This is a genomic window from Paraclostridium sp. AKS73 (genome assembly GCF_025671395.1).
GTDB classification, from domain to species: domain Bacteria; phylum Bacillota; class Clostridia; order Peptostreptococcales; family Peptostreptococcaceae; genus Paraclostridium; species Paraclostridium benzoelyticum.
Window position 1 is genome coordinate 1 of sequence record NZ_JAIXHU010000019.1, and the last position, 57,671, is coordinate 57,671.

The window sequence follows — 57,671 nt, forward strand, 5'->3', positions numbered from 1 at the left end:
ATAATTAATTAAAGAATTAAAAAAAGATAAAAGAATAGAAAAAAATATTCAAAAAAAATGGAGAGATTATGTTATAAGTCACTACAAAACTAAAATTCCAAATGTATATGATATAGATTATGTACTTTATGGAACAACTCTTATAGGAGTTTTACTAACAGATAACGTTAAACTCTACTTGCAAATAGGAGATGGAGATATAATTGAATATGATAACGAGTTTAATTTAGTGGAATATACAAAAGCAAGTAAGGTAAAAGGGGTTTTAAATTCAATGTATTTAGATGATGCTTACAGGTATATAGATTTAAAGATAGAAAAAGTTAATAAAGCATATATTGACTCTATAATATTATTTTCAGATGGGTTTACAAATAGTTTTAAAACTTATAAAGATTTAGATGAAACTTTGAAGTATACTATAAGTCAGTATAGAAAAATGTATTTACTAAATATAATTTAAAAAAAAACATATAAAAAAATATTTAGAAAACTTATCAACTAACAATAGCAAGGATGATATAAGCATAATTTTTATATTACAAACAACATTGAAATAATATGTTGTTTTTTTGATATAAATTAGAAAATATAGTTAATACTAGATATATATGGTATAATTAATAGTAAAACATTTATATTGCTGTTAAAGGAAGGTAAGAGATTGATTATGAAAGGTTTTTTTGGAAAATAGTAGAATTTATAGATAGAAACAATAAAATAATAATAAAATCTGCATTGACTGTTTTAGGCATAATTTTGATAGGAATATTTATAATGTTTACTGCTGATAATTTTAGCGTAGGTAGTGAAAGTAATAAGCTTGTAGGATACATAGAAAAAAGAAATTACTCAGAGGCAATATCGTACTATGATAAAATTAAAGAAGAGTTTTCAGACACTAAAATGAATAGACTTAGTAAAAACTTATCTAAGAAAGTAAATAAAATACTTGTAACATATGGAGATAAATATATAAAAGGAGAGATAGGTAAGGATTACTTTATTTCACTAATAAATATAATTAATGAATTAGATACAGTTTACATAGATACCGATAGTATAATTAATCAAGCCAAAAGAGTAAATGATTTATATTTACAAGAAAAAATAAGCTACAATATAGCAATTGGATATATACAAGCAGTATCAACATTGAAAATATCTAAAAATGAAATATATGTATATGCAAAAAAAATAGATGTGATAGAAGATTCAAGAAAAATTTATAATGAAGGTTTAGAAAATCAAAATAAGAAAATGTACAAAGAAGCCATTGAAGATTTTGATAAAGTTATAACTGATGATAAGAGATACTATGAATTAGCTCAGGACAAAAAAGAAGAATGTATAAAAGAAATGTATGACTATTATGTAGAAATTGCAAAAACAGAAAATAAAAATGGAAATTATCAAAAGCTTTAGAGTATATAGATTATCTAAAGCAATATTACTTAGATGATGAGGAATTAGATAAGATGTCTTCAGAATTTGAGAAAAACTTAGAAATGTATAATATGACGAATGAGGAAGTAGTGCAGTTAATATCTAAAAAAAGCGGAATAGATATAGCGGATTTAAAAGCTAATATATTCCAACAAATGTTAAACGGAAGTAAATACTACTATGCTGAAACATTTGTAGGTAAAGATAAAATAGATGAATTTTTAATTGATCCTAGAAATAAGAATGTATATTCATATCTAGATGAACAAAAATCTTATAATAATAAATATGGAGATGGACACTGGAGAGCTACACCAAATGGAACTGTAGAATTTACTATAAGTAAAAATACAGCTCAAAGTATTTTAGAAAAAAAATTAAATGAAAAAAATGAAAAGTTTAAACACGTAACGATTGAAGATAAAGAAAAATCATTAAAATATGTAGATAATCTAGAAGTGATTAATAAATTTATTGGAAAGAAAAATGATATATATTACTATGCTGTAGTAAATAGAGGATTCTTTAAGTCTAAAGAAATTTACCTAATAAATCCATATTCAAAAGATATTTACAAAGTGGATGAAAATAGTGTAAAGAAATTTTAATAAAAGCGTGAAATCACGCTTTTATTTTTTTTGTTTGAATTTTGTAAAAAAATGTATACTTTTGACTAATTTGATTTAATATGGTATTTTAATAGTATGATATTTTTGAGAGAGGGTGATTATTATTTTAAAGTTAAATATAGAAAACGATATAAAAAATTTACATAAAAAAATAATTGATATATCGTTAATAAGTGAAGATAGTAATGATACTACTTTTTTTAACATAGATGATGAAGAAATACATGAAACTTTGAAAACGCTTAAAAAAACGTATGTAACAAGTAATAGTAAAGATGAAACTATACTAAACTTAAAACATAAGACTAAAAAACAAAAAAGAAGATACTAGAGAATTAAAGCTAGAATCTTATAAAAAGTATAATGAAGCATTAAATATGATCCAAAGAAAATTTATGACTAGTGCTATTGATATAATAGAAGAAGCATTAGAACTAAATCCTAAAGATGTAGATATTTTAAACTTAAAAGGGTTACTGAAACTTTTAAAATGCAATTTTGATGAAGCATTTGAAAGTTTTTACAAAAGTTCGTGTTATGATAATAATGAATTAGCCAAGAAGTATGTAAGTATATTAAGTTCAGAAGAATTTAATATATTTTTAAGTAGATATAATCATGCTGTAAGATTTGTAAATAATGAATTCTACCAAGAAAGTATACAAATACTTGAAAATATAAGAACGGAAGAACCTGAACTTATAGAACCTTATTTAATTTTACATTTAATATATGAAAAACTAGGGGATAATGTAAAAGCTAATGAGTATATGGATAAGTTAAGAGAAGTTGATAAGGATAACTTATTATTGAAAAGAAATTGTAAAAACTCCTAAAAAAGAAGAAGAAAAGAAAGAATCGCCTAAAAACAGAAAAGTCATATGCCATTATACACATTAATAGCTGTATTAGTATTAGCAATTGGAGCTTTATACTTAAATAATAAGAAAAAGTTAAATAACCTTAATGACCAGGTAGCTGCAAAAGAAGAAAAGTTAACTGAAACAAGTGAAAAGTTAGATAAAACAAAAGATGAATTAAAAGAAGTTAAAACTGAAACTGACAAAACAAAAGAAGATCAATCTAAATCTGAAGTTATAGTTGGAGATGAGGAAGAACTTTTCAATAAAGCTATGGATCTTAAAAAAGAAGGAAAGAATGAAGATGCTATAAAGTATTTAGAGTTAGTAGTTAAAAATGGTAAAACAAAGAAATATATATCAGAATCTATATACCAATTAGCTCAATTAAATGAAAAAACTAAAAATAATGAAGAAGCTATAAAATATTATAAAAAATATGTAAATACTTATAAGCCATCAGATAATTATTATGATGATAGTTATTATAATATGGGTATGATTTACTATAAGCAAGGAGACTTAGAAAAAGCTCAACAAACTTTCTATAGTTTAAGAGCTGAAGACCCGGACAGTATGTATAATAACTCACAAGTAGAATCAATATTAAAAGAAAGATAAGAGTGCTGTGCACTCTTTTTTTGTTTTAATAATCTATATTTACTAAAACTATGTATGATTAATGATATTTTTCTATATAGAAAAATATCTTTAGTATAAAAATCTAAATAAAATATTAAGTTGTTCGTGAAATAAGGGTATTAAATTTTATAAATTAGTTATTTATATTTGAAAATTAGTATAGGAAATTAAAAAATATAATATTAATTATTAGAGAAGTGATTAATAATAAAAAAAGGAGGTAATATATGTCACCTAAAAAATTGTTTCTTCCTATACTAAGAGATGGAAAATATGGTTTTATAGATAAAAACAACAATATAGTTATAAAGCCAAAATTTAAATATGTATCAGAACGATTTAGAGATGGTTATTGTATTGTAACTTATATCAAACGTATTGGGAAATCTGTTAGATGGGTCTTCGGTTATATGGATGAAAATGGATATAATAATATATTTTTGCATCTAGATAGTGCATCAGATTTTAGCGAAGGATTATCACGAGTTAAGATTGATGGGAAATATGGTTTTTTTGATAAAAACTTAAATCAAGTTATAGATGTAAAATTTGAAGCTGCATCAAATTTTAGTGAGGAAATGGCCTCAATAAAAATAAATAAACGATGGGGCTACATAAATAAAAAAGGAGAAGTTGTAATAGAACCTACATTTAGCTATGTTAATCAATTTAAAGAAGGTATATCTTTAGTTGAAACTAAGAATAAATATGGTTATATAGATAAGACTGGAGAGTTTATTATAAAACCTAAGTTTGATATAGCTAATGATTTCTCGCAAGGGTTGGCAGGAGTAAGGTTAAATGATAAATGGGGTTATTTAAATAAATATGGAGAACAAATAATAGACTTTAAATTTGATAGGGCTAAATCATTTAGTGAGGGGTTAGCTCCTATATGTATAAATGATAAGTGGGGATATATAAATACATCAGGTGAAATAGTTATTGAACCTATATTTGACTATGCATGTGAATTTTATGATGGTTTAGCAAGATTTAATATAGGCTCAAATGCACTTACTAGGGGTATGAGTATACCCAAAGGAGGTCTATGGGGATTTTTAAATAAAGAAGGAAAAATAAAAATACTTCCTACCTTAAAATCAGTTTCAGATTTTGAAAATGGATATGCACAGATAATTGATGGAGATAACAATAACTATATAGATAAAAATGGAGAAATTTTGATAAAATTAGGGTAAAACATACTAAAATTAAGTTTGAAAAATAAACATATAGTAGTAATATATATATGGAAGTTAAAGGGGGTAGGAAATATCCCTTTAATTTTACAAAAAAAAGAGGAGAAGATAAATGAAATTACTAAGACAACTGGCTCTAATACTAGCGATATGGGCTGTAGGAGAATACATTAGTTCATTTTTATCAAATATAATTATTATACCTGGAAGTATAATAGGAATGGTTATATTATTTGTACTCTTAAAATCTAAAATTATAAAAGTCGAATCTATAGAAGAACTTGGAAACTTCTTTTTAGATAATATGGCTATCTTTTTCGTGCCTGCAGGGGTGTCTCTTATCAATTCACTAGATTTAATTGGTTCAAATATTATAGTTTTAGCTGCTACAATAATAATTAGTACTACTTTAGTTATGGTTATAACTGCTATCGTCGTTGAAAAAATGATAGAAATAAAGAGCAAGAAAGGACAAGAAAATGTATAACGTATTACAGACACCTATATTTGGAATTGTAGTATCTATAGTATTTTACAGTATAGGAGTGTATATTCAAAAGAAAACAAAATTAGCTGTATTCAACCCTTTGCTACTAGCTATTTTAGGAATAATATTATTTTTAAAGTTAAGTCATATTTCATATGAAAGTTATAAAATAGGAGGAGATACTATAAACTTTTTCTTATCACCTGTAACTATAGTGTTAGCAATACCTCTATATAAACAATATGATTTATTAAAGAAACATTTACATGAAATTATAATAGGAATAACAACAGGTGTTTTAATTTCATTTGCAAGTATAGTAGTTATAAGCAGATTAACAAATTCTAATAAATTAATAATGGACTCATTATTAGGAAAATCTATAACTACGCCTATGGGAATTTCTTTGACTTCTACATTAGGAGGAATTGAGTCTGTAACTATTGTTGCTATAATTTTAACGGGTATAGTAGGAGCTATGATAGCAACGCCTATATTTAAATTTATAAACACTAAGCATCCAGTATCAAAAGGGATTGCATTGGGAACAGCATCACATGCTCTAGGGACTACGAAGGCTTTAGAATTAGGTGAAATTGAAGGGGCAATGAGCGGATTAGCTATAGGGATATCAGGAACAATAACGGTAATACTAATACCTATACTAATAAACTTTTTAAAATAATATTATACATTAACTGATTTTGAAGGGAGAATTATAATGAGTCAGGTCAACAACACATTAGAAGAAAATATAGCACTTAGATACCTAGTTATAATAATTGGAATAACTATTTCCTCGATAGGTATAAATGGATTTTTAAAACCAGCACACTTATTAGGTGGAGGGGTTGCTGGATTATCAGTTGCATTAAACTTTGTAACTCACATGAATATAGGGGTATTATCATTTTTAATTAACATACCTATATTCATATTAGGTTTTATTTTCTTGGAAAAAGAATTCTGCATAACAAGTTTAGTCAACATGATTTTATTTTCTTTTATATTAGGTATAACTCAAAATATAGGTCACTATATACCTGTAAATGATGTATTACTCCAAACTGTATACGGAGGTATATTAGGTGGTGTAGGATTAGGAATCGTATTTAAGGCTAAATCATCATTAGGTGGAACAGATATAATAGCAGCTATTTTAAAAGTAAAGAAAAACATTGCTATGAAAGATACTGGACTTTTTATGAACTTTTTAATAGTTTGTATTGGAGCTAGCTTATTTGGACTAGAACTAGCTATGTACACTTTAATTGCGATGTTTTTAAATGTATACTCTATGAATATAGTAAAAGATATGATGAATAATCAAAAATCAGTTATGCTAATTTCTAGTAAAAGTGAAGAAATTGCAAAATGTATAATGAAAGATCTTATAAGAGGGGTTACGTTAATAGAAGCTGAAGGCGCTTATACTCATGAGAAAAAACAAATAATATATTGTATAGTTGATTCTAATGAAATACCTAAGATTAAAGATATAGCATTAGAGCATGATAAAAAAGCATTTATATCAGTAAATGATGTAAATGAAGTTAAAGGTAGAGGATTTAAAGAAAAATATTTATAAAATATGTATAAAAAATAAAAATAAAGATAAATAGATTATGTGATGTATGGAATCATCACTTAACAATATCTAGATTTGTTTAATTCGGATTGACTATAAAATATATACATAATAGTTTCTAGAGTGTAAATTTTTATTTGTGCGTAAAAAATTTAGATCGGATTACTAGAAAAATTTAAATCAAGATTAAAAAATAAAACAAAGAGCATACAGTTTTGTGAGCTCTTTGTTTTATTTTGTTTATTTAAAAGGCTAAAATTTAGTGAAACTATAGAAAAAAAGTAGAATTTTAATATATAATAATATTAAACATGAAAAAATGTAATTTGGAAGTGGTGGGGTAGTTATATGAATGCAGAAGTAAATAATAAAGACTTAATAGAAATATATAAAAAAACTGTACATAACATAGAAAAAGAAGTTAAGCGTATAAGTTTTTTAAATAAGTTTAGATTGAAAAAATCATCGCACTGCAAACAAGAGATACTAGCATTAGAAAATGGTCAAGGTATACAAGTGCCCAATACAGATAATTCTAGTGAAAAAGCTTCCGGTAGAATACATACATTCTATAATGGAGATAGATATATAGGCAAATTAATAGATGGACAAATGACAGGAAAAGGAACATATATTTTTTTACAAAATGATGGAAGTGAACTTGAATATGTAGGTGATTTTAAAGAAGATATGAAAAATGGAAATGGAATATGTGAATTACCTAATAAGTGTTTGTATATAGGTCAATGGAAAGATGATGTAATGGAAGGCATAGGAAAAATGATTTATGCAAGTGATGATGAATATTTAGGTAATTGGAAACATGGTAAAAAAGAAGGTCATGGGATATATACATGGAAAGATAGTGGTATGTATATAGGTGAATTTAAACATGGAAAAATGGAAGGAATAGGAACTTGTTATGATTATAATGGATTTATAATATATGAAGGCGAGTTTAAGAATAATTTACCTCATGGTCAAGGTGTTTACACATGGCCAGATAATAAAAGATATGTAGGTGAATTTAAACACGGTAAAAGACATGGATTTGGAACTTTTTATATAAATGATGAAATATCTTATCAAGGAAATTGGAAGTTCGACAAGCCAAGTATTTTTAACAAAAGTTTAGATGAACTTATATCAAGTATAAAATAGACTAGCAGATTTAGAGACTAGTCTATTTTTTCGTTTAAGGAGATTATAATTAAGTGTTAGTGCATATAGCCACTAAAGTGAACTGAGTTTTGCACTTATTTTATTTGCTAAACTAAGAATATAAATATAAATAAATGTATATAATTAAAAAACGTTACAAATAGTTATTATAACGAGGAAGTGATTGTTTGAAAAAAATTTTATACTTAATGATATTTATATTGACTACATGTGTATTTATAAATAAGGCAAATATTAATTTTGATTTGAATTTTAAACAAAATGAAGAAATTAGAGATGCAAGTAAAAATGAAGATGTAAAAGCTGTTGTATCTTTAAATGACACAAATATAAAGAGATATATTGAAATTAAACTTGGAGATAATGAGGAAAGTGTAATAAGCAAAATTGGGAATCCTAGTAGAAAAGACATAAGTGAGTATGACTTTACTTGGTATGTTTACAATAATATTAAAAGCAATTTTGTTATGGTAGGAATAAAAAACCAAAAAGTAGTAGCTCTTTATAGCAATTCTATAGACTCATCAGATATGAATGGTATAAAACTCGGAGATAGTATTGACGTTACTAGAGAAAATCATAAATCAATAGAATATAAGAAAAAAGGAAACACTAAATTTATGATTGATTCTAGAGATCAATTTGATATTTTTATAGAAGATAATAAATATATTACTGTATTTTACGATTTATACAATGAAAGTAAAGTTACATCATATCAGATTATAGACAAGTACATAGAAGAAAGTTCAAAAGACATTTATCCTAAATACAGTAAAGAGTTAAAAGATAGTTTTGAAAAACAAACTATAGATCTTATAAATAGTGTTAGAGATAGAGAAAATTTAAATAGATTAAGCTTTAATTCTAAAGCTAGTGTTAGTGCTTTAAAACACAGCGAAGATATGAGGGATGAAAACTATTTTGACCATGAAAATAAAAAAGGAGAAAGTCCTTTCAATAGAATGAAAAAAGAACACATAAGATACAGTTTAGCTGGTGAAAATATAGCTGCAGGGCAAATAAATGCTATTTATGCCCATGAAGCATTAATGAACTCTATAGGGCATAGAAAAAATATTTTAGGTGACTATAAAAATATAGGAGTAGGAGTTAGTTTTGGAGGACATTATAAATTATATTATACTCAAAACTTTTTTAGTGAATAATTGACATAATGAAAGGAAGTACAAACATGAAAAATAAAAAAATTAGACTGTACTCAATAATTTTAATAGCTGCATTTTTTATGATATCCATTACTAAAGTATCATTTTGTGAAAAAATGAAGAAGTGTTCATAAAAAATGGACCTAGAGATAAAAAATATTTAGCTATAACTTTTGATGATGGACCTCATCCAAAAGAAACTGATGAAGTTTTAGATGTGTTAAAAAAACATGATGTAAAAGCTACTTTTTTATAGCTGGAAAACATGCGAATTGGTATAGCAAACCGCTTATTAGAGCCAGTAAAGAAGGGCATGAGATAGGAAATCACACTTTTAATCATCCTGATATTTCAAACTTATCAAATGATCAATTGGAAAAAGAAATTTTAAAATGTGAGGAAATAATAGTCAAAGTAACAGGTAAAAAACCGACTTTATTTAGACCCCCATATGGAAGTTTCAAAAAGGAAGAATTAGCGAAAATAGCAGAAAAACACGGATATAAAGTTGTATTATGGGATCATGTAGATGCAAAGGATTGGAAAAATCCAGGAGCAACTAATATAGCAAATGAAATAATAAATAATGTTGAAAATGGAGATATAATTTTGCTTCATGATTACGCTACAAATAACACTGTGGAAGCTTTAGATATATTTATACCTGAAATGCAAAAAAGAGGTTATAAATTTGTAACTGTGTCAGAACTTTATGAATAAAATAAATTTAATATAAAAAATTAAAAATAGATTCACTTTTTTAGAAATTTTAATACTATATAATAAGACTATTTCTAAAAAGGATGAAGTGTATGTATAATAAAGTATTTGAAAAAAAAGAATTCATAATATTTCAAGTTAAAGAAGGTTATATAGCTTATAACACCAAGAAAACATTTGAAGAAGGACATACACATTTAAAAAACTTTAACGCAGCTAAAAAGGCTATAGACTTAGTCATAAATAAAAAGATACCAAAAAGCACAAATGCATATTATCTAACTAGTTTAATCAGGTTAACTAATGATGATAAATACGTTGAAAAGATAAATGAACTTATAGAAACTAGAAGTAAAAAAGGAAAGAAAGAAAAATATTATAACGTAGGTTATAGATGGACTAAAAGGAGCTGTTAAGCTCCTTTTTTAATTTATCTAATTCTAGAAAAGTTTAAATTAATTTCTTTATTTTCATATATTATTAAAGATGATATTCCTTGTCTATCATAAGATTTCATAGTCTTTAAGGCTTCTTTTTTAGACATAGGTGAAGATATTGATTTTGTATCAGATCTTATTATAATATATTTATTCATTGCAAAGCCTCCTGATAATGTATAAATTAGTAATTATATCAATAATAGTTTTTGATTAAGCAAAATAAATATACTCAACATATTACCAATAATTTCACCAAAAACGACTATATTGACATGGATTTCTCAACAAAGATATAATTAACTTGTAAGAAAAATAAAAAAATAAAAAATAAAATAAATTTTATGAAGTTTGTTTGAGATGGAGGGGGTATTTTATGATATTAATGATAGATAATTATGATTCTTTTGTTTATAATTTAGTTCAGTTTTTAGGTGAACTAGGAGAAGAAATAATAGTAAGAAGAAATGATGAAATAACTATAAAAGATATAGAAAATCTAGATCCTGAAATTATTGTTTTATCACCAGGGCCTTGTTCTCCTAAGGAGGCAGGTATATGTGTTGATTTAGTAAAGCATTTTAAAGGAATTAAACCAATTTTAGGAATATGCTTAGGACATCAGATAATAGGACATGCATTTGGTGGAAATGTAATAAAAGCTAATCAGCCTGTCCATGGAAAAGTGCATCCGATAGAACATATAAATAAAGGTGTATTTAAAAATTTAAAAAATCCATTGAATGTGACTAGATATCATTCTCTAATAATAGATGAAAGTTCATTGCCGGATGAGTTAGAAGTTACAGCAAAGACAAAAGATGGAGAGATTATGGGAGTTAGATCTAAAAAATACCATATAGAAGGCGTTCAGTTCCATCCAGAAGCTATTTTATCTGAGCAAGGACATGATATATTAAGGAATTTTATAAATCAATTTAGAGGAAATGAGGAGGTCAAATAGATGTTAAAAGAAATTTATACAGATCTAGGTGCATTTGAAATATATACTTTATTTAAAGATGAAAAAGATAGTTTTATATTAGATAGTGGTATGGATGAAAAAATTGGGAAGATACTCATTTATAAGTTCAAGACCATTTGATTGTATAAAGTTAAAAAATTGTGAAGATAATCCGTTAGATAAACTAAAAGAAAAATTAGATAGATATAAAGTAGAAAATAATACTGAAATTCCGTTTATAGGAGGAGCAGTAGGATACTTATCTTATGATATAGGAAATTACATAGAGAAATTGCCAAGAACAGCTATAGATGATACAAATGTATATGATTTATATTTTGGTTTTTACAATTTTGTAATAGTTGTAGACCACTTAGTGAATAAGACCTTTATAGCAACTCCTGGTATTGATGAACAAGTTGAGCTGGATATATTAAAAGATATAGAAATGAAGATTTTAAATGCTGATAAAAAAGATTTAAAATTTGAGATAAATGAATACACAGATAAAGTTAAATTAAACTCTAATTTCAAAAAAAGCGAGTATATAAATGCAATAGAAAAAGTCAGAGACTATATAAAACAAGGTGATATATACCAAGCAAATCTGACTCAGCGATTTTCTGGAAAAACTAATTTATCGAGTTATCAATTATATAAGAGATTACGTGATGTAAGTAAAGCTCCATTTGCTGCTTTTTTAAATTTCGAAAACTATCAAGTTTTATCAAATTCACCAGAAAGATTTATTAAATGTATAGATAATACAATAGAGGCAAGACCTATAAAAGGGACTAGACCTAGAGGAAAAACAGTAGAAGAAGATATTAGACTTCAAGAAGAATTAAGAAATAGTGAAAAAGACAAGTCTGAACTACTTATGATAGTAGACTTAGAAAGAAACGACTTAGGAAAAATATCTGAAATAGGAAGCGTTAAGGTTCCAGAGTTATTTGTTATAGAACCTTATGCAAATGTTAGTCATTTAGTATCTACGGTAACTGGAAAACTTAAAGATTCTTTAAGTAGTACAGATGTAATAAAAGCAACATTTCCTGGAGGATCAATAACAGGGGCCCCTAAAATAAGAGCTATGGAAATAATAGATGAATTAGAACCTACTCAGAGAAACGTATATACAGGTTCAGTTGGATACATAGGGTTTAATGGAGATATGGATTTTAATATTGCGATAAGAACTTTGATAAAAAAAGATGAAAATATATTTTTCCAAGTTGGTGGAGGAATAACATGGGACTCTAATCCAGAAGAAGAATATCAAGAAACATTAGATAAAGCTAAATCTATAATGAAGGCAGTTAGAGGATATTATGAAGAATAGTGTGTCAGTTAATAGCCAATTAACTAAATTTGGGATTGGAGTATTTGAAACAATAAAAATCAAAGATGGACATCCTATGTTTTTAAGTTTGCACCTAGATAGAATATTTAAATCTATAAACGATTTAGACTTAGATATAAAGGAAAGTAGAAGTTTTATAGAAACAAAAATAATAGAATATATAAAATGTGAAAAAATAAACAATAAAGCTCTTAGATTAACTATGTTTGATGAAGGGTACAACCTATCAACTAGAGATATTAATTATAATAAGGATATGTATAATAAGGGATTTAATCTATGTATATCACCTATAACAAGAGGAGATAGCATAATATATAGGCATAAAACTACTAATTATTTTGAAAACATATATAGTAAAAAGTTTGCGGTTAATAATGGGTGTGATGATGCTATTTTTACAGATTATGGTGGCAGAATTTTAGAGTGTTCTATGAGTAATATATTTTTTATAAAAGAAGATAAAATATATACTCCACATGAAAGGCTACCTATCTTAAATGGAACTATGAAAAGAAGGATTATGGAGTTATGTGTAGAACTAAAAATTAATATAGAAGAATGTGATATAAAAATAACGGATATAGAAAAATTTGAGTTTTGTTTTTTAAGTAATAGTTTAATGGGAGCTATGAAAGTAAGTCAAATAAATAAAATAAAATTCGAATGTTTTAATAATACTTTTGAAAGATTATGGAGCAAAATTAATGATTAAAAACTTTATCAAAGCCTATGAGCAAAAAATAAAAAATATTAAAGAGGATGAAAATACAATTGCTATATTTTTAGTAGGATCAAGTAAAGATATATATAATAAAAAAAATATTGAAAATATAACGGATATAGATCTTTTTATAGTTTGTGAACAAAATGAAGATCAAATTAGAGAACAAGAACAATTAAATGGTATAGAATTGGATATTAATAAATTTTCTAAAAGATATACTAACTTTATGCTGGAGAAAAAAGAATACTTTTTTATAAATGAAATGAAAGATGCAAAAGTTGTATATGATAAAAAAAATATATCTGATAAACTAATTTACTTATCTAAAGAAAAATATGATGAAGGGCCTAAAAAATTATCTAATGAAGAATTACTTGTAATGGAAAACACTATACTAGAGAATATATCTAGGCTAGAGAAAAAGATGATTTTGAAAATTATGAATATGAGTTTTTGACTAATATATATCTAAAAGATATAATAAAGGGATACTTTATTAGAAGTGGCAAATGGATGCCTAAGGATAAAAAAATATTTAAATATTTAAGTGAAAATGAAAAAAAATTATTTGAATTGTCAAAAAAACGTGTATAAAGACTATAACTATAACAATCTTAAAAAAGTATATGAATATGTATTTAAAAAAGATTAGATGTGAAAAATAATTACTAATTTTAAGGGGGGCAATTATATGCATAATGTAGATAAGAAAAAATAGAAAATGCTGTAAGAGATATTTTAGAAGCAATAGGTGAAGATCCAAATAGAGAAGGATTACTAGATACTCCAAGCAGGGTTGCGAAAATGTATGAAGAGATATTTTCAGGAATACATAAAGACCCTAGAGATCATTTGAAAATACTTTTCCAATCTGAAGAACATGAAGAATTAGTTTTAGTTAAAGATATACCTTTTTATTCTTGTTGTGAACATCACTTGGTTCCGTTTTTTGGCAAAGCTCACGTTGCTTACCTACCTAAAGATGGAAGATTAACAGGACTTTCTAAATTAGCTAGAGTAATTGAAGATTTAGCGAAAAGACCTCAACTTCAAGAAAGAATAACTAAAGACACTGCAGACATTATAATGAAAGAATTAAAACCATATGGAGTTATAGTTGTGGTTGAAGCTGAACATATGTGTATGACTATGAGAGGCGTAAAAACCAGGATCTAAAACTATAACATCGGCAGTAAGAGGTATATTTGAAAAGAACATAGCTGCAAGAGCAGAAGCTATGAGCTTAATTAACATGAGATAGGAGCGGTTAGATGTTTGAATATGGCAAAAAAACTTATATAATGGGAATTTTAAATGTTACTCCAGATAGCTTTTCAGATGGAGGAAGTTATACAAGTATAGAAAAAGCTTTAAATCATGCCAAAGAAATGATAGATAGTGGAGCAGATATAATAGATTTAGGTGGAGAATCAACTAGACCAGGACACCAAATAGTAGATGCTGAAGAAGAATTGAGAAGAGTTTTACCAGTTGTTAAAGAATTAAAAAAACAGCTAAATGTTAAAGTTTCTGTAGATACATATAAAGCTATTGTAGCAAAAGAAACTTTAAAGTTAGGTGCTGATATGATAAATGATGTTTGGGGGCTTAGAAAAGATCCAAATATGGCAAGTGTTATAGCAAAACATGATGCGCATGTATGTATAATGCATAATCAAGATGGAACAGATTATGATAAAGATATAATGGAATCTATCAAGGAATTTTTAATAGAAAGTATAAAAATAGCTAAAAGTGCTGGAATAGATGATAGAAAAATTGTGCTAGACCCAGGTATAGGATTTGGAAAAACATTAGAACAAAATATAGAGGTTATGGCAAGGCTAGATGAATTAAAAGATCTAGGATATCCAATTCTTCTAGGTACATCAAGAAAGTCTATGATAGGAAAAATTTTAGATTTAGAACCTAAAGATAGAGTGGAAGGAACTATAGCAACTACCGTATTAGGAATTAAATCTGGAGTAGATATTGTTAGAGTACATGATGTATTAGAAAATATAAGAGCGATAAAAGTGGCAGATGCTATATGCAGAAGGTAGGTATAAAATGGATAAAATATTATTAAACAATATGGGGTTTTATGGCTATCATGGAGTTTTTAAAGAAGAAAGTGTATTAGGACAAAAGTTTTTTATAGATATGGAGTTATATATAGATACAAAAGAAGCAGGCTTAACCGATCAAATGGAAAAGTCTGTAAGCTATGGCGATGTATATGAGTTAGTAAAAAAATAGTAGAGAATAAAAGATTTAACTTACTAGAAGCCTTAGCTGAGAACATATCTAAAGAGGTTTTAGGTGAGTTTGGATTAATTCAAGAGGTTATGGTTCGAGTGAAAAAACCAGAAGCTCCTGTTCCGGGTATTTATGATTACTTTGGAGTTGAGATAAGGAGAAGTAGAGATGAGTAAGTCTTATTTAGGTTTAGGAACTAATATAGGAGATAGAATAAGATATATAAATGAAGCTTTAAAAATTTTAAATTCTAATCCAAATATAAATATAACTAAAAAGTCAAAGCTTTATGAAACAAAAGCTTGGGGGTATAAAGAGCAAGCAGATTTTTGAATATGTGTATTGAAATAGAGACAAGCTTAAATCCGTATGAACTTTTAAATGCTTGTCAGGGTGTAGAGAAAGATTTAAACAGAGAAAGAAAAATCAGATGGGGGCCAAGAACAATAGATATTGATATATTATTTTTTAATGATATAATTTTACAAGAAGAAAATTTAGAAATTCCTCATCCAAGAATAAAGGAAAGAGCATTTGTATTGATACCACTTATAGATTTAATGATAAACTAAAAATAGATAATATAAGTATAAATGAGTACCTAAAATCTTTGACGACTGAGGAAAGAGAAGAAGTAAAGGAGTTTATAGGTAATGAAAAATCTATTTAGTAATGATTTAAATATAAATATAACTGAGAAATTAGAAATACCAAATGATAAAATTATAATGGCAGGGCCTTGTGCTATAGAAAGTTATGAACAACTTTTAGAAACTGCAAAGTTTATAAAATCAAATGGAGCAAATATGTTACGAGGTGGAGCTTTTAAACCAAGAACATCTCCAAAATCTTTCCAAGGTTTAAAAGAAGAAGGACTAGAAATTTTAAAAGCTGTAAAGAAAGAAACTAACTTACCAGTTATAACTGAGCTTATGGATGCTAGAGACTTAGACAAGTTATATGAAGTAGCAGATGTAATTCAGATAGGGTCTAGAAATATGCAAAACTTTACTCTTTTAAGTGAAGTAGGGAAACAAGATAAACCTGTAATGTTAAAAAGAGGCATAAGCTCTACAATAACAGAATGGATAGGGGCAGCTGAATATATTGCAATAGGTGGAAACAATAAAATCATAATGTGTGAAAGAGGAATAAGAACATATAATGATTATACTAGAAACACATTAGATATAGCAGCAGTACCTATAATAAAAAAAGAAACAAATCTTCCTGTTATAGTAGATCCTAGCCATGCAACTGGAGTTAGATATTTAGTTAAACCAATGTCTATAGCTTCATTAGCAGCAGGAGCAGATGGTATAATGGTTGAAGTTCACCCTAACCCAGGTGAAGCTTTATCAGATGGGGCACAATCTCTTCATTTTGAAGAGTTTAAAGATTTAATGGAAAGTATAAAAAAATTATAAAAAATTAAGAGGCTTGAAGCCTCTTTTATTTTTGTTTCTTTAAATAAATTTATAAAAATTAAAAAGATAGTATTTAATTTATGTTAATTATACAAAATAGTAAAGTGGTATTTAGATTTACTAATCAATATATTAAATTGAAAAATAAAATTAGATAAAAAAGAAGGAATTGAATAAAAAAAGTCGAATTATGTATAATGAATATTTGACAAATTTCTAATATGTTGTAAAATAGTAATGTTAAAAAAATTACACCAGAAGGTGATAATATGAATGATATAAAAGATATAATAGAAGAAATTAAATCTAGATCTGATATAGTAAAGGTAATATCAGATTACATTAAAGTACAGCAATCGGGAATAAACTACAAAGGATTATGCCCATTTCATGGGGAAAAAACACCTTCATTTTATATAAATACATCAAAACAAATATATAAATGTTTTGGATGTGGAGAAGGTGGAGATGTAATAAACTTCATTATGAAGATAGAAAATCTTGAATTTATGGATGCCGTCAAATTATTAGCCAAAGATTGTGGAATAGAAATAAACACAAATATGGATGAGCAATCTAAAATTAGGATGGAAAAGGTTAAGAAGATTCAAGACATAAACACAGAAGCTGCCAGATATTATTTTTCAAATTTAATTAAAGAGAAAAATTATGGGTATGAATATTTAAGAAGAAGAGGTCTTGATGATAAAATCATAAAGAAGTTTGGTTTAGGATATGCACCTAAGGCATGGACTAATCTTATGGAATATTTAATTAGTAAAGGCTATGATAAAGAAACACTTGTTGGATGTGGGCTCGTTACATATAAAAAAGATGGAAACAAATATTATGACAGGTTTATAAACAGAGTTATATTTCCAATATTTGACTATAGAGGAAATGTTATAGGTTTTGGAGGAAGAGTTCTTGATGATTCACTTCCTAAATATTTAAATTCACCAGACACACTAGCATTTAACAAAAAGTATAATTTATATGGTCTTAACTTTGCTAGAAAAAATATAACTGATAGAACTGTAATTCTAGTAGAAGGATATATGGACTTGATTTCATTGTATCAATATGGAATAAGAAATGTGTGTGCTACACTTGGAACAGCCCTTACGATAGACCAAGGGAATTTATTAAAAAGATATGTAGATACAGTTGTAATTTCTTATGACTCAGACGATGCAGGGGTTAAGGCCACGCTAAGAGCTACAGATATATTAACTAGCGTAGGTATAAATGTTAAAGTTTTAGATTTAAAAGATGTAAAAGATCCAGATGAGTTTATAAGAAAATATGGTCTTGAAGGATACCAACAATCCGTAGCAGATGCTGTTCACTATATTAGATATAAAATAGTTAAATGTAAAGAAAATTATGATTTATCTAAGGATGAACAAAGACTAAAGTTTACTAAAGAATCTACAAAGATAATAAAAGCTTTAAAAAGTCCTGTTGATATAGATTATTATATAAACTTTTTAAGCTCAGAAAGTAAAATAAGTGTAGAATCTTTAAAAAAGAAGTCTATGGAAAGAGTTATAAATCTAATTATAATCAAAAGCTTAAAAATGATAGACATGTTCAAATAGATAAAAATGCATATAAAAGACCAACTATAATAAATAATGGAAATGAAATTATAGAAAAAACATTAATTAGATTGCTTTTAGAAGAAAAAGAAATAAGAACATTATTAATTTTAAAATTAGATGAAAATGATTTTACATTAAATGAAAATAAAGAAATTTTAAAATTTATAATTAAAAATGAAGAAATGGATAAAATAACTATTGACAAATTAAAAAGTTTAAACTTACCCGAAGATTATCTTTTGAATTTGTATAGTATGAAGATAGAAAACATTAATGTTAATGACAAAAAGAGTATAGAAGAGATAGTTAAACAAATAAAAAGAAATAAGCTTCAAAATGATATAGATAATTTATTGAAGAAGCAAAAAGAATTAGAAAATGGAAAGTCTAATGATAATTCAAATGCGAAAGAGGTAGATGTACAAGTTATGGAAATTGCTATAAAGATAGTTGAACTAAGAAAAACATTACAAAATATATAAAGGAAGGGAGGCTGAAGTATGGAAACTAAAACACCAAAAAAGAATCAAAAGAGATAACAGCAAAATCACTTATAGAAAAAGGTAAAAACAAGGAAGTCTTACACTTATGGAAATAATGGAAGCTTTCTCTGAAACAGAATTAGACAAAGATCAAGTTGAAAACTTATATGAAACACTTGGAAACTTAGGGATTGAAGTAATTCAAAAGAAAGAAGAAAAAGCTGATGCAGATATAGAGTTTACTTCAGAAGATATGGATATATCAAACATGGATATAGATGATAGCATTGATGAGGATATATCTAAAGAAGAAAACACTATGGAAATTGAACAAATAGATTTAACTCTTCCAAAAGGGATAAGTATAGATGACCCGGTTAGAATGTATTTAAAAGAAATTGGGAAAATACCTTTACTTAAGCCTCATGAAGAAGCTGAACTTGCAAGGAGAATGCATGAAGGTGATGAAATAGCTAAACAAAGATTAGTTGAAGCCAACTTAAGACTTGTTGTAAGTATAGCAAAGAGATATGTGGGAAGAGGAATGTTATTTTTAGATTTAATACAAGAAGGAAATTTAGGTCTTATAAAAGCTGTTGAAAAGTTTGACTATACAAAAGGATTTAAATTTAGTACTTATGCTACATGGTGGATAAGACAAGCTATAACTCGTGCAATAGCAGACCAAGCTAGAACTATAAGAATACCTGTTCATATGGTTGAAACTATAAATAAATTAATAAGAGTTTCTAGACAATTATTACAGGAATTAGGTAGAGATCCAAAACCTGAAGAAATTGCAAAAGAAATGGATATGACAGAAGATAAGGTTAGAGAAATTATGAAAATTGCTCAAGATCCAGTATCTTTAGAAACTCCTATAGGTGAAGAAGAGGATAGTCATTTAGGAGACTTTATACCAGATGACGATGCTCCAGCTCCAGCAGAAGCTGCAGCATATTCTTTATTAAAAGAGCAAATAGAAGAAGTTTTAGGTTCGTTAAATGAAAGAGAGCAAAAAGTTTTAAAATTAAGATTTGGATTAGAAGATGGACGTGCTAGAACTCTTGAAGAAGTAGGTAAAGAGTTTGATGTAACAAGAGAAAGAATAAGACAAATAGAAGCTAAAGCTTTAAGAAAATTAAGACATCCAAGTAGATCTAAAAAACTTAGAGATTACTTAGATTAATAAAAAATTCGTCTATGATAGGCGAATTTTTATGTATACAAAAGATATATGAAAGGACGACAAAAATTGAAGTTAACAGATAGATTATTAAAAATAGCAAGCATTGTAGATGAAGGTAAAAAAATTGCAGATATTGGGACGGATCATGGATATATACCAGTTTATCTTCTAAATAAAAAAAAGATAGACTTTGCTATATTAGCAGATGTGAATAAAGGGCCTTTAGAAAATGCAAGAAAAGAAGTTAGACATAATAAATTAGATGACAAAGTTGATTTAAGACTAGGGTCAGGAATAGAAGTTTTAAATGATAATGAAGTGGATGAAATTATAATAGCAGGTATGGGTGGTATACTTATAGGAGAACTGATAGAAGCGAAAAAAAGTGTTGCTCAAAATGCTGAAAAACTTATATTACAACCAATGCAAGCACAAGCTGAACTTAGAAAATATCTTTATAATAACGGATTTGAAGTTATAGATGAAGTTTTAGTAAAAGAAGACTTTAGAATATATGAGATAATAGTAGCTAAATATACTGGAAGAAAAACAGAAGTTACAGACGAAATATATTATGAAGTATCAAGTAAGCTTATAGAAAAAAGGACGAACTTTTAACTGAATTTTTAAATAAAAAAATATCTGCATATGAAAATATAATAAAAAAATTGGAAGGTAAAAGTGGAGAAGCTATAGAAAATAAGAGAAATAAGACTATTGAAGTTATAGAAAAGCTTAAGGAGATGTTATAAATGAAACTTAAAAGTTTTATAAAAAAAATAGAACAAAAATATCCTCTTAATTTAGCGTATGATTGGGATAATGTGGGACTTATAGTAGGAGACTCTGAACGTGAAGTTAAAAAAATAATGGTTTGTTTAGAAGCTAATGAAAAAGTTGTAGATGAAGCTATAAATAAAGATATAGACTTGATAATAACTCATCATCCTTTTATTTTTCAAAATTGAAAAAGGTTACTACTTTAGATTTAAAAGGGAAATTAATACATAAATTAATAAAAAGTAATATATCAATATATTCTATGCATACTAATTTTGATATAGCTTTTGATGGATTGAATGATTATTTTGTAGAAATGTTAGAACTTGAAAATGTGAAAATTTTAGATAAAACTAGCAGCGAAAATCTATATAAACTAGCAGTTTATGTACCAAAGACACATATAGATGATGTAAGAATAGCTTTAGGAAATTCTGGGGCTGGACACTTAGGAAACTATAAAGATTGCTCATTTACTACTGAAGGTGAAGGAAGATTTAAGCCTTGTGATGGAGCTAACCCTTATATTGGAGAGACTAATGCACTAGAAAGTGTTCATGAAGTTAAGGTGGAAACGATAGTCCCTCAAAAAATATTAGATAAAGTTATAAGTGCCATGATTAAATCGCATCCATATGAGGAAGTTGCATATGATTTGTATAAGTTAGAAAATAAAGGTGAAGTCATAGGACTTGGAAGATACGGAAAACTTAAGTCTAAAATGACATTTAAAGATTTAGGAATGATACTTAAAGAAAAATTAGATATAAAACACTTAAGAGTAGTTGGAGAATTAGATAGCGTTGTATCTAAAGTTGCTATAGTTACAGGATCAGGTGCTGATATGGTAAAAAAGGCGTATAAATCAGGTTGTGATGTTTTAATAACTGGAGATATGAAATATCATGATGCTCAAGATACACTTGATATGGGAATGAAAGTGATTGACTGTGGTCATTTTGATACTGAAAAAGTATTTTCAGATATAATGTTTGATTATATAAAAAATGAATTTGATATAGATGTTATAAAAAGTGATATAAATTTAAATCCTTTTGATATAATATAGCTATGATTAATAGCCTTAAGATAGTCTTAAGGCTATTTAAAATATGGAGGAAAAGTATGAATAATAAGAATAATGACTTAACTTTTTCAAATCATAGAAATTATTGTGAAACAGATGGATATGATTTATCTAATATGGAAATTGATTCAATTAATCTAAATTATGAAAAAGTATGCAGTGAATGTGGTAAAGTTTATAATAACTTAAGTTTATATTGTGAAGAATGTGGGAATGAATTAATATTATCAAGTGAAAGTGAAAAACATTTAAATATATATAATTTATTAGATGGAGATTTACATAAAAAAGAAAAATTAAAAATGTGGACAAACAACTTTGAAATTAAAAGAAGGATTTTAGCTCCATTATTTTCAATTTGTATACTATTTATAATATCTATATGGATAAAGTTTTCATAAACTTTGCAGGATTAGAAGTGAATAAATTTTTAAATGTATCTAGTATTATGTTAGGATTAAATTTAGTTCCTTTAAAGATCGTCTCCTCATCTGTTATAGGACTGGGGAATATGGGGATAAGCATGAGTTTTGTAATTGTTTTAATAATACCATTTATAACGATTTTAGTTTCAAGTTTGTTTTTTATAAAAAAGAATTTTTAAATGGGAAAAACATTATTAAAGAAGCTTTTGTATTAAGCTTTATTTATGGATTGACTTTAGGTATTATATCTATACTAGGTAAGCAGTTTATTAACTTATCTATGGGAGAGTATTACACGATGTCCATAGTTGTTAAATATAGCTTTTTTAGAAGTGTTTTAAACGGTATAGCAATATCTTTTCTTCCTGCATACGTAGCTTTATATTTTAAAACTAAAGATAAAAAAATAGAAATTAACATTTTTAATAGGGTTTTAAAGACGATAGGGTTTACATATTTCCTAATTCTATCATTAATGGTTTTAGGAATGTTTTTCAATAAAATATTTTTAAGTGGGCGTGGATTAAGCGGGTTAATAGCATATCCCCAACTTGCTTTATATATATTACATTTTATTAACTTAATTCCAGTAGGATTAGGAAATTCTATTATATCTATATTTAATATGGGAGATATAAATTTATACTTAAATAATAGTATGGTATTATTGATATATGCAATTATGCTTTTAAATATAGTTATATTAGTTGTATCTGGGTACGATATAAAAAATAGAGTCAATAATAAAAAATATATAAAATATTTTAGCCTGGTATATTCTGTGGTTATAGCGAGTTCTATATTTTTAAGTAAGATAGACACTAGTGGAAGTTTGTCTTTGTTAGAATCACAAAATTATGACATGTATTCATATATAGGGTCAAGTGCTATTGTTGGTCTGATTATATCGTTTATATATAGTTATATATTGGTAAACATTGGATATAAGTTGAATAAGGAATAGGAGAAAGATATGAATAGTATAAGATTTAATATAAATAACCAGAAATTATCACTAGAAAGTATAAAGGAAAAAAATAAATTAAATATAGAGATAGAAAAAGCTAAAAAAGATAAAACTAAAATTTTTGTTGATGCAGGCATGAAGCTTTATGAAATGATTAGAAAAGAAAATATAATTCATGAAGAACTTATTAGTTTATTTGATAATATGATTGAGATTGATAAAATTATATATGAATCTAATTTAAAACTTGAAAAAATTCAATTAAAAAATACCACTAAGTGTGAGTGCGGAAATATTTTAAATGACGAAAGTAAGTTTTGTAGTCAATGCGGTAAAAAATAAAAGAGGAAATTGAATTTGAAACTTGTGAATTTTGCTCAAGTAAAATAAGTGAGAATGCAAATTTTTGTGTATGCTGTGGGAGTAAAGTTAGTAAAAACATATAATTAATAGGGGTGAGTGTATCCTCTATTATATAGTTAAGAAAAAGGAAGAAGGAAATTTACATATGTCAAAAACTAAAAAATCAGCAGTTATTTTGATGATTATAACGCTAATATCTAAGGTTACAGGATTTTTCAGAGATATAATATTAGCTAAAAATTTTGGCGCGAGTATTATAACAGATGCTTATATAACAGCTCTTAACATACCTGTTGTGTTATTCACAGGAATAAGTTCATCATTAGGAACTACTTATATACCTATGTTTTTTAAAATAAAAGAAGAACAAGGGCAAGAAGGTGTAAATAAGTTTACAAGTAATGTTTTAAATATAGTTGTAATTTTGGGTTTAGCAACTGTATTTTTAGGAAGTGTATTTACTCCATATATAGTAAAATTATTTGCTATGGGATTTAAAGGAGAGGAACTAAGAATAACAGTAGAGTATTCAAAAATATTAATGCCATCTATTGTATTTATAGCGGCAAATGGATTGGTATCCTCTTATTTACTAGCAAATGGAAGATTTTATATATCGGGAGTATTATCAATACCTTTTAATGTAATATGCATACTAGCCATCATAGTTGGAGGTATGACCAATTCATATATAATGGTATGGATAACTTTATTTGCATATATAGCACAGCTTATTTTTCAAATACCATTTTTAAAAAAATGTGGATATAAGCATAGCCTAATAGTTGATGTTAAAGATGAAAATGTTAAAAATATAATTTACTTAATTTTACCTGTTTTTTTAGGCTCGTATGTAGATCAAATAAATAGTGTTATAAACAGAACCTTAGCATCTTTCTTAGATACAGGTAGTATAACAGCATTAAATTATGCAAATAAGTTAAATATATTTGCTGTAGGTGTACTGGTTATATCTATATCTACAATAATGTACCCTGTACTTTCTAAATTTGCAAGTCAAAAAAATATGAAAGCTTTTAAAAGTAGTTTAGGAAGATGTATAGATATAGTAATGATAGTTATGATTCCTATTATGGTAGGGATGATTATATTTTCAAAACCTATAGTTCAGCTATTATTTGAAGGTGGATCATTTACTAGTAGAGATACTCAACTTACATCTACTGCACTACTTTGCTATTCTTTGGGTATGGTTTCCTTTGGAATAAGAGATATAGTTTCTAGAGGATTTTATTCTTTACAGGACACAAAGACACCTGTGAAAAATGCTATGGTAGCAGTTGCTGTTGATATAGTTTTCTCTATATTATTAGTAAGAGTTATGGGAATAGGAGGCCTAGCTTTATCTACTTCTATTGCAACCACAGTAGGGGCTTTACTTCTTATAATATCTTTAAGACGAAAAGTAGGTAAATTAGGAATTAAAAGTAGCTTAATCACAGGATTAAAGTCTATTGTAGCCTCTATAATAATGGGTATTATATGTAAAGAACTATACACATTAATTATGTTTTTAGGTGGAAATTATACACATGAAACTAAAAAATTAGTACTAATAGGACTAGTTGTAAGTAGTTCTGTAGGGGCTATAGTATATTTGATATTAAGTTTGATGTTCAATATAAAAGAAGTTAGAGATATAGTAAGTCAAGTGAAAATAAAATATGTTCAAATGTTAAAAAGGTAAGATGATTTCATCTTACCTTTTTAACATTTGGATTACTTAAGTTAAATTTTATATAACTGATTTAGTATATATATGATGACATAATTACATATTTCATTAATTAAAAAAGCAAAAACTATTAGTATTATATGTTAAAATAGTACTTATGGTATAATTAGTATGTAATATAAAATATAGGGGGGAATAAAATGAGTTTAGAAATATCAGAAAAAGTATGCAGAGAAAATATAAGATATTTAAATCTGCTTTCTAAACAATATCCTACGATTTCTCAAGCTTCAACAGAAATAATTAATTTAGAATCGATTTTGAATTTGCCTAAGGGAACTGAACACTTTTTATCAGATATTCATGGAGAAAGTGAGCCTTTCGTGCATGTGTTAAGAAATGGATCGGGAGTAGTTAAGAGAAAAATAGAAGAACTTTTTGGAGATTCCCTTATGGAGAGCGAAAAAAAGGCATTGGCTACACTAGTATATTATCCAGAACAAAAACTGGAGATAGTATTAAAAGAAGAAAAAACATAAATGACTGGTATAGAGTTACGCTTCATAGAATAGTTGAACTATGTAGATATGCATCAACTAAATACACTAAAGATAAGGTAAGAAAGTATCTTCCTAAAGATTTCGCATATATAATAGAAGAATTACTAAATACAGATTGTAATATAGATCATAAGAAAAAGTATTATCAACAAATTATAAATACGATAATTGATATAGATAGATCTAAAGAATTTATAATAGCAATATCTAAGTTGATACAAAGATTAGTTGTAGATAGATTACATATAATAGGTGATATATATGATAGAGGACCTAGACCTGATGCTATAATTGATACTTTGATGGATTATCATAGTGTTGATATTCAATGGGGAAATCATGATATCTTATGGATGGGAGCTGCGGCAGGTCAAAAAGTTTGTATAGCTAATGCTCTTAGAATTTCAGCTAGATATGCTAACTTAGACATAATTGAAGATATATATGGGATAAATATATTGCCTTTAGCTACATTTGCTTTAAATGTATATAAAGATGATCCTTGTGAATGCTTTTTACCTAAAATATCAGAAGGTGAATATAATACAAGTGAAATATCATTAATAGCTAAGATGCACAAAGCTATATCTATTATACAGTTTAAATTAGAAAACGAGGTTGTAAAGAGAAGACCAGAATTTAAAATGGGACATAGATGTTTATTAGATAAAATCAACTATGAAAACGGAACTATAAATATAAAAGGGAAAAGTTATAAAATAAAAGATAATAACTTTCCTACAGTAGACCCTAAAAATCCTTATAAATTAACTAAAGAAGAAGAAGTTGTTATCGAGAAGTTAAAGTCATCTTTTGTAAATAGTGAAAAACTTCAAAAACATACCTCTTTTTTATTCTCTAAAGGAAGTATATATTTAAAATGTAACTCCAATTTATTATTCCATGGATGTATTCCTTTAAAAGAAGATGGTTCGTTTAAAACATTTACAATAGAGGGGAATGATTATGGAGGTAAAGAGTTAATGGATAAGTTTGATTCATTAGCTAGAGAAGGATACTTCTACAGAGAAGGAAATAAGCAGAAAGAGTATGGTATGGATATAATGTGGTACTTATGGACTGGTGAGGCTTCTCCGTTGTTTGGAAAGGACGATATGGCTACCTTTGAAAGATACTTTATATCTGAAAAAGAGACACATAGGGAAAATAAAAACTCATACTTTAAACTAAGAGATACTGAAAATATGTGTAATATGATATTTAGAGAGTTTGGCCTTGATAGTGAAGATTCACATATTATAAATGGACATGTTCCTGTTGAGAGTAAAAAAGGAGAAAGTCCTATTAAAGCCAATGGTAAATTAATAGCTATTGATGGTGGGTTCTCACGAGCTTATCAACAAAAAACTGGTATAGCTGGCTACACTTTGATATATAACTCATATAGCTTACAACTTGTATCACATCAACATTTTACTAATACAGAGCAAGTTATATTTGAAGAAAGTGATATATTATCAATTACATCTATTGTTGAAAGAAATAAAAAAGGAAAATATATAAGAGATACAGATGTAGGAAAAGAAATAGTTGAGCGTATAAATGATTTAAAATTATTACTGTTGGCTTATAGAAAAGGTATAGTAAAAGAAGCTTAAAAAAGTGGATATCAGTATTGTACTGAGACCCAAAAGTTGGACTTTATACAGGAATGAAAATTCATTCCTGTATTTTTTGTTTTATACAATTTTAGATTCATAGTCAATTCTATATTTAACAGGGCTACGCCAATTTAATTTTTCTTTAATTCTATTGTTATTATAGTAGTAAATATAATCTGTTATAGCTATCTCTAATTCATTAAAACTTTTATATATTTTTCCATAGTACATTTCCTGTTTCATTACTCCAAAGAAATTTTCCATAGGAGAATTATCAAGACACGTACCTTTTCTAGACATACTTTAGAATATTTTATTATTCTTAAGTGTTTTTCTATACAAATTCATTTGATATGCCCAACCTTGATCCGAGTGAAAAGTTCTTCTATAAGGGCAATCTTTTGTAACATCGATAGATTTATTTAATGCATCATTGATAGCCTTAAAATTAGGTTTATTTGATATACTGAATGATAAAATTTCTCTATTAAACATATCTAAAAATGGATCAAGATAAGCCTTTTTTATAATTAATTTACCATTTCATCTGTAGTATATATTTTAAATTCCGATGTATCTGTTGTTATTTTCTGATGAGGAATTGATGTTTTAAATCTTCTATTTATTTTATTATTTTCTATTTTCCAATTGTACCTTTATATGAATTATATTTACGTGATTTATGAGAAAATGCAATGCATTTAAGGTCTGATTTTTTCATAATACGTCTAACTTTCTTTTGATTAATAACTATGCCCATATCTTTTAATGTAGCTGTAATTCGGCGATAGCCATATATTCCATTATGTTCTTGAAAAACTAATTTAATCTTTTCTTCAATATTTTCATCTGGATTTTCACTATCAAATCTCTTTTGCCAATACATATATGTTGATTTAGGAAATTTAGTAGCTTCAAGAAGAGTGGATAGTTTAAACTCCTTGCGAAGATCATAAATTACTTTTGATTCGTATCGGTTTTTAACCTTTCGGGAACATTCATTCCTGAAGCACGCAGCTTTTTTAAAAATGCAAGCTCCGCTTTTAACAGTGTATTTTCATATTCTAACTCTTGTTCTCTTGTTAACTTTTTTCTTTTTAGCCCATCTTCACCTAATATGTTATAGGCATTTACCCGTTTTTGAATTTGGCTATTATTATGAATTCCATATTTTTTTGATAGTGAAAGAAATCCGCCTTCTCCATTTAAATAAGATTTAACAACTTTTAGTTTAAAACTAAAATCGTATTTAGTCATATAAAAACACCCCAATCATTAGATTTTTAGTCCAACAATTGGGGCGCAGTACAGTATGATATCCACTTTTTAATATTCTTTTACTATTTATTATCTTCGGCTTTCCAACATTCACAACCTACTAATCCATCTATCGATGAAGCTTTAAATATAGGCTCTTTTATACCAGATTTTTTTTGATTAGTATAATCTTTAAGTGCTAAAAATGCGAATTTGCTAAGTTTAGCTATTGCAAATAGGTTTATAATGGCCATAAATGCCATAAATAAGTCTCCTAAGTTCCAAACTATATCTACTGCAGTTAAAGATCCAAATATAACCATACCTACAACAGCTATTCTATAAGTAGATAATAAACCTTTACTACCACTTATAAATTCTATATTAGATTGTCCATAGTAGTAATTACCAACTATTGAACTAAATGCGAATAAGAATATACAAACTGCTATAAAATAATTTCCTATAGATCCTATTTGTGAAGATAGTGCATATTGAGTTAATTGTATACCTGATAAATTAGATGTTGCATAATCACCACAAGTTAATATTATAAAAGCAGTACAGCTACATATAACTATAGTATCAGTGAAAACACCAAGTGCTTGTATTAGACCTTGGCTAACCGGGTGTGAAGTGGTTGCAGTAGCTGCTGCATTAGGGGCACTACCCATACCAGCTTCATTAGAGAATAAACCTCTTTTTATACCCATAAGCATAGTAGCACCTAAACCACCACCTGCTATAGCTTTAAATCCAAATGCATTTTCCATTATAAGTGTAAATATTTCAGGTATCTTTTGTATATTTAATAAAATAACAACTATTGCTACCAATATATATGCAACTGCAAATATAGGAACTATAACTTCTGAAATCTTTGCAACTCTATGAACTCCACCGAATATTACAACTGTTGTTAAAATCGCAAGTAGTATACCGATAATAGCTTTATCAATACCAAAAGCTGATTGGAAAGCTTGAGCAACAGTATTTGACTGTATTGCATTAAATACAAATCCGAAACTCACTGTTATAAGTATAGAGAAAACAACACTCATAAACTTGTTGTTGAGTCCTTTTTCTATATAATATGCAGGACCACCTCTAAAACCATCTCTATCTTTGACTTTATATATTTGTGCAAGAGTAGACTCAACAAAACTAGAAGCTGCGCCTATTAAAGCTACAAGCCACATCCAAAATACAGATCCAGGGCCACCTAAAGTAATAGCTATAGCAATACCTGCTATATTACCAGTACCAACTCTTGATGCTGTACTTATACAAAAGGCTTGAAAAGAAGATACTTGTCCTTTTTTCTTATTAGTACTAGATGCACCTAAAAGTTTAATCATTTCTTTAAAGTATCTAAATTGTACAAAATTACTTTTTAAAGTAAAATAAACTCCTAAAACTAATAGTAAAGCAATTAAAACATAAGACCATAAAAAGTCATTTAATGATAAAACTATATCATTTAAAATACTCAAATAAATCCCTCCTAATATAAAAATAATTTATTGAATTCTTGAAAAAGAAATTTCTTGAATTAAATTATGCATTTTTAAAGATTATATAATGAAATTAAAAATAAATCAATAAGAAAAATACTTGGAAAATAAAGAGAAACGTTATCTAGAGTAAAAAATAAATGAATGTGCGATAAATAAAATTGCAAAAACCTATAAAATTTAATTGAAATAAAGAAGGGGTTTTGGTATTTTACTTAACAAATAATGAATATATATATATATAATTGCAAATAAATTGAGAAAAAGTTATCCTAATATAAACAAAATAACTTGATTCTACAAAAAATAATTATATAATAATAATATGTAATTAAATTGAATTTAATTTTATTGTTTGTGAAAACGTAATTTAATGCTAAGGAGTGTAGAAAATGGGCTTATTTGATATATTTAAAAAATCAAAAAATGAAGAACAAGTTAAAGGGATAGTATCACCTATAAATGGAGAACTATTAGATATAACTAAAGTACCAGACGAGGTTTTTTCAACTAAGATGATGGGTGATGGATTTGCAATGAAGTCAGAAGATGGAATAATAGTATCACCTGTAGATGGTAAGGTAGGAGTAGTATTTGAAACTAAACATGCTGTGATATTAGAATCTACAGAAGGTAAAGAAGTTCTTATACACTTAGGTATAGATACTGTTAACTTAAAAGGTGAAGGTTTCGAAGTGTTTGTAAATGTAGGAGATGAAGTTAAAGCTGGAGATAAATTAGTTAAGATGGATTTACCATTTATAGAGGCTAATGCCAAGTCATCAATAAGTCCAGTTATATTTACGAACTTAGATTCAAATGAATCTATTAAAGTTGTAGAAGGACCTGTTAAAATTGGAGAAGCTAATAGAGTTGAAATAGCAAAATAGTATTGAAAATAAAGAACCTATGAAAAGGTTCTTTTTTAATGTGAAATATGTCACATTAAACCGACAATTATCATAATATATATTATCTAAATACTAAAAAATTTAGATAATATATATTATAGAGGTGTAATTTATGGACTTTTTAAGATCAAACTCTGATAATGGTAGCAGATATTACAAAAAAGGTAATTCAAATAGCAATTCAAATAGTAACTCATACAGTTCATATAGTAACTCATACAGTAACTCAAATAGCAACTCATATAGTTCGTATAGTAACTCAAATAGTAATTCATACAGCAACTCATATAGTAACTCAAATAGTAATTCATATAGCAACTCATATAGTAAATCATATAGTTATTCAAGATAATTGAAATTTAAAGCTGATATGGACCAACACTATAAAAAAAATGAAGTAGTTAATGGATATACGATAACAAATTTAATAGGACAAGGGCGATATGGGATTGTTTATTTGGGTGAAAATCAAGATTTTGAAAAATGCGTAATTAAACAACTTAAAAATGAAATGATTGAAAAAAGCAGGTCAAAACTTTTTTATGAAGAAGAAATACTAAAAAAAATAAATAACCCAGCATTTCCTAAGTTTATATGCAAATTTAAGGATGAAGATAGGGAAGGATATATACTAGAGTATATAAAAGGGCCTGTATTTGAAGATATTTTGGTAAGAGATAGTTGTATTTTTAATAGAGAAGATATTTACAAAGTAGGAGGACAACTTTTAGATATAATTGAAATACTTCATGAAAATAAAATAGTTCATCGAGATATTAGATTACCAAATGTTATATTAAAACAAGATGGAAACCTTGCATTAATTGATTTTGGATTAGCTAGATATATGGATTCAAAAAGATATAAAAAAGAGGTTGATTATTGGTTTTTAGGAGACTTTCTAATTCACTTGTATTACACAACCTATGAACCAGTAGATTATGTAGAGAGACCATGGTACGATGAACTGGATCTTACCAAAGATGAATCTATTTTTCTTAAAAAACTTATGTCAATTAAAGAACCATATAAAAGTATTGAAGAAATAAGGAGAGACTTAGAAAATTTAAAATTAAGAAACACTAATTAATTTAAGGTGGTTTATATGTCAATTAGTTCAATAGAGATAGTAAAAATACACAATAAAAGTTTTAGGGCTAACATTTATAATATTGAACCCTTTAGAATGATTGGATTAATAGATGTAGATATACAATATGATGGGGAAACAGAAAGAGTAACATTACCTTTTTATAGATCATCAGGAACAAATAATGGTAAAATGAAAGGTTTATGGTATCCTATAGTAGGCATAAAAACTCATACTGGCCCATTTACAGAATTTACAGATTTTATTAATTCGGCTTTAACAGCATCGACAAGAAGAGGAATTGGCAAAGAAGGTTGGCTAGCTAAGTCTCTATTTTTTCAAGATGACTATGTACCAAAATCAAGAATAAGAGGATTCTCTAATGGAAAGCATTATGAAGCTTTACTTGAAACTGGGAAAATATTAAGATATTTATATGAAAAGGGTTCATATTATGAAATGTATTATTTAACTCCACAGGTTTTAAATAGTACTGTAGCTTCGAATGAAATTTACCCTGGAAATCAGCATAGCCAAAGAAGAAATTTTGATAGATTTATAGCTGATATTGTTAAGGGTGCATAATATAAATTTTGGGCTCCACTTTATTATAAGTGGATTTTTATTTAATATAAATTTTAGGTATTTTTTACATATGGACAATATATTTTAATATAGATTTATATTATAACAAAGGGGGAAAATTTATGAAAAGCCAATTAATAAGAGATTTACATTCTGTAAATATTAGAAGACATCCAATAAATAGAAAAAAATTAGAATGCTTAAAAACTTCAGAAATAGTTAATATATGGTATGAATATTTTAAAAAAGAATAATAATAAATTGCATATACATATAAGCCGCTTTTGCGGCTTTTTTTATGTTTTTAAAATAAACTTATAGATGAAATGTTAACTTAATAATATAAAATAGTTGACCAAAAATGAATTAAGAATTACAATTTAAGTAAAATTGAGTATTTCAAGGAGATTTCAAAATGATACACAAAATTTGTAAAGATATAAAAAATGGATACGAAATAAGCAAAGAAGAAGCTATAGAACTTTTGAAATATAAAACTAAAGATTTGCTTAAATGTGCAAATGAAATTAGAAATTTTTATTTAAAAAATGAATTTGACATTTGCTCTATAGTTAATGGCAAAAGCGGAAAATGCAGTGAAGATTGCAAGTTTTGTTCACAATCATCTAATCATGAAACTAATATAGAAATATATCCTTTATTAAGTAAAGATAATTTAAAAAATGATGCAATATATCACAAGAAAAAAGGAGTTAAAAGATATTCAATTGTTACATCAGGTAAAAATTTAAGTGAAAAAGAAATTGATAAAATTTGTGAAGTATATAAGTGTATAGTTGATGATGTTGGTATTGAAACATGTGCATCACATGGGTTATTAGATCAGAATGCTTTGAGTAAACTAAAAAAATCAGGAGTAAAAAGATACCATAATAATCTAGAGACTTCGAGACGATATTTTGAAAAATTTGTACAACTCATACATATGATGAAAAATAAACACTATAAAGGATGCACAAAGAGTGGGGCTTGAAGTATGTAGTGGAGGAATTTTTGGACTTGGAGAAAGTGAACTAGATAGGATAGAGATGGCTTTTGAGTTAAGACATTTAAATATAAAATCAATTCCATTAAATGTTTTAAATTATATTGAAGGAACAAGCATAAATATAGAAAATCCTATAACAGAAGATGAGTTTTTAAAATCATTAGCTATTTTTAGATTTATAAATCCTAAAAGCTACATAAGGTTAGCAGGAGGAAGAAATTTATTAACAGACTTTGGACGTATTGCATTTGAAGGTGGTGCAAATGCAACTATAACAGGAGATTTACTAACTACATGTGGAAATACAATTTCAAATGATATCGAAATGATTAAGTCTTTAGGGTTTAAATTATAAGGGGGAGGATTTGATGAATAGTAAAGGTATATTTATTACAGGTACAGACACAGATGTTGGAAAAACTTATATAAGCGCTATGATAATGAAAAGATTATTAAAAAGTAATATAAATGCTACATATTTTAAAGCTGCTTTAAGTGGCGCAGATGAAATAGACAATAAATTAATTCCTGGAGATGCAAAGTATGTATGTGATATTTCAGGTATTGATTCCAATTATGATGAAATGGTATCCTACACTTTTAAAAAAGCAGTTTCACCACACTTAGCATCAGTTATTGAAGATAAAGAAATTAAACTAGAAAAAATAAAATATGATTTTGAGAATTTATCAAATAAGTATGAGTTTATATTAGCAGAAGGAAGTGGAGGTATAGTTTGCCCCATAAAAATTGATGATAATGAATGTATATTATTAGAAGATATAATAAAATTACTAGGCTTTGAGGTATTAGTTGTTGCAAGATCATCTGTAGGTACGATAAATCATACTGTATTAACAGTTAAGTACCTTGAAGAAAAAAATATAAAGATAAGAGGAATTATATTAAATGAGTATGATAAAAACAATATAGTTCATGCTGATAATGCGAAAGTTATAGAAAAACTTACTAATGTCAATATAGTTGCCTTTATTCCTAAGTACCAAAATGAAAGTGATGATATTAATATTGATTTAGATAAAATATTAGAATAATATTGGGGGATTGAAATGAATTTAGTAGAGAAAGATTTAAAATACATATGGCATCCATGTTCTCAGATGAAAGACTATGAAACTTTTAAGCCAATAGTTATAGAAGAGGGTGAAGGAATATACTTATATGATATAAATGGGAACGAATATATAGACGCTATAAGCTCTTGGTGGTGTAATTTATTTGGACACTCAAATAAAAGGATAAATAATGCTATAAATAATCAAATAAATAAATTGGAACATGTAATATTTGCGAATTTTACACATAAGCCAGCAATAGAACTTTGTGAAAGAATAATAAACCTAGCGCCAAATGGTCTGAATAAAGTATTTTTTACAGATAATGGATCAGCATCAGTTGAATGCGCCTTGAAAATGAGTTTTCAATACCATGCTCAAGTTGGAAATACAAAAAAACAAAAGTTTGTAGCTATAACAGATGCATATCATGGAGAAACTATAGGGGCTCTTTCCGTTGGAGATTTAGACTTATATAGCAAAGTATACAATCCTATTATGCTAGACACTAAAAGAGTAGATGGACCAGATTGTTACAGATGTAAATATAATAAAGAAAGAAAAACTTGTGATGCTGAATGTTTTGAAAGTATGGAAGACTATGTAAAAGAAAGTCATGAAGAAATTGCATCAATAATAATAGAGCCTATACTACAAGGTGCGGCAGGGATGAAGATTTATTCACCTATATATTTAAAAAAATTAAGACAGTTATGTCATAAGTATGATATACACTTAATCGCAGATGAAATAGCTGTTGGATTTGGGCGAACAGGGAAAATGTTTGCGTGCGAACATGCAGATATAACTCCTGATTTTATGTGTTTATCAAAAGGCTTAACAGCAGGATATGTTCCTATGGCTTTAGTTCTTACAAAGGATAATATATATGATGCGTTTTATGATGATTACAATACATATAAAGCATTTATGCATAGCCACACATATTCAGGAAATCCTATAGGATGCAGTATAGCAAATGAAGTTTTAAATATATTTGAGGATGAAAAAATATTATGTAAGAATGAAGAAAAATCAAAATATTTTACAAATCTTTTAAATGAAAGTTTTAAAGAACATAAACATGTTGGGGAAATACGTTCTATAGGTCTTATAAATGCAATTGAATTAGTTGAAGATAAAAATCTTAAACTTGGATTTGATTCAGATCTTAGAGTAGGATATAAGATATATAAAAAAGCACTTAAAAAAGGTGTACTATTAAGACCGCTAGGAAATGTAATTTATTTTAACCCTCCATATGTTATAAGCAAATCTGATATGAAAAAGATAGTAAGAGTTTGTAAAGAGACTATGGATGAAGTTTTAGAAAGTCTAAAAGTTGAAGTTTTATAATATAATTAAAAAAGCTGCTTTTGCAGCTTTTTATTTATGTTTTATAGGTTCATTGTAAGTTTCACCTTTAGTATCTATTTTTATAGATTTAATAACAAATAATGTACCCTTACTTCCTAAATCTTCTATTTTATAAACTAAATCCATTCCATTTATTACTTTACCAAAACCAGCATATTTTCCATTAAGATGAGGAGCAGATTTAGTAATTATAAAAAATTGGCTACCTCCGCTGTTTTTAGATTGACTTCTAGCCATAGATAAAACACCCTCTGTATGTTTTAAATCATTCCTAAAATTGTTTTTATTAAATTCTCCTTCTATTGAATAACCTGGGCCACCCATACCTGATCCCTCAGGGCATCCTCCTTGAATAACAAAGTTTTTTACAATTCTATGAAAAGTTAAATTATCATAAAAGTTATTGTTTGCCAAATGAATAAAATTATTTACTGTATTTGGAGCAATATGAGGATAAAGTTCAGCTTCTATAACGCCTATATTTTCTACATCAATATAGGCTATAGGAAGTTCACTTGGAGCTTCCATTACTTCATTTTTAAATTCTTTTTTAGATCCACTAAAACATCTAAACATTTTAGAGAAAAAATTACTATCAGTACTCATTAAATCACCTTCCAAATTATTTATAGTTTAGATTATATCATACAAGATATAGTTGGTTTGAAATAAATAACAATAAATGCATAAAGAACAAATGTTTGGTTATAATTGAAATATAAATCGATTGAAGTGATAGGAGGAAAATAAAATGAATAGTGTTATATTAGTTGGAAGATTAACTAAAGATCCAGAGGTAAAATATGTAGGAGAAAAAATATACTTGTAACAAATTTTACATTAGCTGTTGATAGAAAATTAAAAAAGAAAGTAAAGGGCAAAAACGATTTTATAAGAATCGAAGCTTGGAAAGAAGCTGCAGACATATGTGCAAATAAAATTAAAAAAGGAAATTTAGTATCTGTAAAAGGAGAACTTAGAATAGACGAATATTTAGATAAGGAGGAAAATAGAAGATATAGCACTAAAATTACTACTTATAATGTTACTTTATTAGAACATAACAAAAAACAAATAAATGGAATTGACATATTTGAAGGTGAAAAAGTTAATATGGATGAAGCTATGCTTCCATTTTAGATAAAAAGACTACTTGATTTGTTATTGAAATTATAAAAATTTCATATAACAAATCAAGTAGTCTTTTGAGCTGTGAAAAAAATTTTTAAAAAAATAATAAGTATTTAATCATATAAATGATATAAGTTATATAATTATATTAAAAATAAACTAATTTAAATAAATAAAGGGAGATGGTATAATGAAAAGGTTAGATTTTATTTATGACAGAGTTAGCATAAGAAGTTATAAGGAAGATAAAGTTCCAAGAGAAGATATTATTGAGATTATTAAAGCAGGTACTTATGCACCTTCTGGAAAAAATCTTCAGAATTGGCACTTTGTAGTAGTAACAGATAAAGATAAAGTAAGAGAAATTGCTAACATTGTTGAAAAAAAGGGGGCTGATTTATCAGAAGGCATTCATGATAAAGAAGCTAGAGATTCATTTAGAAAAATGTTACCATATTATACTGTATTTAAAAATGCACCTATACTAATATTAGTTTATGGAAGTGATTATCCAAATGGTGAATATAATGTACTAGACTTAGTAGGTGCAAGTAAAGAAGAAAAGAAAAAAGCTTTATTTTCAGATCCTGGAATACAAAATATAGGTGCTGCTATGGAAAATATATTATTGGCAGCTAGTGCATTAGGTTATGGAACATGTTGGATGGCTGGACCGAACTTTGCTAGAGAAGAAATAAAAAGTTGTATTGGGTTTGAAAAAGAAGGGTTTGAATTGGTATGTATGACTCCACTAGGGGTACCAATTGATAAAAAACATCCAAGACCAAGTAGAAAGCCTATAGAAGAAGTACTTTCTTTTATAGATTAAAATAAATATAGACAAAAGATTAGGAGCGATAAGTATGAGCAATAGTTTAGATATATCATATTCATTTGGATATGTATACGATAAAAGCAAATTAATAGTAATGTACCCAGTTGGAGAAAATACCATACCTAAAGATGAGTATGAAATGGAAGTTGAAGTAGCTTTTTTAGAGGATGGTATAGAAAGAGCATTTGAAGAATCTGATATAATTGAGGCAAATGAAACTATAAAACCACTTGAAACATTTTTAATGAAGCCAAATAAAATTATTCCTTTTGTAAGTAGCATAAAAGATAGTGAAACTAAAGATGAATTAAATAATTTATTAAATGACTTTGATAAGGAATATGAAATAAAGCTAAACTATATAAAAAAAGGTTATGAGATTTGTGATATATATGAGGTATTTCAAAATGCAGTAAAGTATATACCGAAAGAAAACATAGAGAATTTAAATATTTTAAAAATAAATGAAAGTAACTTTGATATAGAGAATTTTATAAAAACAACAAGGGAGTCTTTGGATGATACTATAGATAAAGAATATATACCATCTATAATGAGAAAAAGCTCACTTACAGATAGACTTTTTGTAAAAGAGGAAAAACAAACATTAAATAAAGAGAATCTTAATAAAGAAGATATATTAAATACATTAGAAAATAATAGTTTATATGTTATTTTTGGAGTAGATTCAAGTTCGTATTCTCAAGGTATATTATGTGCAAATGGAGAAACTATAACAGAATTAGATTGTGATATGGGAGATTTAGAAATTTCTCAAGTTAGAGACTTTGGATATATAATAGAAAAAACTAACGGTGAGCTTTGTTTTAAGATAGCAAACTTTAACGATGAGGCAGCTAATAATCAAAAAATAGCTCAAGTAGTTGATTACAGTGGTATATTTAAAGTGATGATGATAAACTTTGTAAATAAGTTTGTAAAATAAGGCCTATTATATAGGTCTTATTTTACGCAATGGACTTATTAGATTTTAAAATAAACAAAGTAAGTGCTAATAAGTAAAAATTGGTAAACTTGCGATAATATAGTATATATGATAAAATTCAGATGTTAATTTAATCTTAATAAAGACAGGTGATAAAATGCTTAATGAAACGAAAGAATTATTAAAAAACTTCTATGGGTTAGACGATGAAATATTTAACTTATCAAATGAAGTTATGGAAGATATTAAAGGTAGATTTGAAGAAATAAAAGAAACAAGAGAATATAATCAGTATAAAGTTTTAAGAGCTATGCAAGAGTCTAATTTAAGTGACAATCACTTTAACTGGACGACTGGATACGGATATAACGATATAGGTCGTGAAAAAATTGAAGAAATATATTCAAAAGTTTTCAATACAGAAGATGCTATAGTAAGACCTATTATAGTTAATGGAACTCATGCATTAACACTTTGTGTACAAGGTATAGTAAGACCAGGAGATGAAATATTATCTGTAACTGGGAAACCATATGATACACTAGAGGGTGTAATAGGTATTAGAGAAGAAAAAGGATCTTTAAAGGAATTTGGAGTTACATATAATCAAGTAGACTTTTTAGAAAATGGAGAGGTTGACCTTGATGGAATAAAAGAAAAGATTAATGATAAAACAAAACTTGTTATGATTCAAAGATCAAAAGGATATTCATGGAGAAAATCTTTAACTATAGAAGATATAAAAGAAGTTATAGAAACTGTAAAAAGTGTTAAACCAGAAGTTATAGTAATGGTAGATAATTGCTATGGTGAATTTATAGAGACTAAAGAACCTACAGATGTAGGTGCAGATATAATGGCAGGATCACTTATAAAAAATCCAGGTGGAGGACTTGCTTTAACTGGAGGATATATAGTTGGTAAAAAAGAATTAGTAGAACTTATATCATATAGACTTACATCTCCTGGTATAGGAAAAGAGTGTGGACTTACATTTGGTACGAGTAGAACTGTTTTACAAGGATTCTTTATGGCTCCATATGTAGTTTCACAAGCTTTAATGGGGGCTATATTCTGTTCTAGAATGTTTGAAAAATTAGGTTATGATGTCCTACCAAAGTATGATGACCTAAGAAGTGATATAATCCAATGTGTAAGATTAAATAGTGCAGATGAGGTTGTAGCTTTCTGTCAAGGTGTTCAAGCAGCAGCTCCGGTTGATTCATTTGTTAAACCAGAGCCGTGGGCAATGCCAGGGTATGATAGTGAAGTTATAATGGCTGCAGGAGCATTTATTCAAGGTTCATCTATAGAATTAAGTGCAGATGCACCTATAAAGCCTCCATATAATGTTTATTTCCAAGGTGGATTAACATTTGATCACTCAAAAATGGGAACTTTAAAAGCATATCAATACATGAAAAAGAATAAATAAAAAAACCCTCAGAAATGAGGGTTTATTTTTTATAGTCTATTAATTTTCCTTCATATAAATCTTTATGTGCTATATTTAGGTTAAATTCTTTTGATAAAATACGTATAGCAGCTAATTCGTTGTTAGTAACTATAGAAACTGTATCACCTGTATTGTTTCCTCTACCAGTTCTACCACTTCTATGTATATATTCATTGTTACTAACAGGGAAATCTAAGTTAAAGACATGTGTTACATCTTTAATATCAAGTCCTCTAGCTGATAAATCAGAAGAAACTAACACTTTAGCTTTTCCTGTTCTGAATTTGTATAAAGCATTTTTTCTATCTTCTTTACTCATGCTACCGTATATACATACAGAATTTCTGTTATGGAAGTTTAGCTTATCGTTTATTATCTCTATGCTTTCTTCGTTATTTACAAATACTATAGATTTTTTTGGATTAAGAGCAGCTAAAGACTTTCTAAGATATTTGAATTTATCTCTTTTATCACAAGATAAATACATATGATTTATATTTTTATTAGCAGTTACTTTAGGTTCAGTTTTTATTATCTTAGGTTCTTTCATTATTTCACTTAAGATTTTTATGCACTTATCATTTGCACTAGCAGAAAATGCTAATAATTGTCTATCTCTAAGTGTGCATTTTATTATATCTTTAACTGTATTTACATTTTTAGATGAAAGAAGACTGTCTACTTCATCTAAAACGATTGTTTTTACATTATGAACTTTTAATTTCTTTTGTTTTACTAAATCAAGAATTCTACCTGAAGTACCAACCACTATATGAGGTTTTGTGCTTTTTATATTTTTAATTTGTTTTTGAATATTAACTTCTCCTATTAGAGGAAGTGTAGTTACTTCGATAGTTGAATTTTTAGCAAGTAACTTAACTTGGTCTATTATTTGCATAACTAACTCATGTGTTGGAGCTAAAACTATAACTTGAGTTTCTCTCTTTGAAGTATCTATTTTTTCAAATAGAGGAAGTAAATAAGCTAGTGTTTTTCCACTTCCAGTTTCTGATTGAATTATTAAATCTGTATGATTTTTTATATCATCATAAACTAGGGATTGAATTTTATTTAAATTGTTTATACCTTGAATTTGTAAGGCTTTAACTAGATTAGAATCTAAATTAATATCTTGAGGTTTATTCATTTTTTACTCCTTTTTTATATATTATGTTTAAATTAGATTTATAGTATAACACTAATTTAAACATAATTCAAAGTATTAATTAAAGGTAAATAAATTTGAATTAGTATATATAGTTGTAATATAATATAAACTATGAAAATCAAAAAGGAGCATAATATGATGAGCAACAAAGTTGAGGAAATTTTATTGAGATTAATTTTATGGAGAGAGGTTTTATATATACCTGCTTATACTTTAATGTATGATTATGCGAATAAATTTTTTTGGATAGTAGTTATAATAGATAGGATTATAAACTTAGCAATAATTGCAAAAAACATAGATATAGATGAATTGTTTGATAAACTTTTAACTTCGTATAAAGATAAGAAGTCTGAAAGTTTAACTAAATTAGGTATATTTACTATAATAACAACACCTATATTGTACATATTAACGCTTATAAATAATCAAAAACTATTTTTTATATTAATTATTTTAGAAAATTGCTGACTTTATAGTAATCAAAATATTAGATGATAACTTTAAAATAATCAAAAAAATAAATAATTAAATAAGAAAAGAAGCACAATAACATTAAATATTGAAATTATAGAGGTGAAATTGTGCGTAAAATAATAAAAATATTTGCTTTAGCTATAACTATTGTGTATTTATTTACAGGAAGTGCAAAAGCACTTAATTATTATGATTTATACTTTCAAAAAACAGATGATAAAATAATAAAAGGAAGTTATGAAGAATTAAATACAAATTTAAATTATGAGACAATTTATAATGTTAACTTAAACAAAGACGAACAAGACGCTATAAATTATGAAATAAAAACTAATATATTTAAAGGGATAAATATAAATAATAAAGATATCGAAAATAAATATAATGAAGGTTATGTAAAGGTAAGGCCTGTATATAGAGAAATAAAAGGCGATATTATAAAAGATTATAAAACTTGGAATGATAAAAAAGAAATAGTTATAAAAATGCCTATTGATATAGAATTTATAAAATAGGAAAGGGTATCTATGGTAGATACCCTTATTTTTATTTTTTATTAAATATGTCTATAAAAATATCTGTGTATCCATGAGCCTTTAGATTTTCAATCATTTCTTCTGCATAAACTCTATTATTAAATGAACCACAAACTACTCTATAGAAAACATTTGAATCTTCTACTGGAGGATTAGTTGGCTTTGTATTTGGGGAATTAGTTTCAATTTTAAACTCTACTCCTACATACTTACATATTCCTTTAGCAATAGCAAGTGCAAATTTATCTTGATCTTCTCTAAGCAACTTGGCATCAAGCTCATTATCTATAAAAGCGAGTTCAATTAAACAAGATCTCATATTACTTTTTCTTAAAACATAAAAGTTTGCAGTTTTTAAGCCTCTATTTTTAGTAAAAGCGTTAGTTTTTAGTATTTCTTCATGTATACAATTAGCTAAATCTTTAGTTTTATCAGTATAGCTAAAAGTTTCAATACCGCTAGCTGTTTTATTAAATGAATTACAATGTATTGAAACGTAGCAGTCAGCACCCCAATTATTAGCTGATGAAGTTCTTCCATCTAAAGAAAGTGTAGAATCATCAGTTCTGCTTAGCTTCACCTCAACATTTTGTTTTTTCAATAATGATTCAACTTTTTTTGCTACTGATAAGTTTATATTTTTTTCAAGTAAATTATTAATACCTACAGCACCACTATCTATACCACCATGGCCTGGATCTATAAAAATTTTTTTGCTCATAATTACCTCCTTGAAAGCACATTTGTACATAATGTACTAAAATATATTATGAAACACGATTAAATTTGGTTCGATTAAATAAATATATATTTTATTTATTAGGAAGAATTTTATAATTTAAAAAATCAGAATATATGTTTAAATTAAAAATTACTTGGGTAAATAGTAAATGCTAGCAAATTAATATTAAAAAATTGGAGGACGTTAAAATGAAAGCATTAGTAGATAAAGATATATGTATAGGATGTGGAGCATGTACAGGTATATGCCCAGAAGTATTTGATATGGATAATGATGGATTAGCAATAGCTATAAAAGAAGAATTAAAAAGTGAATTAGAAGATAGTGCGGTAGAGGCTCAAGATGGATGTCCTGTAAGTGCTATAATAATAGAATAATAATTTTTTGTAAAAAGGCTATCTTATAAAAGAGATAGCTTTTTTTAGTTTTAAAAGAAGTTCATATAATTGTATAAATATAGTTATAAAAATCGAAATATAGTATAATGGTGCCTATGCGAAAAAATGGAACAGATTGAATGGAGGACTTATATGAAAAAAATGAATTTAATAAAAAAATTTAATATATTTGTTCTAATAATGATATTTTGTGGTATTAATCTAGATTTAGCATATGCATATAATGACATGAGTTTTAAAAATATAACCATTGAGGATGGCCTTTCTCAATCGTCTATAAACACTTTATATCAAGATACAAATGGATATATGTGGATAGGTACTAATGATGGGCTTAATAGATATAATGGATATGATTTTAAGGTGTATTCATATAACGATAAGAATAAAAATAGCATAAGCAACAACTTTATAATAGATGTTACAGAAGATAATAATAGAAATATATGGGTAGGAACTGCAAACGGATTAAGTAAAATAAACTTAAAGAACGGAACTATAAATAATTATTTAGATGGATACAAAAATGGCAATTTATCACATTATAATATACTTGATGTCCTAGTAACTAAAGATAATCGCATTATAGTTGCAACATCAAATGGATTAAATTTATATGATAAAGAAAATAACAAGTTTAAAAGAATTTTAAGTAGTGAAAAGCAGTTAACAAGTCAAATTGTAAATTCATTGACAGAAGATGAATTTGGGAATATATGGATAGGAACTGATAGTGGATTAGATAAGTATGACACAAGTCTAAAAAATAGAATGGGTTTTTATAAAAATAAAGGAAACAACTCTATAAGTGAAAGTAGTATAAATAAAGTTTATTACGAGAAAGGTAATATATGGCTAGGAACAAGTAATTCAGGGTTAATAAAAATAAATGTATCAAACAACGAAATTACTAGATATAGCAATAATTCAGATAATAAAAATTCATTACCAGGAAATCATATAAATGATATTATGAAGGACAGCAGGGGGAATTTATGGATTTGCACAAACCAAGGCTTAGCTAAATACAATTATAAGACTAATAATTTTATTACATATTCAAATGAAATATATGATAAAACTAGTCTTATAGCTAATGACGTAATTAGTATAATTGAGGATAAAAGTGGGTTAATATGGTTAGGGACGTATGCAGGAATAAGTATGTTTGATCCAGATAATGAAATCAAACATTATAAAACTAATCCATCAGATGAAAATTCTATAAACAGCAATTTGATACAAGGTATATATGAAGATAATGAAGGTCTTTTATGGGTAGGAACAAACTCAAAGGGAATTAATATAATAGATAGAGAAAAAATATAGTGAGAAGAATAGATAAAGAACACAATGAGTTTACTTTAAGTGATTACTCTATAAATGATATAACTGGAAAAGATGACTATATATACATAGCAACTGACAATGGGTTAAACGTATTAAATAAGAAAACAAAAAAAGTTGAAAAATATTTTAAAGAAATAATATTGCAAATAATAATATTAAATCATTATTTTTAGATAAACGTGGATATTTATGGATAGGAACAATTGACGGAATTAATATGTTGAATACAAGTGACAATACTATCAAAGATTATACTTACTTACTGGAAAAAATTAATAAAAATGATACATACGTATCTTCTATATATGAGGATAAAAATGGGTACCTGTATATAGGGCTTTTTTTACAAGGCGGACTCATAAGATTAAATTTAGATACACATGAATATGAAGTTTATAAAGCTGATAAGAGTAAAGCTAGCAGCATAAGTAGTAATAGTATAAAAGATATAAAAGAAGATTCATATGGCAATGTATGGATAGGAACTAGATATGGGCTAAATAAATTCAATCCTAAAAATAAAACTTTTAAAGTTTACACAACTAAAGAGGGATTACCCAATAATACTGTGTATGGAATTTTGTTTGATAAAGAAAATAATCCATGGGTTAGCACTAACTTAGGAATAGCTAAATTAGATATAAAAAGTGATAAATTCCAGACATTAGGAGTCGCTGATGGATTGCAAAGTAATGAGTTCAACAGTAATGCATCTTATGAAAATAAAAACGGAGAGTTTTTCTTTGGGGGAATAAATGGATTAAATGTTTTTTATCCTGAAGATATAAAAAAATCAAACTTTGTTGGTCATGTAGAATTTGATGAATTTAATATAAATGGGAAAAATTACAAAGATATAAATGGGAAAAAATTTACTAGTTATGAGAATAATATAAGTATAAACTTTTTTTTAACTTCGTATAAAGATGTAAAAAACACAGTATTATTACAAGTTAGAGCATAAAAATAATCCCTTTAACTTGTATTCGAAAAAAAATAGTGATTGGAATATAACTCATGAGAATACTGTTGTTTTTAGTGATTTAGATGCTGGAGATTATACGTTTAAAGTGGTTGCGAGAAATGATAATGGAAATTTTAGCGAACAAAGTAGTATTAATTTTACTATAAAAAAACCTTGTTGGTTAAGTAATATAGCTTTATCTATATATGCTGTAATAATAATAATAATAATTTACATGAGTATAAATAGAATGAAAAAATTAGATAGGCTTGTTGAAAAAAGAACTTCTCAGCTTAAAAATGAAATGGAAAAAAATAATAATCTTTGAATAAAGTTATTGTATTAGAAAAAATAAAAACAATTATTTTGTAAATTTGTCACATGAATTAAGAACCCCTTTAAATGTAATAAATAGTACAAGACAACTTATAAGTGAACTTAATAAAAAGAAAGAAGGAATAAGCAAAGAAAAAATAAGTCATTACATGGATGTTATAGATAAAAACTCAAAAAGACTTTTAAATCTTATTAATAATATAATAGATAGCACAAAATTACAAAATGGTCAGTATATGGTTCAATTAGAAAAATATGATATAGTTTATATTGTAGAAGAGACTGTTTTAGGGCTTAGAGATTTTATAGAAAACAAAGGCATTGAGTTTATAATAGATCCTGAAATTGAAGAGAAAATAATAGAATGTGATAGATATGAAATTGAAAGATGCATAGTAAATTTAATTGGAAATGCAGTTAAATTTACACAAAAAGGTGGAAAGATAGAAATAAAAGTAAAAGATTTAAATGATAAAGTAATGATAAGTGTAAAAGATAATGGTATCGGAATTGAAAAATTCCATAAATCAATATTTAATAGATTTAATCAAGTTGTTGATGTTAATTCAGAGGTAAAAGGAGGAAGCGGTTTAGGCTTAACTATTACCAAGCAAATTATAGAACTACACCGTGGTACTATATATGTTGAAAGTGAAGTTGGCAAGGGTAGCGAATTTATTATAATTTTACCTGAAAAAGTTAAATAAAAAAGAACTCCACAGAGTTCTTTTTTATTTAATCTAGCTTGACTATTATATTAGTAAGCTGAGAAACCAAATCTTGCATTTGGACTAAATCATCATTTGAAAGCGTTGACAATTTAGTGAAAAGAGACTCCTTTAGTCTTCTTTTATGTTCAGCTGATATGTCCAAAGCTTTTTGTGTTAACGCTATTCTGACAATTCTTCTGTCATTAGGATCTTCAGTTCTATGAACTAGGTCGTCTTTTAAAAGTTTATCTATAATAGGCGTCATATTTGGCTTAGATATTTCTAAGTTAGAAGCTATGTCTGATATAGATGAAGACCCATTATTAAGTAAATAAAATATAACTTTAACATGTGATGGTGGAAGAGGCGAGCATTTAACCATTTTATCTTGATTAAACACTTTATTATTCAGTTGAATTAACAAGCTGAATAATGCATCAGATGTTTTAGTTAAATCTTTTTTATCCATATAAAATCTCCTTTAACCTGTAATTATATTACTATTATAAACTAAAATAAAATTTTATACAATTTAAAAAAGTTATTGACTTATAATAATTATAAAATATAATAATTATTAAAACATAACTATTAAAATCTAAAAGGGAGAAGTAGCAAAATGATTAAGTTAATTAAACATTTAAGAAACTCAGTCGGTTCTGTAGTACTTATAGTTGGACTGTTAACGATTCAAGCTATATGTGATTTATCATTACCTGATTACACATCTAATATAGTAAATGTTGGTATTCAGCAAAATGGTATTGAAAATGCAGTTCCAGAAGTTATAAGAGAGAGCGAACTAAATAATCTTACTATCTTTATGAGTGACAAAGACAAAAATGAAGTGATGAAATATTATGACTTACTTGATAAGGGTGAGTTTAAAGATATTAAGATTGATGAAAAGTATATAAGCTTAATACAAATGATAAAGAAGTAATAGATAAGTTAAACCCTATAATGTCAAAATCTATTATGATAGTATCTGGTATAGAAAAAAATAAGTCTCAAATTGTAAAACAAATGACACCACCTGGAGTTCCGGTTAACCCTAATATGGATATAATGGCTACTTTCAAGTCAATGCCTAAGGATTCTTTAAAGCAAATAGAATCTAAGTTTGATGAAAAAGTTGATAAAATGCCAGAAAGTATGGTAACTCAAGGTGCTATAGGATATGTAAAAGGTGAATACAAGGCAATCGGAATAGATGTAGATAAGCTTCAAACTAGCTACATATTCAAAACGGGTGCGATAATGTTAGGAGTAGCCCTAATAAGTATGATAGCTACAGTAGCAGTTGGATACTTAGGAGCTAGAGTAGCAGCAAAACTTGGTAGAAACTTAAGAAAAGATGTATTTCATAAAGTAATTTCATTCTCTAATAAAGAAATGGATGAATTCTCCACTGCATCTTTAATAACACGTAGTACAAATGATATACAACAAGTACAAATGTTAATGGTAATGTTACTTAGAATTGTATTTTATGCACCTATACTTGCTTTAGGTGGAGTTATAAAAGTACTAGGAACTGATACTTCTATGGCTTGGATAATAGGTGTTGCAGTTCTTGCGATAATATCTGTAGTATTAGTTTTATTTGCATTAGTTATGCCTAAGTTTAAATCCGTTCAAAAACTTGTTGATAAGGTAAACTTAGTAACTCGTGAAATGCTTACAGGAATGCTAGTAATAAGAGCATTTGGTACTGAAAAGCATGAAGAAAAAAGATTTGATAAGGCAAATACTGATTTAATGAAAACTAATTTATTTGTTAATAGAACGATGTCTATGATGATGCCAACTATGACTCTAATAATGAACTTAATTACTATATTAATAGTATGGAACGGTGCTCATCGTGTTGACTCAGGAAATATGCAAGTTGGAGATATGATGGCATTTATACAATATACTATGCAAATTATAATGGCATTCTTAATGATATCAATGGTATCTATGATATTGCCACGTGCTATAGTTTCTATGGACCGTATAGATGAAGTTATAAGTAAAGATGTAAATATAAAAGATAAGAAAAATACTAAAGAATTTGATGAAAATAAAAAAGGTATAGTTGAATTTAAGAATGTAAGTTTCAGATATCCTAATGCGGAAGAGGATGTTTTAAGAAATATAACATTTACTGCAAAACCAGGTCAAACTACAGCGTTTATAGGAAGTACAGGAGCAGGAAAATCAACTCTTATAAACTTAATACCTCGTTTCTATGACGTAACAGAAGGTGAGATATTAGTTGATGGAGTAGATGTAAAAGATGCTAGTCAACATAATTTAAGAGATAGAATTGGATATGTACCTCAAAAAGGAGTTTTATTCTCAGGGGACATAAACTCTAACTTAAGATATGGAAATCAAGATGCTACAGATGAAGACGTTAGAAAAGCAGCAGAGATAGCACAAGCTTTAGAGTTTATAGAAACTAAACCTGATAAGTTTGAAAGTGAAATTTCACAAGGTGGTACAAATGTTTCAGGAGGTCAAAAACAAAGACTTTCAATAGCTAGAGCAATAGCTAAAAACCCAGAAATCTATATATTTGACGACAGTTTCTCTGCTTTAGACCTAAAAACAGATGCAGCACTTAGAAAATCACTAAAAGAAGAAACTGGAGATTCTACAGTACTTATAGTAGCTCAAAGAATAAGTACAATATTAAATGCTGATCAAATAATAGTTTTAGACCAAGGTAGCATTGTAGGAATTGGAAAACACGAAGAACTTCTTAAAAATTGTGAAGTGTACAAAGAAATTGCCCAATCACAACTTTCAAAGGAGGAACTTGACAATGAGTAATAAAAAGCAATCTACTCCTAAAATGGGCGGACCTATGGGAGGAATGAGAGGAACAGAAAAAGCAAAAGATTTTAAAGGAACAATGAAAAATCTTTTTAATTATTTAAAACCTTATAGAATATCTATATTTATAGTAGTTATATTTGCAATAGGAAGTTCTGCATTCTCTATAGTAGGACCTAAGGTATTAGGTAAAGCTACTACTGAGATATTTGAAGGATTAGTTAGAAAAGTTAGTAATCAAGGAAACGCAGGAATAGATTTTGATTATATAGGTAAAGTTCTTTTAATTTTATTAGGACTATATGTAATAAGTGCGTTATTCTCGTTTGTTCAAGCATTTATAGTTTCTGGAATATCTCAAAAGGTTTCATATAAATTGAGAAAAGAAATTTCAGAAAAAATAAACCGTATGCCACTTAAGTATTTTGATAAAAGAACACATGGTGAAGTGTTATCAAGAATTACAAATGATATAGACACATTAAGTCAAAACTTAAATCAAATTATGACTCAAATTATTACTGCTGTTACAACCGTAATAGGAGTTCTTATAATGATGATATCTATAAGTTGGCAAATGACTATAGCTTCATTATTAATATTACCTGTATCTATGATAATAATAGGATTTATTGTTAAAAACTCACAAAGCCACTTTAAATCTCAACAAAAATATTTAGGGCATGTTAATGGTCAAGTTGAAGAAACTTATGGTGGACACAATATAGTTAAAGCATTCAATAGAGAAGATGCAGCTATAGCAGAGTTTAATGAATTAAATGATAAATTATATGAATCTGCATGGAAATCACAATTCCTATCTGGAATGATGATGCCAATGATGACTTTTATAGGTAACTTAGGTTATGTGTTAGTATCTATATTAGGTGGATACTTTACTATAAAGAAAACTATTCAAGTTGGGGATATACTTTCATTTATACAATATGTAAGAAGTTTTAACCAACCAATCGCTCAAACTGCACAAGTTGCAAATATAATGCAATCTATGGCAGCAGCAGCAGAAAGAGCTTTTGAATTTTTAGATGAAGAGGAAGAGATCCAAGTAAGTGATCATCCAGTTAGTGTTGAAAATATCAAAGGAGATGTTTCTTTTGACCATGTTAACTTTGGATATTCTGAGGATAAAATAATAATAAATGATTTTACAACAAATATAAAAGCAGGACAAAAAGTAGCAATAGTTGGGCCTACTGGGGCTGGTAAAACTACAGTTGTAAAATTATTAATGCGTTTTTATGATGTAAATAAAGGTGCTATATTAATAGATGGTAAAAATATAAATGATTTTAATAGAGCTGACCTACGTAGTTTATTTGGAATGGTTTTACAAGATACATGGTTATTTAATGGTAGTATAATGGAAAATATAAGATACTCTAAGCTTGATGCTACTGATGAAGAGGTTATAGAAGCGTCTAAAGCAGCTCATGTACATCACTTTGTAAAAACTCTTCCAGCAGGATATAGCATGGAGTTAAATGAAGAAGCTAGTAACGTATCTCAAGGTCAAAAGCAACTTTTAACTATAGCTCGTGCGATTTTAGCAGATCCTAAAATACTTATATTAGATGAAGCTACTAGTTCAGTTGATACTCGTACAGAAGTTTTAATACAAAAAGCTATGGAAAATCTTATGGAAGGTAGAACTAGCTTTATAATAGCTCATAGATTATCAACTATAAAAGATGCAGATTTAATACTAGTTATGAAAGATGGAGATATAATTGAGCAAGGAAATCATGAAGAATTATTAAAATCTGATGGATTCTATGCATCTTTATATAATAGTCAATTTGAAGATTGTGAATAAGTTTTCCAAATTGATTACAAACATATTGTAAAGTAATTACAATTGTGTTAAAATTAAGGTAACATTAGTAAATGTTAAATTTTTTTACAAGGTTTTAGGAGGATTCCAAAATGATGAATGGAATAGTTAAATGGTTCAATAATGAAAAAGGATTTGGATTTATATCAGTAGAAGGTGGAGATGACGTATTCGTACATTTCTCAGCTATACAAAGAGATGGATTCAAATCATTAGAAGAAGGTCAAGCAGTTAACTTTGAAATAGTTGAAGGAGCAAGAGGACCTCAAGCTGCTAACGTAACAATAGCAGAATAATTGAGTTTATAATATATAAAACACAATTAAGAAATTAAAACTAGAGAGTTTTCTCTAGTTTTTTTTATTGTGAGCGAGAGCTATGTAACAGATTTGTTACATATGCGTAATCAATTTGTTACAGGGATATGATAAAATATGTAAAATAGACAAGAAAAGATAAGAATAATTTGTATTTATGACAGAAGGAGAAATTTTATGTGTGGACACGTTTTTTTTATATAGTAAAAAAGGAAAGGTTGATGAAGCTTTATTAAGTGAATTAACTGAAAAGATTAATCATAGAGGTCCTGATGATACAGGGTTATTTGTGAAAGACAATGTAGGATTTGGATTTAAAAGACTTAGTATAATTGATTTATCTCATGGACATCAACCATTTAGCAAAAAAGAGAGTACTATAATATTTAACGGGGAAATATATAATCACGAAGAACTAAGAGATGAACTTATAGCTAAAGGACATGAATTTAAAACTGGATCAGATACAGAAGTATTACTTACTTCTTATTTACAATATGGTAAATCAGCTGTTAAAGATTTTAGAGGAATGTTTGCATTTGTAATTTATGATGAGAATACAAATACTATATTTGGGGCTAGAGACCATTTTGGAATAAAGCCATTATACTACACTGAAAATGATGAATATATAGCATTTTCATCAGAATATAAAGCTTTAATGCCAATAGTAAATGAAAAAAATGTAGATGATAAAAGTTTACAAAACTATTTATCATTCCAATATGTTCCAAGATATAAAACTATGATGGAAGGAATCAAAAAAGTGCCTAATGGAACTTGCTTTACAATTGAAGATAATCAAATAAGATTTGAAAAATATTTTGATCCTAGATTTCAATGATAAAGAAGTTACAAAAGAAGATATATATAATATATTAGAAGATTCTGTAAAGCATCATATGATATCTAATGTTGAAGTTGGAACATTCTTATCGGGAGGAATAGATTCAACTATAATTGCTGCACTAGCATCAAAAATAAATCCTAAAATAAAATCTTTTTCTGTAGGATTTGAAGTGGATGGATATAATGAATTAAGTGTTGCAAAGAAAAGTGCGGATGCATTAGGTATTGAAAATATACAAATAAGAGTAACTCAAGAAGATTATATAAAATCACTTCCTAAAGTTATATACAGCTTAGATGATCCATTAGCAGATCCATCATGTGTTGGAATTTATTTCTTATCAAAAGAAGCTAGAAAACATGTAACTGTAGTATTATCTGGCGAAGGAGCTGATGAGTTCTTTGCAGGCTACAATATATACAAAGAATATGAAGCGGTTAAGCCATTTTTAGGATTATCTAAAGGCTTAAATCAAACTTTAAATAAAATATTTACAAAAATGCCAGAACTAAGAGGTAAAAATTACTTAGTTAGAGCAACTACACCTTTAGAAAAAAGATATATAGGAAATGCTAAAATATTTGAAAATAATGAAGTAAAGAGTATAATAAATAAGTATGATGATAATAACACATATAGTAAAGTAGTTAGAGATTTATATAGAGATTGCAAAAGAAAAAGCTATGACTATATAACAACTATGCAAGATATAGACATAAATACATGGTTAGAAGGAGATATTTTATTAAAAGGTGATAAAATGTCAATGGCATCATCTATAGAACTTAGAGTGCCATTTTTAGATAAAGAAGTATTTGAGGTTGCTAGAAATTTAAGATTAGATCAAAAAATAAGCAATAAGAATACAAAAGTTTTACTAAGAGAAGCATTTAAAGATGTAGTACCTAAACATATGGTAGAAAAGAAAAAATTAGGATTCCCAACACCTATAAGAGTATGGTTAAAAGATGATTTAGGTAAATATGTAAGAAATATAATAACTCAATCAAAAACGGATGATATTATAAATAAAGAGTATGCTATAGGTTTACTAGATGAACATATAAAAGGAAGTAAAGATAACTCAAGAAAAGTTTGGACAATATTTGTATTCTGTTTATGGCACCAAATATTTATAGAAGGAAAAAATATAGATTCTTTATAAACGAAAGAAGGATGTAGATATGAAGAAGATATTAATAGTTGAAGATGAAGAAAATATATCGGATATACTATCTTATTCTCTAAGAAAAGAAGGTTATGAAATTAAAATAGCAGATACTGGAAAAGCTGCTATTGAACTTGTATCGAGTTTCAGGCCGAACTTAATTATATTAGATTTAATGCTCCCAGATATGAATGGTCTTGATATCTGTAAAAATGTAACAACTAATTTCTCTATACCTATAATAATGTTGACTGCGAAGTCAGACACTATAGATAAAGTTTTAGGCTTAGAATTAGGTGCGGATGATTATATAACTAAGCCATTTAATATAAGAGAAGTAGTTGCAAGAGTTAAGTCTATATTTAGAAGGATAAGCTTATTAGAAGATAATATTAAATCAGATATAGAAGTTGTTAAATTAGCAAATGGGTTAGAAATAAACAAAAAGAAATGAAAGTTAGATTAGATAATGAGATTATTCATTTAACAAGTAAAGAATACGAACTTCTTTTATATTTTGTGGAAAACATAAATACAGTGCTAAATAGAGCCCAATTACTAGATAATATATGGGGAATAGACTTTGAATGTGAAAGTAGAACTGTAGATACTCATATACAAAGGCTTAGAAAAAAACTAGGCGATTATAATTGTATAGAAACTGTAATTGGAGCAGGGTATAAGTTATCTGGACAAAAAATATAAATATGAAAAACTCCATAACAAACAAAATAATGCTATTTTTCTTGGTTATAATCTTTTTTGTTATATTTTCTATAGTTATTTATAGCAACTCAGTACTTAATAATGTAGTAGAATATTTAATTGATAATGAAATCAAAGATACAACTAAAAGTATTAATTTATATTTACATCAGTATTTTAGATTTAATAAAATGGAATTTAATAAAATTTCATTTGCATCAAAAAGTAGTGCAATTTCAAGAGATTTGACTTATAGATTAGATAAAACTGTTTATATTTATAATGATATAGGGGAATTAATATACCCAAGAACAGAAAAATATAAACAATTAAAAATAACTAAAGATATGGAAAATGCATTAAATGGAGAACTGTCGTATACAATCGAATATAAAGATAATAAGGCTTTAGTATATGTATCATATCCTATTTTTAGAGAAGATAAACTCATAGGTATGATAAGATTTGCAAATGATTATACACCTTTATTTAATAAAACTAAATTATTTATAAATAAAACATTGATTTTTTCTGTGATGATTTTTGCGGTAAGTATGATTATTGCATATATTATATCAAAGCAAATAACATCTCCAATAAAAAATTTAGCAAATAAAACTAAAGAAGTTACAGATGGGAACTTTGATGTAAAAATAGATATAAGTTCTAGTGATGAGTTAGGAATGCTTGCATCTGATTTTAATAATATGATTGAGACAATAAATACTCAGATAAAAACTATAGAAAGCGATAGAGATAATTTAAGAGAGTTATCAGAAAAACAAAAGAAATTTTTGATAATGTAACGCATGAGCTAAAAACTCCTATGACAACTATAATTGGATATAGTGAAATTATAAAAGATAACCAATTTACAGATGAAGAGTTTTTTAATAAAGGAATAAATAGAATTATATCTGAGGCTAATAGATTAAATAGAATGATTGTACAATTACTTGATATATCTAAAATAGTAATAAAAACTTTGATTATGAATTAAAAAAGATAGATCTATCTAAAATTATAATAAGTATGTGTGAAGATATGACTCATAAAGCTAAAAAGTATAATATGAGTATAAAAATAAATGTTGGAAAAAATATAAAAATAATTGCTAATGAAGATAAAATTAAAGAAATTATAATAAATTTACTTGATAATGCTATTAAATATGGAAAAGTTAACTCAGACATATTTGTAAATGCATATATAGAAGGTAAGTTTGCAAATATATCAGTTATAGATTCAGGAGAAGGTATTGAAGAGAAGGAACTTGAAAATATATTATCTCCTTTTTATAGAGTATCTAAAAGTGAAACTAGAGAATTAGGAAGTACTGGATTAGGACTTGCTATTGTCAAATCAATAGTTGATAGCTATAATGGGAAAATCGACATAAAAAGCGAGGTTAATAAAGGCACTGAGGTTTCTATAAAACTTCCTACAATAAGTTAAGGAGAACTATATAATGCTAAAGAATATAAAGCAAGATATAAAGAACATAATACTTTTACTTTTTATTGTAGGGATACTTTCGCTTATTGTATACGTAAGTGTATATGAAAATAAAGAATATAGCAAAAATGTAAAATTAGATGGAAAAACTTATGATTACAATGAAAGTAACTATAAAAATAAAAATGAAAGTATAAAACTAGACTCTGTTATACCTGTAAATGACTATATTCTAGATTTAGAATTCAATGAAGATAATTTACTTGCTATAAGTAATTATACAGACAAAAACAAAACTGGAATAAACATATATGAAATAAACCCTGATGATGAAAGCATTTTAAATGTAAAAACTTTAAATGATGGTGTTTTTACTATGTATAATATGGAGAGTATGTCTCCATCTAAGGAAATATTAACATATAGCACAGCGGAAAATGAAAAAAGTGATAAATATAAAAATTTAAAGAGTGTATTATATAACTTAAAAGACGACAGTTATATTACTTTACCGTACTATTTTGATTTATTAGGATGGGTGCCAGATAGCAGTGGTTTTTATGGTTATAAAAATAGTGAATTATTTTCATACGACATAAATGAAGAAAAAATTGTTAAAACTTATGAACTTAAGAAAAGTGATTATGTAAATAAAATTTTATTTTCTCAAGATGGAACAAAACTTTATATGCTAAATATAAATAAAAATAAAATTGATATATATGATTTGAAAAACAATTCAGTATCTAAAAT

General features: G+C 26.9%; 69 protein-coding genes and 6 pseudogenes (1 of these 75 running past the window's edge). 68 read left to right on the plus strand and 7 right to left on the minus strand.

Annotated elements, in window-relative coordinates; genetic code table 11:
- Nucleotides 1–34: 34 nt before the first annotated feature.
- The 14 genes and pseudogenes from LEQ07_RS11235 to LEQ07_RS11300 all read left to right on the plus strand — a co-directional run bounded on the left by LEQ07_RS11235 (nucleotide 35) and on the right by LEQ07_RS11300 (nucleotide 10,341).
- Nucleotides 35–463, plus strand: coding sequence for a protein phosphatase 2C domain-containing protein (locus tag LEQ07_RS11235; RefSeq protein ID WP_332843135.1), 429 nt, complete (start codon nucleotides 35–37; stop codon nucleotides 461–463).
- A 314-nt stretch (nucleotides 464–777) separates the two neighbouring features.
- Nucleotides 778–1,425, plus strand: a complete 648-nt coding sequence (locus LEQ07_RS11240) for a hypothetical protein (RefSeq protein WP_263330720.1) — start codon at nucleotides 778–780, stop codon at nucleotides 1,423–1,425.
- Nucleotides 1,426–1,478: 53 nt separating this feature from the next.
- Nucleotides 1,479–2,054, plus strand: a complete 576-nt coding sequence (locus LEQ07_RS11245; RefSeq protein WP_263330721.1) for a hypothetical protein — start codon at nucleotides 1,479–1,481, stop codon at nucleotides 2,052–2,054.
- Nucleotides 2,055–2,169: 115 nt separating this feature from the next.
- Entirely contained in the window at nucleotides 2,170–2,406 is a 237-nt protein-coding gene (locus tag LEQ07_RS11250; RefSeq protein ID WP_263330722.1) for a hypothetical protein, read from the plus strand.
- A gap of 46 nt (nucleotides 2,407–2,452) precedes the next feature.
- Nucleotides 2,453–2,911 carry a tetratricopeptide repeat protein gene (locus LEQ07_RS11255; protein ID WP_263330723.1) on the plus strand — a complete coding sequence of 153 codons (459 nt, stop codon included), beginning with the start codon at nucleotides 2,453–2,455 and terminating at the stop codon, nucleotides 2,909–2,911.
- A 45-nt stretch (nucleotides 2,912–2,956) separates the two neighbouring features.
- Nucleotides 2,957–3,556: a tetratricopeptide repeat protein gene (locus LEQ07_RS11260; RefSeq protein ID WP_263330725.1), complete on the plus strand. Its 600-nt coding sequence runs from the start codon at nucleotides 2,957–2,959 to the stop codon at nucleotides 3,554–3,556.
- Nucleotides 3,557–3,804: 248 nt separating this feature from the next.
- Nucleotides 3,805–4,779 (plus strand): WG repeat-containing protein, encoded by a 975-nt coding sequence (locus LEQ07_RS11265; protein WP_052951924.1) that lies wholly within the window; start codon nucleotides 3,805–3,807, stop codon nucleotides 4,777–4,779.
- 112 nt (nucleotides 4,780–4,891) lie between these two features.
- Nucleotides 4,892–5,266, plus strand: a complete 375-nt coding sequence (locus LEQ07_RS11270; protein WP_263330726.1) for a CidA/LrgA family protein — start codon at nucleotides 4,892–4,894, stop codon at nucleotides 5,264–5,266.
- The gene (locus LEQ07_RS11275; protein WP_046821496.1) at nucleotides 5,259–5,951 is read left to right on the plus strand and encodes an LrgB family protein; all 693 of its coding nucleotides are present in this window, start codon (nucleotides 5,259–5,261) and stop codon (nucleotides 5,949–5,951) included. The genes LEQ07_RS11270 and LEQ07_RS11275 overlap by 8 nt, the downstream gene beginning before the upstream one ends.
- Before the next feature lie 36 nt (nucleotides 5,952–5,987).
- Nucleotides 5,988–6,854 carry a YitT family protein gene (locus tag LEQ07_RS11280; protein WP_046821497.1) on the plus strand — a complete coding sequence of 289 codons (867 nt, stop codon included), beginning with the start codon at nucleotides 5,988–5,990 and terminating at the stop codon, nucleotides 6,852–6,854.
- A 348-nt stretch (nucleotides 6,855–7,202) separates the two neighbouring features.
- Complete coding sequence (locus LEQ07_RS11285; RefSeq protein ID WP_263330727.1) at nucleotides 7,203–8,015, plus strand: MORN repeat-containing protein; 813 nt, start codon at nucleotides 7,203–7,205, stop codon at nucleotides 8,013–8,015.
- A 188-nt stretch (nucleotides 8,016–8,203) separates the two neighbouring features.
- Nucleotides 8,204–9,205 carry a CAP-associated domain-containing protein gene (locus LEQ07_RS11290; protein WP_263330728.1) on the plus strand — a complete coding sequence of 334 codons (1,002 nt, stop codon included), beginning with the start codon at nucleotides 8,204–8,206 and terminating at the stop codon, nucleotides 9,203–9,205.
- A 124-nt stretch (nucleotides 9,206–9,329) separates the two neighbouring features.
- Nucleotides 9,330–9,925, plus strand: a pseudogene (locus tag LEQ07_RS11295) (polysaccharide deacetylase family protein).
- 92 nt (nucleotides 9,926–10,017) lie between these two features.
- On the plus strand, nucleotides 10,018–10,341 hold the full coding sequence (locus LEQ07_RS11300; RefSeq protein ID WP_046821501.1) for a hypothetical protein: 324 nt from the start codon (nucleotides 10,018–10,020) through the stop codon (nucleotides 10,339–10,341).
- Nucleotides 10,342–10,355: 14 nt separating this feature from the next.
- On the opposite strand, the gene LEQ07_RS11305 is transcribed toward LEQ07_RS11300, so the two are convergent.
- Entirely contained in the window at nucleotides 10,356–10,520 is a 165-nt protein-coding gene (locus LEQ07_RS11305; protein ID WP_161794359.1) for a hypothetical protein, read from the minus strand.
- A gap of 218 nt (nucleotides 10,521–10,738) precedes the next feature.
- On the opposite strand from LEQ07_RS11305, the gene LEQ07_RS11310 reads away from it, so the two are divergent.
- The 21 genes and pseudogenes from LEQ07_RS11310 to LEQ07_RS11405 all read left to right on the plus strand — a co-directional run bounded on the left by LEQ07_RS11310 (nucleotide 10,739) and on the right by LEQ07_RS11405 (nucleotide 27,874).
- Entirely contained in the window at nucleotides 10,739–11,326 is a 588-nt protein-coding gene (locus LEQ07_RS11310; protein WP_046821502.1) for an anthranilate synthase component II, read from the plus strand.
- The gene (locus LEQ07_RS21475) at nucleotides 11,327–11,467 is read left to right on the plus strand and encodes a hypothetical protein (protein ID WP_332843126.1); all 141 of its coding nucleotides are present in this window, start codon (nucleotides 11,327–11,329) and stop codon (nucleotides 11,465–11,467) included.
- Nucleotides 11,421–12,668, plus strand: coding sequence for an aminodeoxychorismate synthase component I (gene pabB / locus LEQ07_RS11315; protein ID WP_332843127.1), 1,248 nt, complete (start codon nucleotides 11,421–11,423; stop codon nucleotides 12,666–12,668). Before LEQ07_RS21475 ends, pabB begins: the two co-directional genes overlap by 47 nt.
- Nucleotides 12,658–13,404 (plus strand): aminotransferase class IV, encoded by a 747-nt coding sequence (locus tag LEQ07_RS11320; protein ID WP_263330729.1) that lies wholly within the window; start codon nucleotides 12,658–12,660, stop codon nucleotides 13,402–13,404. The genes pabB and LEQ07_RS11320 overlap by 11 nt, the downstream gene beginning before the upstream one ends.
- Entirely contained in the window at nucleotides 13,397–13,873 is a 477-nt protein-coding gene (locus LEQ07_RS11325) for a hypothetical protein (RefSeq protein WP_263330730.1), read from the plus strand. Before LEQ07_RS11320 ends, LEQ07_RS11325 begins: the two co-directional genes overlap by 8 nt.
- Nucleotides 13,874–14,163: 290 nt before the next feature.
- Nucleotides 14,164–14,592, plus strand: coding sequence for a GTP cyclohydrolase I FolE (folE, locus tag LEQ07_RS11330; RefSeq protein ID WP_332843136.1), 429 nt, complete (start codon nucleotides 14,164–14,166; stop codon nucleotides 14,590–14,592).
- A gap of 95 nt (nucleotides 14,593–14,687) precedes the next feature.
- Nucleotides 14,688–15,479: a dihydropteroate synthase gene (gene folP, locus LEQ07_RS11335; RefSeq protein WP_046821507.1), complete on the plus strand. Its 792-nt coding sequence runs from the start codon at nucleotides 14,688–14,690 to the stop codon at nucleotides 15,477–15,479.
- A gap of 7 nt (nucleotides 15,480–15,486) precedes the next feature.
- Nucleotides 15,487–15,851, plus strand: a pseudogene (gene folB / locus LEQ07_RS22595) (dihydroneopterin aldolase).
- A pseudogene (gene folK / locus LEQ07_RS11345) lies at nucleotides 15,844–16,247 on the plus strand (2-amino-4-hydroxy-6-hydroxymethyldihydropteridine diphosphokinase). The pseudogenes folB and folK overlap by 8 nt, the downstream one beginning before the upstream one ends.
- 81 nt (nucleotides 16,248–16,328) lie before the next feature.
- Nucleotides 16,329–17,102, plus strand: a complete 774-nt coding sequence (aroF, locus tag LEQ07_RS11350; protein ID WP_263330731.1) for a 3-deoxy-7-phosphoheptulonate synthase — start codon at nucleotides 16,329–16,331, stop codon at nucleotides 17,100–17,102.
- Nucleotides 17,103–17,371: 269 nt separating this feature from the next.
- The gene (gene dnaG, locus LEQ07_RS11355) at nucleotides 17,372–18,703 is read left to right on the plus strand and encodes a DNA primase (protein WP_263330732.1); all 1,332 of its coding nucleotides are present in this window, start codon (nucleotides 17,372–17,374) and stop codon (nucleotides 18,701–18,703) included.
- A 71-nt stretch (nucleotides 18,704–18,774) separates the two neighbouring features.
- Nucleotides 18,775–19,188 (plus strand): hypothetical protein, encoded by a 414-nt coding sequence (locus tag LEQ07_RS11360; protein WP_263330733.1) that lies wholly within the window; start codon nucleotides 18,775–18,777, stop codon nucleotides 19,186–19,188.
- A gap of 106 nt (nucleotides 19,189–19,294) precedes the next feature.
- Nucleotides 19,295–20,377, plus strand: a complete 1,083-nt coding sequence (gene rpoD, locus LEQ07_RS11365) for an RNA polymerase sigma factor RpoD (protein WP_442952423.1) — start codon at nucleotides 19,295–19,297, stop codon at nucleotides 20,375–20,377.
- Nucleotides 20,378–20,443: 66 nt separating this feature from the next.
- Entirely contained in the window at nucleotides 20,444–20,995 is a 552-nt protein-coding gene (locus tag LEQ07_RS11370) for a tRNA (adenine(22)-N(1))-methyltransferase (protein ID WP_263330734.1), read from the plus strand.
- A 134-nt stretch (nucleotides 20,996–21,129) separates the two neighbouring features.
- A pseudogene (locus tag LEQ07_RS11375) lies at nucleotides 21,130–22,226 on the plus strand (Nif3-like dinuclear metal center hexameric protein).
- Between the two features lie 56 nt (nucleotides 22,227–22,282).
- Nucleotides 22,283–22,645, plus strand: a complete 363-nt coding sequence (locus LEQ07_RS11380) for a hypothetical protein (protein WP_263330735.1) — start codon at nucleotides 22,283–22,285, stop codon at nucleotides 22,643–22,645.
- Nucleotides 22,627–22,848: a hypothetical protein gene (locus LEQ07_RS11385; protein WP_263330736.1), complete on the plus strand. Its 222-nt coding sequence runs from the start codon at nucleotides 22,627–22,629 to the stop codon at nucleotides 22,846–22,848. The genes LEQ07_RS11380 and LEQ07_RS11385 overlap by 19 nt, the downstream gene beginning before the upstream one ends.
- A gap of 50 nt (nucleotides 22,849–22,898) precedes the next feature.
- Nucleotides 22,899–23,633, plus strand: coding sequence for a hypothetical protein (locus LEQ07_RS11390; RefSeq protein ID WP_263330737.1), 735 nt, complete (start codon nucleotides 22,899–22,901; stop codon nucleotides 23,631–23,633).
- Nucleotides 23,634–23,642: 9 nt separating this feature from the next.
- Complete coding sequence (locus LEQ07_RS11395; RefSeq protein WP_263330738.1) at nucleotides 23,643–23,978, plus strand: hypothetical protein; 336 nt, start codon at nucleotides 23,643–23,645, stop codon at nucleotides 23,976–23,978.
- Nucleotides 23,979–24,144: 166 nt separating this feature from the next.
- Complete coding sequence (murJ, locus tag LEQ07_RS11400; protein ID WP_046822242.1) at nucleotides 24,145–25,707, plus strand: murein biosynthesis integral membrane protein MurJ; 1,563 nt, start codon at nucleotides 24,145–24,147, stop codon at nucleotides 25,705–25,707.
- Nucleotides 25,708–25,895: 188 nt separating this feature from the next.
- Nucleotides 25,896–27,874: pseudogene (locus LEQ07_RS11405) on the plus strand (fructose-1,6-bisphosphatase).
- An 81-nt stretch (nucleotides 27,875–27,955) separates the two neighbouring features.
- Here LEQ07_RS11405 and LEQ07_RS11410 read toward each other — a convergent pair.
- Together LEQ07_RS11410 and LEQ07_RS11415 are read right to left on the minus strand one after the other, a co-directional pair.
- Nucleotides 27,956–29,134: pseudogene (locus tag LEQ07_RS11410) on the minus strand (IS3 family transposase).
- Between the two features lie 83 nt (nucleotides 29,135–29,217).
- Nucleotides 29,218–30,651, minus strand: a complete 1,434-nt coding sequence (locus tag LEQ07_RS11415; protein ID WP_408633642.1) for an alanine/glycine:cation symporter family protein — start codon at nucleotides 30,649–30,651, stop codon at nucleotides 29,218–29,220.
- A 389-nt stretch (nucleotides 30,652–31,040) separates the two neighbouring features.
- Here LEQ07_RS11415 and LEQ07_RS11420 point away from each other — a divergent pair, with 389 nt between their 5' ends.
- From LEQ07_RS11420 to bioA, 9 genes are all read left to right on the plus strand, one after another.
- Complete coding sequence (locus tag LEQ07_RS11420; RefSeq protein ID WP_046822027.1) at nucleotides 31,041–31,538, plus strand: PTS sugar transporter subunit IIA; 498 nt, start codon at nucleotides 31,041–31,043, stop codon at nucleotides 31,536–31,538.
- Nucleotides 31,539–31,699: 161 nt separating this feature from the next.
- Nucleotides 31,700–31,915 carry a hypothetical protein gene (locus LEQ07_RS11425; protein ID WP_263330739.1) on the plus strand — a complete coding sequence of 72 codons (216 nt, stop codon included), beginning with the start codon at nucleotides 31,700–31,702 and terminating at the stop codon, nucleotides 31,913–31,915.
- Nucleotides 31,912–32,649: a protein kinase family protein gene (locus tag LEQ07_RS11430; protein ID WP_263330740.1), complete on the plus strand. Its 738-nt coding sequence runs from the start codon at nucleotides 31,912–31,914 to the stop codon at nucleotides 32,647–32,649. Before LEQ07_RS11425 ends, LEQ07_RS11430 begins: the two co-directional genes overlap by 4 nt.
- 15 nt (nucleotides 32,650–32,664) lie before the next feature.
- Nucleotides 32,665–33,234, plus strand: coding sequence for a hypothetical protein (locus LEQ07_RS11435; RefSeq protein ID WP_046822025.1), 570 nt, complete (start codon nucleotides 32,665–32,667; stop codon nucleotides 33,232–33,234).
- A gap of 122 nt (nucleotides 33,235–33,356) precedes the next feature.
- Nucleotides 33,357–33,488, plus strand: coding sequence for a hypothetical protein (locus tag LEQ07_RS11440; RefSeq protein WP_021429037.1), 132 nt, complete (start codon nucleotides 33,357–33,359; stop codon nucleotides 33,486–33,488).
- Between the two features lie 161 nt (nucleotides 33,489–33,649).
- The gene (locus tag LEQ07_RS21485; RefSeq protein WP_332843130.1) at nucleotides 33,650–34,228 is read left to right on the plus strand and encodes a radical SAM protein; all 579 of its coding nucleotides are present in this window, start codon (nucleotides 33,650–33,652) and stop codon (nucleotides 34,226–34,228) included.
- Complete coding sequence (locus LEQ07_RS21490; RefSeq protein ID WP_332843131.1) at nucleotides 34,218–34,598, plus strand: hypothetical protein; 381 nt, start codon at nucleotides 34,218–34,220, stop codon at nucleotides 34,596–34,598. Before LEQ07_RS21485 ends, LEQ07_RS21490 begins: the two co-directional genes overlap by 11 nt.
- Nucleotides 34,599–34,611: 13 nt before the next feature.
- A complete protein-coding gene (gene bioD, locus LEQ07_RS11450; RefSeq protein WP_046822926.1) occupies nucleotides 34,612–35,298 on the plus strand; it encodes a dethiobiotin synthase in 687 nt (228 codons plus the stop codon).
- 15 nt (nucleotides 35,299–35,313) lie between these two features.
- On the plus strand, nucleotides 35,314–36,675 hold the full coding sequence (gene bioA, locus LEQ07_RS11455) for an adenosylmethionine--8-amino-7-oxononanoate transaminase (protein ID WP_263330741.1): 1,362 nt from the start codon (nucleotides 35,314–35,316) through the stop codon (nucleotides 36,673–36,675).
- A 30-nt stretch (nucleotides 36,676–36,705) separates the two neighbouring features.
- On the opposite strand, the gene LEQ07_RS11460 is transcribed toward bioA, so the two are convergent.
- Nucleotides 36,706–37,224 carry a peptidylprolyl isomerase gene (locus tag LEQ07_RS11460; RefSeq protein WP_226896688.1) on the minus strand — a complete coding sequence of 173 codons (519 nt, stop codon included), beginning with the start codon at nucleotides 37,222–37,224 and terminating at the stop codon, nucleotides 36,706–36,708.
- 291 nt (nucleotides 37,225–37,515) lie between these two features.
- On the opposite strand from LEQ07_RS11460, the gene LEQ07_RS23065 reads away from it, so the two are divergent.
- The 4 genes from LEQ07_RS23065 (at nucleotide 37,516) to LEQ07_RS11475 (ending at nucleotide 41,043) form a co-directional block, all read left to right on the plus strand.
- On the plus strand, nucleotides 37,516–37,836 hold the full coding sequence (locus LEQ07_RS23065) for a single-stranded DNA-binding protein (RefSeq protein ID WP_442952424.1): 321 nt from the start codon (nucleotides 37,516–37,518) through the stop codon (nucleotides 37,834–37,836).
- Nucleotides 37,837–38,017: 181 nt separating this feature from the next.
- On the plus strand, nucleotides 38,018–38,656 hold the full coding sequence (locus LEQ07_RS11465; RefSeq protein WP_263330742.1) for a nitroreductase family protein: 639 nt from the start codon (nucleotides 38,018–38,020) through the stop codon (nucleotides 38,654–38,656).
- Nucleotides 38,657–38,690: 34 nt separating this feature from the next.
- Nucleotides 38,691–39,608 carry a hypothetical protein gene (locus LEQ07_RS11470; RefSeq protein ID WP_263330743.1) on the plus strand — a complete coding sequence of 306 codons (918 nt, stop codon included), beginning with the start codon at nucleotides 38,691–38,693 and terminating at the stop codon, nucleotides 39,606–39,608.
- A 157-nt stretch (nucleotides 39,609–39,765) separates the two neighbouring features.
- Nucleotides 39,766–41,043, plus strand: a complete 1,278-nt coding sequence (locus LEQ07_RS11475) for a methionine gamma-lyase family protein (protein ID WP_142730189.1) — start codon at nucleotides 39,766–39,768, stop codon at nucleotides 41,041–41,043.
- Between the two features lie 22 nt (nucleotides 41,044–41,065).
- Here LEQ07_RS11475 and LEQ07_RS11480 read toward each other — a convergent pair whose 3' ends face one another.
- Nucleotides 41,066–42,211, minus strand: a complete 1,146-nt coding sequence (locus LEQ07_RS11480) for a DEAD/DEAH box helicase (RefSeq protein WP_046822933.1) — start codon at nucleotides 42,209–42,211, stop codon at nucleotides 41,066–41,068.
- A 156-nt stretch (nucleotides 42,212–42,367) separates the two neighbouring features.
- Between LEQ07_RS11480 and LEQ07_RS11485 the strand changes: the two genes are divergently transcribed.
- Nucleotides 42,368–42,703: a hypothetical protein gene (locus LEQ07_RS11485; RefSeq protein ID WP_263330744.1), complete on the plus strand. Its 336-nt coding sequence runs from the start codon at nucleotides 42,368–42,370 to the stop codon at nucleotides 42,701–42,703.
- Between the two features lie 113 nt (nucleotides 42,704–42,816).
- Entirely contained in the window at nucleotides 42,817–43,224 is a 408-nt protein-coding gene (locus tag LEQ07_RS11490; RefSeq protein WP_046822935.1) for a hypothetical protein, read from the plus strand.
- 31 nt (nucleotides 43,225–43,255) lie between these two features.
- Here LEQ07_RS11490 and LEQ07_RS11495 read toward each other — a convergent pair whose 3' ends face one another.
- On the minus strand, nucleotides 43,256–43,966 hold the full coding sequence (locus tag LEQ07_RS11495; RefSeq protein ID WP_263330745.1) for an N-acetylmuramoyl-L-alanine amidase: 711 nt from the start codon (nucleotides 43,964–43,966) through the stop codon (nucleotides 43,256–43,258).
- Nucleotides 43,967–44,175: 209 nt separating this feature from the next.
- Between LEQ07_RS11495 and LEQ07_RS11500 the strand changes: the two genes are divergently transcribed.
- From LEQ07_RS11500 to LEQ07_RS11525, 6 genes are all read left to right on the plus strand, one after another.
- Nucleotides 44,176–44,364, plus strand: a complete 189-nt coding sequence (locus LEQ07_RS11500; RefSeq protein WP_046822376.1) for a ferredoxin — start codon at nucleotides 44,176–44,178, stop codon at nucleotides 44,362–44,364.
- Between the two features lie 153 nt (nucleotides 44,365–44,517).
- Nucleotides 44,518–45,714 (plus strand): ligand-binding sensor domain-containing protein, encoded by a 1,197-nt coding sequence (locus LEQ07_RS11505; protein ID WP_263330746.1) that lies wholly within the window; start codon nucleotides 44,518–44,520, stop codon nucleotides 45,712–45,714.
- Nucleotides 45,714–45,908 (plus strand): hypothetical protein, encoded by a 195-nt coding sequence (locus LEQ07_RS11510; RefSeq protein WP_263330747.1) that lies wholly within the window; start codon nucleotides 45,714–45,716, stop codon nucleotides 45,906–45,908. The genes LEQ07_RS11505 and LEQ07_RS11510 overlap by 1 nt, the downstream gene beginning before the upstream one ends.
- Nucleotides 45,890–46,699 carry a two-component regulator propeller domain-containing protein gene (locus LEQ07_RS11515; RefSeq protein WP_263330760.1) on the plus strand — a complete coding sequence of 270 codons (810 nt, stop codon included), beginning with the start codon at nucleotides 45,890–45,892 and terminating at the stop codon, nucleotides 46,697–46,699. Before LEQ07_RS11510 ends, LEQ07_RS11515 begins: the two co-directional genes overlap by 19 nt.
- A 16-nt stretch (nucleotides 46,700–46,715) precedes the next feature.
- On the plus strand, nucleotides 46,716–47,027 hold the full coding sequence (locus LEQ07_RS11520; protein WP_263330748.1) for a triple tyrosine motif-containing protein: 312 nt from the start codon (nucleotides 46,716–46,718) through the stop codon (nucleotides 47,025–47,027).
- Between the two features lie 46 nt (nucleotides 47,028–47,073).
- Nucleotides 47,074–47,742, plus strand: a complete 669-nt coding sequence (locus LEQ07_RS11525) for a sensor histidine kinase (RefSeq protein WP_263330749.1) — start codon at nucleotides 47,074–47,076, stop codon at nucleotides 47,740–47,742.
- 28 nt (nucleotides 47,743–47,770) lie between these two features.
- On the opposite strand, the gene LEQ07_RS11530 is transcribed toward LEQ07_RS11525, so the two are convergent.
- Nucleotides 47,771–48,214, minus strand: coding sequence for a MarR family winged helix-turn-helix transcriptional regulator (locus LEQ07_RS11530; RefSeq protein WP_046822375.1), 444 nt, complete (start codon nucleotides 48,212–48,214; stop codon nucleotides 47,771–47,773).
- Nucleotides 48,215–48,364: 150 nt separating this feature from the next.
- Between LEQ07_RS11530 and LEQ07_RS21495 the strand changes: the two genes are divergently transcribed.
- The 12 genes from LEQ07_RS21495 to LEQ07_RS11580 all read left to right on the plus strand — a co-directional run.
- Nucleotides 48,365–48,688, plus strand: a complete 324-nt coding sequence (locus LEQ07_RS21495; protein WP_332843133.1) for a hypothetical protein — start codon at nucleotides 48,365–48,367, stop codon at nucleotides 48,686–48,688.
- Between the two features lie 20 nt (nucleotides 48,689–48,708).
- Entirely contained in the window at nucleotides 48,709–50,568 is a 1,860-nt protein-coding gene (locus LEQ07_RS11535; RefSeq protein ID WP_332843134.1) for an ABC transporter ATP-binding protein, read from the plus strand.
- The gene (locus LEQ07_RS11540) at nucleotides 50,561–52,405 is read left to right on the plus strand and encodes an ABC transporter ATP-binding protein (protein ID WP_263330750.1); all 1,845 of its coding nucleotides are present in this window, start codon (nucleotides 50,561–50,563) and stop codon (nucleotides 52,403–52,405) included. Before LEQ07_RS11535 ends, LEQ07_RS11540 begins: the two co-directional genes overlap by 8 nt.
- 110 nt (nucleotides 52,406–52,515) lie before the next feature.
- Complete coding sequence (gene cspD, locus LEQ07_RS11545) at nucleotides 52,516–52,719, plus strand: cold-shock protein CspD (RefSeq protein WP_046822939.1); 204 nt, start codon at nucleotides 52,516–52,518, stop codon at nucleotides 52,717–52,719.
- A 202-nt stretch (nucleotides 52,720–52,921) separates the two neighbouring features.
- A complete protein-coding gene (locus LEQ07_RS11550; protein ID WP_263330751.1) occupies nucleotides 52,922–53,584 on the plus strand; it encodes an asparagine synthetase B family protein in 663 nt (220 codons plus the stop codon).
- The gene (locus LEQ07_RS11555; protein WP_263330752.1) at nucleotides 53,565–54,755 is read left to right on the plus strand and encodes an asparagine synthetase B family protein; all 1,191 of its coding nucleotides are present in this window, start codon (nucleotides 53,565–53,567) and stop codon (nucleotides 54,753–54,755) included. Before LEQ07_RS11550 ends, LEQ07_RS11555 begins: the two co-directional genes overlap by 20 nt.
- A 19-nt stretch (nucleotides 54,756–54,774) precedes the next feature.
- On the plus strand, nucleotides 54,775–55,212 hold the full coding sequence (locus tag LEQ07_RS20155) for a response regulator transcription factor (protein ID WP_317852074.1): 438 nt from the start codon (nucleotides 54,775–54,777) through the stop codon (nucleotides 55,210–55,212).
- Complete coding sequence (locus LEQ07_RS20160) at nucleotides 55,209–55,463, plus strand: winged helix-turn-helix domain-containing protein (protein WP_317852075.1); 255 nt, start codon at nucleotides 55,209–55,211, stop codon at nucleotides 55,461–55,463. Before LEQ07_RS20155 ends, LEQ07_RS20160 begins: the two co-directional genes overlap by 4 nt.
- 191 nt (nucleotides 55,464–55,654) lie before the next feature.
- Nucleotides 55,655–56,269, plus strand: coding sequence for a HAMP domain-containing protein (locus LEQ07_RS11565; RefSeq protein ID WP_263330753.1), 615 nt, complete (start codon nucleotides 55,655–55,657; stop codon nucleotides 56,267–56,269).
- A gap of 20 nt (nucleotides 56,270–56,289) precedes the next feature.
- Nucleotides 56,290–56,463, plus strand: a complete 174-nt coding sequence (locus LEQ07_RS11570) for a histidine kinase dimerization/phospho-acceptor domain-containing protein (RefSeq protein ID WP_263330754.1) — start codon at nucleotides 56,290–56,292, stop codon at nucleotides 56,461–56,463.
- A 32-nt stretch (nucleotides 56,464–56,495) separates the two neighbouring features.
- Complete coding sequence (locus tag LEQ07_RS11575) at nucleotides 56,496–56,918, plus strand: sensor histidine kinase (RefSeq protein ID WP_263330755.1); 423 nt, start codon at nucleotides 56,496–56,498, stop codon at nucleotides 56,916–56,918.
- Nucleotides 56,919–56,931: 13 nt separating this feature from the next.
- Nucleotides 56,932–57,671, plus strand: partial view of a hypothetical protein gene (locus LEQ07_RS11580; protein ID WP_046822943.1) — the 5' portion only. Its footprint extends 400 nt past the window's final position; 740 of the gene's 1,140 nt are visible here — the first part of the coding sequence; its start codon is at nucleotides 56,932–56,934; the stop codon falls past the right edge of the window.

Bases quoted from the DNA above. Each gene is read 5' to 3' on its own strand.
- bioA (WP_263330741.1), top strand. From the start codon at position 35,314: ATGAATTTAGTAGAGAAAGATTTAAAATACATATGGCATCCATGTTCT.
- LEQ07_RS11275 (WP_046821496.1), top strand. From the start codon at position 5,259: ATGTATAACGTATTACAGACACCTATATTTGGAATTGTAGTATCTATA.
- LEQ07_RS11570 (WP_263330754.1), top strand. From the start codon at position 56,290: ATGACAACTATAATTGGATATAGTGAAATTATAAAAGATAACCAATTT.
- LEQ07_RS11470 (WP_263330743.1), top strand. From the start codon at position 38,691: ATGAGCAATAGTTTAGATATATCATATTCATTTGGATATGTATACGAT.
- rpoD (WP_442952423.1), top strand. From the start codon at position 19,295: ATGGAAATAATGGAAGCTTTCTCTGAAACAGAATTAGACAAAGATCAA.
- LEQ07_RS11260 (WP_263330725.1), top strand. From the start codon at position 2,957: ATGCCATTATACACATTAATAGCTGTATTAGTATTAGCAATTGGAGCT.
- LEQ07_RS11530 (WP_046822375.1), bottom strand. From the start codon at position 48,214: ATGGATAAAAAAGATTTAACTAAAACATCTGATGCATTATTCAGCTTG.
- aroF (WP_263330731.1), top strand. From the start codon at position 16,329: ATGAAAAATCTATTTAGTAATGATTTAAATATAAATATAACTGAGAAA.
- LEQ07_RS21495 (WP_332843133.1), top strand. From the start codon at position 48,365: ATGATTAAGTTAATTAAACATTTAAGAAACTCAGTCGGTTCTGTAGTA.
- LEQ07_RS11465 (WP_263330742.1), top strand. From the start codon at position 38,018: ATGAAAAGGTTAGATTTTATTTATGACAGAGTTAGCATAAGAAGTTAT.
- LEQ07_RS20155 (WP_317852074.1), top strand. From the start codon at position 54,775: ATGAAGAAGATATTAATAGTTGAAGATGAAGAAAATATATCGGATATA.
- LEQ07_RS11240 (WP_263330720.1), top strand. From the start codon at position 778: ATGTTTACTGCTGATAATTTTAGCGTAGGTAGTGAAAGTAATAAGCTT.
- LEQ07_RS11435 (WP_046822025.1), top strand. From the start codon at position 32,665: ATGTCAATTAGTTCAATAGAGATAGTAAAAATACACAATAAAAGTTTT.
- LEQ07_RS11460 (WP_226896688.1), bottom strand. From the start codon at position 37,224: ATGGAAGCTCCAAGTGAACTTCCTATAGCCTATATTGATGTAGAAAAT.
- LEQ07_RS11265 (WP_052951924.1), top strand. From the start codon at position 3,805: ATGTCACCTAAAAAATTGTTTCTTCCTATACTAAGAGATGGAAAATAT.
- LEQ07_RS11565 (WP_263330753.1), top strand. From the start codon at position 55,655: ATGGAATTTAATAAAATTTCATTTGCATCAAAAAGTAGTGCAATTTCA.
- LEQ07_RS11385 (WP_263330736.1), top strand. From the start codon at position 22,627: ATGGATAAAGTTTTCATAAACTTTGCAGGATTAGAAGTGAATAAATTT.
- LEQ07_RS11485 (WP_263330744.1), top strand. From the start codon at position 42,368: ATGATGAGCAACAAAGTTGAGGAAATTTTATTGAGATTAATTTTATGG.
- LEQ07_RS11245 (WP_263330721.1), top strand. From the start codon at position 1,479: ATGTCTTCAGAATTTGAGAAAAACTTAGAAATGTATAATATGACGAAT.
- murJ (WP_046822242.1), top strand. From the start codon at position 24,145: ATGTCAAAAACTAAAAAATCAGCAGTTATTTTGATGATTATAACGCTA.
- LEQ07_RS11395 (WP_263330738.1), top strand. From the start codon at position 23,643: ATGAATAGTATAAGATTTAATATAAATAACCAGAAATTATCACTAGAA.
- LEQ07_RS11280 (WP_046821497.1), top strand. From the start codon at position 5,988: ATGAGTCAGGTCAACAACACATTAGAAGAAAATATAGCACTTAGATAC.
- LEQ07_RS11420 (WP_046822027.1), top strand. From the start codon at position 31,041: ATGGGCTTATTTGATATATTTAAAAAATCAAAAAATGAAGAACAAGTT.
- LEQ07_RS20160 (WP_317852075.1), top strand. From the start codon at position 55,209: ATGAAAGTTAGATTAGATAATGAGATTATTCATTTAACAAGTAAAGAA.
- LEQ07_RS11380 (WP_263330735.1), top strand. From the start codon at position 22,283: ATGAATAATAAGAATAATGACTTAACTTTTTCAAATCATAGAAATTAT.
- LEQ07_RS11475 (WP_142730189.1), top strand. From the start codon at position 39,766: ATGCTTAATGAAACGAAAGAATTATTAAAAAACTTCTATGGGTTAGAC.
- cspD (WP_046822939.1), top strand. From the start codon at position 52,516: ATGATGAATGGAATAGTTAAATGGTTCAATAATGAAAAAGGATTTGGA.
- LEQ07_RS11495 (WP_263330745.1), bottom strand. From the start codon at position 43,966: ATGAGCAAAAAAATTTTTATAGATCCAGGCCATGGTGGTATAGATAGT.
- LEQ07_RS11500 (WP_046822376.1), top strand. From the start codon at position 44,176: ATGAAAGCATTAGTAGATAAAGATATATGTATAGGATGTGGAGCATGT.
- LEQ07_RS11440 (WP_021429037.1), top strand. From the start codon at position 33,357: ATGAAAAGCCAATTAATAAGAGATTTACATTCTGTAAATATTAGAAGA.
- folP (WP_046821507.1), top strand. From the start codon at position 14,688: ATGTTTGAATATGGCAAAAAAACTTATATAATGGGAATTTTAAATGTT.
- LEQ07_RS11270 (WP_263330726.1), top strand. From the start codon at position 4,892: ATGAAATTACTAAGACAACTGGCTCTAATACTAGCGATATGGGCTGTA.
- LEQ07_RS11255 (WP_263330723.1), top strand. From the start codon at position 2,453: ATGATCCAAAGAAAATTTATGACTAGTGCTATTGATATAATAGAAGAA.
- dnaG (WP_263330732.1), top strand. From the start codon at position 17,372: ATGAATGATATAAAAGATATAATAGAAGAAATTAAATCTAGATCTGAT.
- LEQ07_RS11305 (WP_161794359.1), bottom strand. From the start codon at position 10,520: ATGAATAAATATATTATAATAAGATCTGATACAAAATCAATATCTTCA.
- LEQ07_RS11300 (WP_046821501.1), top strand. From the start codon at position 10,018: ATGTATAATAAAGTATTTGAAAAAAAAGAATTCATAATATTTCAAGTT.
- LEQ07_RS11535 (WP_332843134.1), top strand. From the start codon at position 48,709: ATGTCAAAATCTATTATGATAGTATCTGGTATAGAAAAAAATAAGTCT.
- LEQ07_RS11425 (WP_263330739.1), top strand. From the start codon at position 31,700: ATGGTAGCAGATATTACAAAAAAGGTAATTCAAATAGCAATTCAAATA.
- LEQ07_RS11480 (WP_046822933.1), bottom strand. From the start codon at position 42,211: ATGAATAAACCTCAAGATATTAATTTAGATTCTAATCTAGTTAAAGCC.
- bioD (WP_046822926.1), top strand. From the start codon at position 34,612: ATGAATAGTAAAGGTATATTTATTACAGGTACAGACACAGATGTTGGA.
- LEQ07_RS21485 (WP_332843130.1), top strand. From the start codon at position 33,650: ATGATACACAAAATTTGTAAAGATATAAAAAATGGATACGAAATAAGC.
- LEQ07_RS21475 (WP_332843126.1), top strand. From the start codon at position 11,327: ATGTTAAAAGAAATTTATACAGATCTAGGTGCATTTGAAATATATACT.
- LEQ07_RS11320 (WP_263330729.1), top strand. From the start codon at position 12,658: ATGAAGAATAGTGTGTCAGTTAATAGCCAATTAACTAAATTTGGGATT.
- LEQ07_RS11325 (WP_263330730.1), top strand. From the start codon at position 13,397: ATGATTAAAAACTTTATCAAAGCCTATGAGCAAAAAATAAAAAATATT.
- LEQ07_RS11575 (WP_263330755.1), top strand. From the start codon at position 56,496: ATGTGTGAAGATATGACTCATAAAGCTAAAAAGTATAATATGAGTATA.
- LEQ07_RS11505 (WP_263330746.1), top strand. From the start codon at position 44,518: ATGAAAAAAATGAATTTAATAAAAAAATTTAATATATTTGTTCTAATA.
- LEQ07_RS11310 (WP_046821502.1), top strand. From the start codon at position 10,739: ATGATATTAATGATAGATAATTATGATTCTTTTGTTTATAATTTAGTT.
- LEQ07_RS11285 (WP_263330727.1), top strand. From the start codon at position 7,203: ATGAATGCAGAAGTAAATAATAAAGACTTAATAGAAATATATAAAAAA.
- pabB (WP_332843127.1), top strand. From the start codon at position 11,421: ATGAAAAAATTGGGAAGATACTCATTTATAAGTTCAAGACCATTTGAT.
- LEQ07_RS11540 (WP_263330750.1), top strand. From the start codon at position 50,561: ATGAGTAATAAAAAGCAATCTACTCCTAAAATGGGCGGACCTATGGGA.